Raw genomic sequence first — 57,671 nt, forward strand, 5'->3', positions numbered from 1 at the left:
CATATCCGTTCCGCATTTGCTGTATCACAGACAATGACCAGCGCCCCATTATATGTATCATCAGATACTTCATCCAGCCTTCTCATATAATGAAGTGTTTCTTCTTCCTTCCCGACAGTGAAGATTGATTTTTCAGGGAATGAAGCCTTCAGGATTTCAGCAAGGCCTCCCTGTGAACCATATGCATCCGGATCAGGACGGACATGCCTATGAATAATGATTGTTTCATAATTTTTAATTTCATCTAGTATCTTTTGTTTCATGGCGCGCTCCTTTTTTCTGAATACTACTTTATTTTTACCATATCATCGTGAAAAGAAAAAGAAAACACAGCACGCTTATGGCAATTTTTTATTAATGAAGGTAAAATAATAAGAGATTGTCGAAACTTGGAGGTTATGAAATGCCTATCTTTGTTATCTTGATTATTCTCTCTTTTTCTTTCTATATTTTCTACAAAGTGAAATTCTTCAGAAGCAGACAGCCGGTTGAAAGACAATGGATATCAGCCAAGTCCAGGATTGCGCTTGGATCATTCGTCGCCATATTTGGCCTTAATCAGCTGTTTTTATACAATACAACAACAGCTCTTATTGTGGGAATTGTGTTTATCCTTGTTGGGGTATTAAGCATATGGGGCGGCATGAAAGCATATAAGTTTTACATGCCTCACGCTGCAAAAGAAGCTGAGGAAGCAAGGAAGAGTTAAATTTAACCGGATTTCCGTAAGTGCCTGCAAAAAAAGCCGTTCAAAATGTGAGCGGCTTTTTCTTCATCAGATGGAATATATATCCTTGAACGCTTATTACTGTCTAATGCAAGCAGCCGGCCCCCTCGAGATGAGTCCCTCAGGACAAGGAAGTCTTCGTCATCATAAACATCGCACGACCGAAAGCGGCAGCTTTTGGGAGGACGTGGCGTTCTTGGTCTGCGTTCCTTTGTGGGCAAGGTGCTTTTGCTATTCTGGTATTAATGTCTGTCAATTAGCTGGCACATCATCATTGCCTTGCCTACAAGGACGCCTTCGTTAAAAACTTCCACATCCACTTTTCCGAACTTCCGTCCTACTTCCAATACTTTTGGATAGATTTCAAGCATACTGTCGATTTGAACAGGCTTAATAAAGTAGACCGTCATATTTTCAACTACGAGATCACCTTTTTTATAGCTTCTTAACACTCTGTTTGCAGCTTCCGAAACAATGGTTGTAAAGACCCCATAGGATATCGTTCCAAGGTGGTTGGTCATCTGCGGAGTAACCTCACAGCGATATACGTCATCCCCTTTTGTTTTTCCCCGAGTCATAACCAGCTGGTTGGTGACTATATCGTCAATTGTTTCACCTACCTGCGGCTGCCTTTGGATCATCTGCAGCGCCTTCAGCACATCCTGACGGCTAACAATCCCTTCAAGTTTATTGGCTTCATCTACCACAGGAAGCAATTCAATCCCTTCCCATACCATCATATGCGAGGAAGAGGCAACGCTCGTTTTTCCGCCAACCGTCATAGGGTTTTTGGTCATAATTTTTTCAATAAGCGTTTCTTTATCATGTCCCATAATATCCTTGGAAGTGACAACTCCCTGCACTTTTAGATTACTGTCGACAACTGGGAATCGGCTATGGCCGGTTTCTCGATTGTACGTTAGCCAATCTGCAATTGTATCGGTTGTTTTCAGGAAAATCGCTTCTTTCAGAGGAGTCAGGATATCTTCAACAAGTACAATCTCCTTTTTGATAAGCTGGTCATAGATAGCCCGATTGATCATAGTTGCAACTGTGAAGGTGTCATAGCTGCTTGAGATCACAGGAAGCTGCAGGTCGTCAGCAAGTTTTTTGACATGGTCTTCTGTATCAAAGCCCCCAGTAATTAACACAGCAGCCCCAGCCTTCAATGCCAATTCGTGTGCCTGGGTCCGGTTTCCGACAATCAGCAGGTTTCCGGCATCCGTGTATCTCATCATCGCTTCAAGCTTCATCGCTCCAATAACAAACTTGTTCAGTGTTTTATGAAGACCGGCTCTTCCTCCGAGTACCTGGCCGTCAACGATATTAACAACTTCGGCAAAAGTAAGCTTCTCAATATTTTCTTTCTTTTTCCGCTCGATTCTTATTGTCCCAACACGTTCTATTGTACTGACATATCCCTTATTTTCAGCATCCTTAATTGCTCTGTAAGCAGTCCCTTCACTCACAGCGAGCGCCTTGGCGATCTGTCTGACCGATATTTTTTCTCCAATTGGCAGTTCATCAATGTAATGTAATATTTGCTCATGCTTAGTAGCCAAGACTTTCACCCTCTACAAATTATTCCTTATTTTTCATTATAAGGGTAAAGAGGCCTTGATACAATTGACTTCGGCAATCTTAAATTATCGCAGTCTAATGGGCAGTATAACCCCCACTTCAAGACTCAGAGCAATCAAGAAGATAGGTAGGGGTCAAACTGCCCATAAAGGCCCGATAGAAGAACAAAGACTAAGAACGCCACGTCCTCCCAAAAGCTGCCGCTTTCGGTCGTGCGATGCTCATGCTGACGAAGCCTCCTTGTCCTGTGGTCCTCAACTAACAACAGTGAGGGACATTGATTGAAGTTTCACTTTATCTGCCAAAGGAACGCACCCGCTTCCTTTCTGCCATTTTGCGCACCTGCTTTCCCGAAGCATCCGCTTTTTTCGGGGCAAACAACAATGCAGTCAGGTTTCCGGCAATGACAAAAAGGGCAAGGGCCAGCCAGCTGATGGCAAAGATCCCTTCAGTCCCTCCATTAAACACACCCATTCTAGGAGCGGCATAATAAAGCAGCAATCCGCACAGCAGCAAACATAGCAAATATCGATTTTTATTCAATTTAGCTTCCTCCTTTATCCTATCCTCCCTAAAATGTATGCGGACAGGCTGGGAAAATGAGTGGTTTTTAAAGAAAAGCGGCAGCGCCTTGCCCACCCCCGACAAGCATAAGACGAGCCCTGCAAGAAGGTGTTCTTTCCTTCTGGAAGGGATTTGACTAGTCTTTTGTCCCCAGGAGCCGCAACTAGACAGGCTTGTGACCTCGAGGGGATAGGCTGCTTGCGCTAGACAGTTATCTAACTTCAGGATTTATACATTCCTCATTAACAAACGCAGCCTCCATCGGAAGCTGCGTTTTTATATTATAATTCGATTGATTCTCCTGCTTCCAGCACCTGCCCGACTCCTGTTTCCAGCATGCTGATGAATTTATGCGGATCCTGCCTGATTGGCGGGAACGTGTTGAAGTGAATCGGAACCACCTTTTTGGCGCCAAGAAGTTCTGCTGCGTATGCTGCATCATCCGGACCCATAGTGAAATTGTCCCCGATCGGCAGAAATGCCAAATCTATCGGATGCCGGTCGCCAATTAACTTCATGTCAGAGAAAAGCCCTGTATCCCCTGCATGGTAAATCGTTTTTCCTTCTAAAGTGATGAGAACACCGGCTGGCATTCCCAAATAGATGATTTCCTGATTCTCTGTCTCGAGGCCAGTTCCATGAAATGCTTGTGTCAGCTTCACTCTTCCGAAGTCAAAATCATATCCGCCCCCGATCGACATTCCATGCGCGTTAACTCCCTGCCAGCCCAGATAGGTGGCAAGCTCAAAGTTGGCAATGACAAGAGAGTCATTGCGCTTTGCCAGTTCAATCGTGTCCCCAAGATGGTCACCATGTCCATGGGTGACAATGATGACGTCTGGCTTCTGGTCCTCCGCTTTTAAGTCTGTCAAATCATTCCCGTTAATAAAAGGATCTATTAAGATGGTTTTTCCCTGTGATTCGATCTTCACTATGGCATGGCCATGAAATGATACTTTCAATTTTATGCTCCTCTCTAATTTTAGGTTATGTAAGTTACTTCAACGAAAAACAAGTTATTCCTGCTTTCTTTTAATATATACCCGATTGGCAATCTTTAAAAAGTTTACATTTTCTTATTTAGTTGCTACTCTCAAAGTATAAGTAAATAAGGAGGTTCACTATGAATAATAGATTGCAGAAACTATCTCAGTGGATGAAGGAAAATGATATCCAGGTCACCTTTGTAACATCACCGGATAATGTTTTTTATTTAAGCGGCTTTTTAAGCGACCCACATGAACGCTTGCTTGGGCTGGCTGTTTTCCAGGAAGAAGAGCCTTTCCTTGTATGTCCGGCCATGGAAAAAGAAGATGCCAAGAAAGCAGGCTGGAGCCATGAACTTATTGGCTACAGCGATATTCAGAACCCTTGGGAATTCATCCAGACATCCATACATAAGAGAATTGGGAAGGTAAATAAAGCAGCAATCGAAAAAGAGCATATGAATGTAGAGCGGTATGAAGCCATCTCTGCTCTGTTCAGCGGCGCTTCATTCGCTTCGGCAGAAGAAAAGCTTCGCCAGCTTCGGATGGTTAAAGATGAAAAAGAATTGGAAATCATTCGCGAAGCATGTGCACTGGCCGATTTTGCGATTGAAACAGGCTGTGCCGAGATCCAGGAAGGAAAAACTGAACTGGATGTTCTAGCTGCTGTAGAATATGCGTTAAAGAAAAAAGGCGTTAACGAAATGTCTTTCTCTACCATGGTCCTGACGGGGGCTAACGGGGCTTCTCCTCATGGCACACCAGGAATGACGAAGATTCAAAAAGGGGATTTAGTCCTATTTGACCTCGGAGTTGTCTGGAATGGCTACTGCTCAGATATTACTAGAACTGTAGCTTACGGTGATATTAATGATAAACAAAAAGAAATTTATGATACCGTCTTAAAAGCTCAGCTTGCAGCTGTTGAAGCGAGCAAGCCGGGAGTCACTTGTGCAGATATTGACCTGACAGCTAGAAACCTGATAGCAGAAGCCGGCTACGGCGAATATTTCCCGCATCGATTGGGCCACGGACTAGGTGTGAGCGTTCATGAATATCCTTCACTAACAGAAACAAACTCACTTTTGCTTGAAGAAGGAATGGTTTTCACCATCGAGCCGGGAATCTATGTCCCAGGCGTTGCCGGAGTGCGGATTGAAGATGACCTTGCTGTAACAGCAGACGGAGTTGAAATTTTAACCAAGTTCCCGAAAGAGCTTCAGGTTATTAAATAAACATTAGAAAAAATTCCACAAAAAAATCCGGAGCTATTCAGCTCCGGATTTTTTTTGAAATAAGTGTATAAATTCTGAATTGAGATAAGTGTCAAGCTCCAGGCGCCGATAAGCGGATACCTGGAGCTTTTCCTATTGCTGTTCCAATTGCGTACTCGTATCTGAATAGTCAAGGCTATGGGCCTCTGCTACCGCTTTGTAAGTCACATAGCCATTTAATGTATTAACTCCCTTTAATAAAGCCTCATTATCCAGACATGCCTGCTTGTAGCCTTTATTCGCAATTTGAACTGCATAAGGCACCGTCACGTTGGTCAATGCAAGAGTGGATGTTCTGGGAACTGCTCCAGGCATATTAGCTACCGCATAATGAACTACGCCATGCTTTTCATATGTGGGATTATCATGGGTCGTAATTCGATCAGTTGTTTCGAATATTCCACCCTGATCGATCGCAATGTCCACAATTACAGAGCCCGGGTTCATCGTTTTAATCATATCCTCTGTGACAAGCTTTGGTGCTTTTGCTCCCGGAATAAGTACGGCTCCAATTACGAGATCTGAATCCTTAACAGCTTCAGCGATATTGTAAGGGTTAGAGATAAGCGTTGTTACTTCTTTTCCGAAGATATCATCCAGCTGCCGAAGGCGGTCGGGATTCAAGTCAATCATTGTTACCTTTGCCCCAAGGCCTATTGCCATTTTTGCCGCATTGGTTCCAGCAACCCCGCCGCCGATTATGGTAACATTTCCACGCTGTACACCTGGTACCCCCGATAGCAGGATTCCTTTCCCTCCATGTATTTTTTCTAAAAATTGGGCTCCTACCTGAGCTGCCATTCTTCCGGCAACTTCACTCATTGGAGTCAATAGAGGCAAAGTCCGGTTGGGAAGCTGGACTGTTTCATAAGCGATGCCCGCTACTTTCTTATCAATTAAAGCACTTGTCAAATCAGGTTCAGCAGCCAAATGCAGATATGTAAAGAGAATTAACCCTTCCCGAAAATATACATATTCGCCTTGTATCGGCTCTTTTACCTTCATGACCATATCCATTGACCATGCCTCTTCTGCAGTTTGAACAATATGTGCACCAGCACCTATATAGTCGTTATCCGAAAAACCGGAACCTGTCCCGGCATCCGCTTCGATATAGACTTCATGTCCAAATTGAATGAGATTTATAACCCCAGCAGGGGTCATCGCAACCCTGTTTTCATTGTTTTTTACTTCCTTTGGAACTCCGATACGCATGCTGCATACCTCCGTAATTTAAGTGAAATACCTATTAACTTTATATGGCTATTTGACGGAAAAGTATACAAAACCTTTGCCCATTTTTACTTTTTCCGGCATTCTTAATTCTCAGCTAAAAAGCTCTCATGATTTATGAGAGCTTTGCTTCTTTTTCTTATCGGAGATGGCCTTCATTCCGTTCGTGAGCTTTCATGTCAAACTCGGCATTCGGCTGATCAATAACACCGCTGTTATAGGCATTCATAATTTGTTCGCTAACTTCATTTGTCCCCTGCTCATCAAAAAAATATGCGGATCCTGCTTGTGGTTCTCGCTTTTCCATCCTCATCTGCTCCTTTAATATATTTTTATCAGCCTTACTATTGTTCGATTTTTTGTTACAGATATTCAGATTTTACAGCTGTATAATATAGGTAAAGGAGGAGATACAAATGGGCATGAAGTATAAAAACATATTAGTCGCTGTAGATGGGTCAACGGAAGCAGAATGGGCTTTTAAAAAAGCAATTGAAATTGCGAAGCGCAATAATGCTTCTCTTGTCTTGGCACATATCATTGATACCCGCACTTTTGCTACTGTTGAAGCCTATGACCGCACAATAGCTGAAAGGGCTGACCTTTTCGCAACTGAATTAATGGAAAAATACAAAAGAACAGCAATGGATGCAGGCATCGATAATGTAACATATGAAGTCGATTATGGTTCCCCAAAAGTGAAAATTCCAAAGGATATTGCCAGAAAGCACAGCGTCGACCTGATCATTTGCGGTGCAACAGGCATGAACGCAGTTGAACGTTTCATCATCGGCAGTGTATCTGAACATATTACCCGCTATGCCCGCTGTGATGTCCTCGTTGTCAGAACGGATAAAGAAGATGAAGAATAGAAAAAAATGGCGCTGCCTTCCGCAGCGCCATTTTTTCATTTATTTATTGACAAACTCTTTAATGCCGAGAGATTCCTTCGCTTTATCAATTGCGATGCTTACTTGTTTGAATCCTGTTCCGCCTGCACTATTTCTTCTTTTGACAGCTGTATAAGGATTCAGCACTTCATAAATATCTTCATCGAACAATGAATGGGCGTTCTTGAAATCAACAAGCGGCAAATCTCCAAGGAAGCATCCCTTTTGGACACAGACAAGAACAAGTTTCCCGACAATTTCATGTGCTTCTCTGAATGGAATGCCTTTATCAGATAGATAATCCGCCAATTCAGTAGCGTTGGAAAAATCATTTTTAGTCGCTTTTTCCATTTGCTCTGTTTTAACCTTCATGGTGCGGATCATCCCTGCAAAGATTTTCAGTGAACCTGTGACTGTCTTTACAGTGTCAAACATCCCTTCCTTATCTTCCTGCATATCTTTATTATAGGCTAGCGGCAGGCCCTTCAGTACTGTCAGCAGCCCCATAAGGTTACCGTATACACGTCCGGTTTTACCGCGGATGAGTTCCGCCATATCCGGATTCTTCTTCTGCGGCATAATACTGCTGCCAGTTGCGAAGCTGTCGTCCAGTTCAATGAATTGAAACTCCTGGCTTGACCAAAGGATGAATTCTTCACTTAAACGAGACAGATGCATCATCAGGATTGAGCTTGAGGATAAAAACTCAAGAATAAAGTCTCTGTCACTGACCGCATCCAGGCTGTTCTCATAGATGCCTTCAAAGCCCAGAAGTTCAGCTGTATACTCACGGTCAATCGGGAAAGTGGTGCCAGCCAGAGCCCCTGCTCCAAGAGGAGATAAGTTTATTCTCTTTAAGCTTTCAGAAAAACGCTCTTTGTCCCTCTCAAGCATCCAGAAATAGGCCATTAAATGGTGGCCGAAGGAGATCGGCTGTGCCCGCTGCAGATGAGTATAGCCCGGCATGATAGTTTCCACATTATTTTCAGCCTGGATGATTAACTCTTCCTGCATTTCCTGAATCAATTCAACAATCTGCTCCACCTGCTTTCGCAAGTATAAATGCATATCTGTTGCCACCTGGTCATTTCGGCTTCTTGCGGTATGAAGTTTACCTCCGACAGGCCCAGACAGTTCGGTCAAATGACTCTCAAGATTTAAATGGATATCTTCAAGCTTTACTGAGTAAGCCAGTTCACCCTTAGCAGCTTTCTCTTTAAGCTGCTGAAGGCCTGTTTTGATTTTTTGAGCTTCGTCCTCTGTGATGATTCCTGTTTTAGAAAGCATGGCAACATGGGCCATGCTCCCTTCGATATCTTCCATAACCAATTCCTGGTCAAATGAAATTGACGCTCCGAACTCATCTACCCATTCTTCAGCAGATTTTGTGAATCTGCCTCCCCATAACTTTTTCACACTGTCACCTTCTTGCTGTTTTGAACAATGCTCTGCACCTTTGTCGGCAATCCCCAAAGCTTAATAAAGCCTACTGCCGCATTATGGTCAAATTCATCATCAGAAGTATAAGTTGCTAACTTTTCATCGTATAGGGAATAAGGAGATTTTCTTCCTTCAACAATCGCATGGCCTTTAAACAGCTTCACTCTCACTGTTCCTGTAACAAAGGTTTGTGTCTCTTTCAGGAAAGCCGTTAAAGCATTGTTAAGCTGCGAGAACCACAATCCCTCGTATATAAGCTCAGCCACTTTTTTCTCAATAACCGGTTTAAAGTGGGCCAATTCTTTTACCATCGTTAAATCCTCAAGCTCTTTATGTGCTTTAAGGAGTGTCATTGCTCCCGGACACTCGTAAACTTCACGGGATTTGATTCCGACAAGACGATTTTCCACATGATCGATACGCCCAACTCCATGCTTGCCTGCAACCTCATTCAGTTCGGCAATAAGCTCGGAAAGCTTCATACTTTTGCCATTCAAGCTGACTGGAACACCCTTTTCAAAACCGATTTCAACCGTATCAGGTGTATCAGGTGCTTTTTCAAGAGAAACAGTAAGATCGTATGCATCTTCCGGAGGAGCTGCCCATGGATCTTCCAAGACTCCGCACTCATTGCTTCTGCCCCATAAGTTTTGATCAATGCTGTACGGAGAATCCAGATTAATTGGGATGGGGATATTGTTTTGTTTTGCATATTCAATTTCTTCCTCACGTGACCAGCTCCACTCACGAACCGGAGCCAGCACTTGAAGATCAGGGTTAAGGGCCTGAATTGCCACTTCAAAACGAACCTGGTCATTTCCTTTGCCGGTACATCCATGCGCGACTGCTACTGCACCTTCTTTTTCTGCTACTTCAACAAGCTTTTTGGCGATCAGCGGGCGTGAAAGTGCAGAGACTAATGGATACTTATTTTCATATAAGGCATGTGCCTGCAGCGCTATTAATGCATATTCATTAGCAAATTCCTCTTTTGCATCAATCACATAAGATTGGACAGCTCCCACAGTTAAAGCTTTTTTCTGGATAAAGTTCAGATCTTTCCCTTCACCAACGTCTAGGCAGCAGGCAACAACAGCATAACCTTGATCCTGCAGCCATTTAACCGCAACTGATGTATCCAATCCGCCTGAGTATGCAAGAACAACTTTATTTTGTGACATTTATATTTCCTCCTTAGATTGTTCGTATAAATATACAACTAAATTATGTTTTTATTCATTTATTATTCTCTTACTTTAACAACCTTTTCTTTAAAAATCAATACTTATTCTAAAAAATGTATAAAAATAAATAAAATTTTCCCAACAAAAAAGACAAAAGCCCCGTTTTGGCTTTTGCCCTGTAATAGTTTAGTCATTTAATGCTTCATAAACCGCTGAAATTACACTTCCATATTGACTGATGCTGTATGTGTCACCTTGAAACTTATGCGGATCTTTTAATGGATCGATGACTGGAGAATGTTTTTTATTTGTCAGGAGAGCGATAGCTAAATTATTTTCCCTGTCTATCACCGTTACCGTTCCTGTCCAGCCAGTATGTCCAAAAACTTTTTTCCCGGCATACTGGCTGAACATCCACTCCATACTTGAATCTCCGTTCAAACGCCATCCTAACCCATATGTAGGGTTCATATCATATGGTTCTACAAACTCATCAATTGTGCGTTTATCAAATAACTTTACATTTCCATAGCCTCCATCATTAAGCATCACCTGCATCAGGACAGCAAGATCTGAAGTTGTGGAAAAGAGGCCAGCATGCCCGGATATTCCATCCATTGAATAAAAAGACTTCTCATCATGAACCTCTCCCTGGAGAGTATAGGTCCGGATATTAGGGAAGGAAATGATCCCATCCCTGGTGTTGCCGTGTAATTCAGTTGCAGCGAAATCCTTTTCTTTGAAACCCTTGCGGAGCGGATTAAATAAAGTATGCTTTAACCCTAAGGGCTTATAGATATGATTCTCAGTATAATGGTCCAGCTGCATTCCCGTTATTTTTTCAATAATAAATCCCAGCAGCATATAGTCAATGTCACTGTAAACCTGTTTGGTGCCAGGTTCATACTGAAGGGGAGTTTTTAAAATCATGGAAAGCGTTTTACTGCGTTCCTGGGAATACAATTCTCCCGCCCTTTCAGGGATATGATAATGGATGCTTGAAGGAAATCCGGCAGTATGATGAAGCAAGTCGATTATCCGGAGTTCACCTTTCCCTTTTATTTCATCGTCCGCTGAATCTTTAAATGCAGGAAAATAATGCTGAATTTTTTCTTCAAGATTGATCTTACCTTCACTGACAAGATGCTGCAGTGAAAAGTTAACGGCATACATTTTCGTGTTTGATGCTAAGTCAAACATGGTTTTTGTCTTCATTTTCTGCGGGTGAGTTAATGGATCAGTTTTATCAAATATTTTGGCTGAACCATATGCGGAGTTTTTAACAATCTTTCCATCTTTAATTACGACTAAAGCTGCTCCTGGAAAACCATTTTCTATTTCTCCCTCGATCAGCTTATCAACCTCTTTGAGCCTTTTGGAAGAAAAGCCTGCATCCTCGGGGCGCTTTGCTTTTGACAAGGTTGGATATTCTAATGGTTTTTTATGTTTAAAGACTTGCTCTTCTGAACTGCTGCTATCTGTTGTGCCCAATTCCACTCCTAAGGCTGCAATGGGATAAGGCAAAAGCAAACTCAACACCAGGCCTAAAACTGTTAAGCGTGTTATAAACCTTTTCATATTCTCCCCCCTTTAAAATAATTAAATATTCTTAATAGTAAATATACTATTCGATTTCTATTAAATCTGCAAACCAATCCCATAGCCTTTCTATTAAATCAGTACTTGTCAACCAAGTTCATTTATTTTCACATTAGTCCCATAGTAGTATCTGCAAAAAAGATTGAATACTAAAACATCCATGCACCATAAACACCTTTATAGTAAAATAAAAACAAGATTATCGTTTGGGGGATTCATAATGGAAGAGCATTTTTCACATAATCGCCGTCTTGGCATTCCTATACCGGCCTTTGATCGGGATTGGGATGAATATTCACCAAAAACACAGCAGATGATCCTGTTTCAGTGGGAAAAAATAAGAGGCAGGATTCCTGACCGCATCGCAGAGCTTGAAGCGGATATCAACAGGAAACAGGCTGAGCTATCAGATGAGGGCAATTTCGAAAGATCATGCAGACTTAACAGTGAAATTTCAGAACTGGCATCAGTCATAAATGATCTGTGGCTATGGTATCGGACGAATCAGGATATTACAGGGAAAATGCATTCATAATAGAAAAGCGGAAGCGCCTTGCCCAGAAAGAAATGCAGACTAAGAACGCCACGTCCTCTCAAAAGCCGCCGCTTTCGGTCGCGATGTTTTTGCTGCCGAAGCCTTTCGAAGCCTTCCTTGTCCTGCGTCAATTCGAGGGGGGAGGGCTGCTTACGCTAGACGGTTCTCAAAGTTCAAAATGATACTTCCTTCTCTTTTCAAAAAAACCTTTCCGCGGCGGAAAGGTTTTTTTGCCCTTTATAAATCTTTCCTTAGTTCCCTGACGATATGCCCGAGTTCAGGCAAAATCAGCTTATTCATCGCAAGGCGAACTGCCCCTGATGATCCTGGTGTTGAGAAAACTGCTTTATTTTGAACTGTGCCTGCAGCAGCCCGTGAAAGAATGGCCGCAGACCCGATATCTTCCGTATAGCTTAGCATTCTGAACAATTCGCCGAATCCGTCCATTTCTTTATCAAATAATTGTCTTACTGTCTCAATAGTCACGTCCCTTAACGCAATTCCAGTGCCTCCATTTGTAAGTACAGCATCAATGGAGGGGTTTTCACAACCTTTTAATACGGCCTGGCGAATGAGACTTCCTTCATCCTTGACGATTTCATAGTCAGATATGACATGTCCTGCCTCTTCCAGCAGGCGGATCATCAGCTTTCCGCTTTTATCAGTTTCTTTATCTCTCGTATCACTCACGGTGACCACTTTGCATCTAACTTCTTTTGGCGCTTCTTTTTTATGCTCGAATGTACTCATTTGGCATCACCTTTGCTTATAAATCATAGTTATCCGGGAGTTTACTGCTGATTGTTTTTTCTATGCAAATATCTCATTTGATAATATTTATGAGCGAAATCTGTTACTTTTCTTGTCAGCTGATAATTGGTCCCGGCTCCAATGGCCATGCTGATGAAAGGAATTCCTTGAACGGATTTTCTCCGAAAAAAGTAAATAGCCATCGCTTTAAAAAGCTGCTTCATTGGCTGCTCAACCCAGGTTATATCAGTCAATTCTTCTTTTCCCTCATAAAAATAGAATTCTTCCTGATTCTTCAGCTCGTTCTTTAATTCTTCCCAAGCACTGCCCTGCATGCGCGGCGGCAGTGTGGCTGCGTGAAAAACCTTAAGAGAGCTCATCATTTCGAATGGAGTATTGACTTCAAAACCATAGGTCATGGCAATCAGCTGGACGGCACGAAGATTAATAACCGCCATAGCAGGAATATCTGTACCCAGCATGAGTGAGCTGCCTGAACCTGCAATGCCGCCTTGCGCAAAAGAATAAAGACGATGCCGGGCAATCTGCTGCTGAGCTATGTATTGAAGCTGGTCGATAGTCAATTGCTTAAGGTCTTCAATCGTTTCAATATCAGAATGAAAAACACGGCCTGCTGTCAAAATGCGCTCTTTCGCATCCATTTGAAGCTGTGAGCCTTGAATAAGCGCATGAAGATGAAACAGCCAGCTATCCATTGCTGAAAAAAATTGCTGCTGAACTTCTTCAGGCAATAGTGAGAAAGACCTTTCCAATGATTTATCATAAACCATTTCCAAATCATTGGGCTCATAATTTAACAGCTTGTTCTCCCACTCCTGAATACCGGTCAAAACACTTTCTTCCCGTTCGTTCAATGGCATCGCAATTCCTCCCAAAACATTTTTTTCTTGGACTCAGTATAGCATAAGCAGATGATGAATTCTCCTTCCGCCTGGCGGGGACTAAATTTCGATAAAAACAAAAAGACAAGAGCATTAGCCCTTGCCTTGTTATGAATGTTATTTAGACAATCTCAAAACATCACGTGCAATCATGACTTCCTCATTTGTCGGGATAATCATGACTTTAACTGGTGAATGAGGGTAGTTAATGAATGCTTCTTCACCGCGTACTTTATTTAATGCAGGATCCCAGTATACGCCCATGAATTCCAGCCCCTGAAGAACACGATCACGGATGACATCACTATTCTCACCGATTCCAGCTGTGAAGATGATCGCATCTACGCCATACATGCGGGATGCATAGGATCCGATATATTTATGGATTCTGTTTGCGAATACTTCAAGAGCCAATTCAGCTCTTTCATTTCCTTCAACAGCTTGAACTTCAATATCGCGGAGATCACTGGAGAATCCGGAAACACCCAGCATACCGCTCTTTTTATTTAGAACGTCAAGAACTTCATCTGCATTCTTACCCGTCTTTTCCATAATGAATGGAATAAGTGCAGGGTCAATGTTACCTGAGCGCGTACCCATTGTAACACCCGCTAACGGAGTGAACCCCATGGAGGTATCGATTGACTTTCCGCCTTCAATAGCTGTAATACTCGCTCCATTCCCTAAATGGCAGGAGATGAGGCGAAGCTGTTCAAGCGGACGGCCAAGCATTTCTGCAGCACGCTCTGATACATATTTATGTGAAGTGCCATGGAATCCATACTTGCGGATGCCATACTTTTCATAATACTCATATGGCAGACTATATAGGAATGAGCTTTCAGGCATCGTCTGATGAAATGCTGTATCAAATACCGCCACTGCAGGCACATTTGGAAGAACCTGCTGGAATGCCTTAATTCCCGTAATATTAGCCGGGTTATGAAGGGGTGCAAGTTCAGAAAGTTCATCTATTTTCGCAAGCACTTCATCCGTAATGACTACAGAATCGTTGAATGCCTCACCGCCGTGTACTACACGATGGCCAATTCCTTCGATCTCATCAAGAGATTTAATAATCCCAAGATTTGTTAATTTATCAAGCAGGATTTTAACCGCAACTGCATGATCAGGTATATCCGTTACTTCCTTGATTTTTTCTCCATTCACAGAGATATTGAAGACTGCATTATCCAGCCCAATACGCTCGATTAATCCTTTGGTAATAACCTCTTCACTCGGCATGTCAAATAATTGAAATTTTAACGAAGAACTGCCGGCATTGATTGCTATGATTTTTGCCATAAAGCTACCGCTCCTTTAGAAGATGTTCAAAGGGACTTCATTGTCTCTCCAAACCCATACTTTTATATAACAATGTGTGATACGACACAAAAAATAATACAACTTTATTCTGTGCATCGGCCACAATTAATATCTCTCAATTTCCCATTTAAACACTGTAAGCAATACATTTCAAGAAGCACCTTGCAATGGTATCGTTTTCATGATAAATTAAATATTTTCTGATACTTCCCTATATTTAAAGAAAAAGCGGCAGCGCCTTGCCCACCCCGGACATGCACAAGACGTGCCTCTCGGAAAGGCGTCCTTTGCCTTTTTGTGAGGATTCCCCCGAAATGTGGAGGAAACTGCCCAGGGACGATAGGCATATGACGGTTGCTGTAAGAAAGGCGCTCTTCCTTCTGAAAGGAAACGGCTTGTGACCTCGAGGGGTAGGCTGCTTGCGCTAGACAGTTATCAATGTGTAAAAATTATACTTTCCATACATTTAAAAAGAAGCCGGCAAATGCACGGCTTCTTTTCGTTTATCCTTATTTGCTTTCTTTAAACCAGACATCAATTTTCTTGAGAATTTTTTCAGCTTCTGCTGTTTTGGACAAGCTGGGCAAGTTGACCAGCAGAGCCTGCTTAGGTGGAGTGACTCCACCCCCTTTTTTCTGAAGGATAAATATGCTTTTGGCAGCTTTTTCATTTTTGAACATGGTAAGCGGCAGCTGGACCAAACCTTGAATATAGGCAGTTTCCTTAATGAATTCATGCAGCTTTGGTGCCTGTTCACTTTCAAACAGCCCATTTGGAATGATGAAAAATAAATAACCTCCAGATTTCACATGATTCATGCTCTGCTCAATAAATAAGTGATGGGAATAGGAATGTCCCTCATCTGCTTTTAACTTATACTCAGCTGAACGGACATCATTCGGATAATAGCCAATAGGCAGATCACTCACTACAGCATCAGCAGCTTCTATAAACAGGGGCTCAAGGCTATCCTGGTTAAAAAATTGAATGGGATGCTCCTGTAAATTGGCATTTATATAAGCAAGCTTAATTAATAAGTCGTCAATCTCAATCCCAGTTGCCTCAACCGTTTTATCCTTTTGGTGATTCATTACAGTTGTCAATAAATTTCCTGTTCCTACTGCAGGATCCAGCAGTCGGAAACTTTTTTCCTGAATGAATTTTTCGACTAGATACCCCATTAGCATGCCCACTGCATCAGGAGTCATTTGATGATTAGGCTGTACATTTTCTTTCATGCCTTTTAATATGGCAAGCTGAAAGGATTTTCTAATCTCTTCTTTTGAATAGCTGCTTAAGTTAATTGATTCATAACTCTTCCTAAGCCTCTTTACTGTTAATTCGCTTAGCTCATCCTGAAGAATGCTTTCATGGAATAAATTCTCTCCTGTTTCTGCAAGAGCTTCAAGGTATGTAGAATGCAGTTCTTCCTGCATAATCGTAGCCGTTTCATTTAAAATGGTAAATAAATCCTCAACCGGAGTTATTTTCACAGCTTATTCCTCCCGTCCTTATTCTTTTTCCTATTTTAACGGGCTTTTGTTTCATTCACAAGTTTGGTGCTGAAGGGAAGTAAAAAAATAAAGCCCCGGACCAAATCCGGAGCCTTCAATATTCTATGATTATTTCGCCTGCTTAGCAGCTTCCACGGCCGCTTCATAGTTTGGATGATCTGTTGCTTCACTTACATATTCCGCATATGTAACTGTGTCATTTGAATCGACAACAAAAACGGCACGAGCCAATAGGCGAAGTTCCTGGATGGCAACCCCATAAGCTTCTCCGAAAGAAAGGTCACGGTGATCAGAAACGGTTTGAACATTTTCAATGCCTGCTGCTGCACACCAGCGTTTTTGAGCAAATGGAAGATCCACACTTACAGTAAGAATCTTAACATTGTCAAGCTTGGAAGCTTCTTCGTTAAAACGGCGTGTCTGTGCATCACAAACTCCCGTGTCAATAGAAGGAACTACGCTGATTAGACGCACCTGCCCTTTTGAATCAGCAAGTGTTACTTCAGAAAGATCATTTGCCAGCACCTTGAATTCAGGAGCTTTATCTCCAACTTTTACTTCATTGCCCAGCAATGTTACAGGATTTCCTTTGAACGTAATAGATGCCATTTAAATCGTCCTCCTTAATCACTTATGTACAGTGTAAATCATATCTTTTCAGAATCTTTTTTGCAATTATTAAGGATACATTCCAAGAAAAAAGTTAACTCTCCCTGGGAAAGTTAACTTCCTTCTCTTAAATATCAAGGTCTTGTTTCTTGCCGCTGTACTCATCATTGTTTTGACTCTGAGGCTGGCTTTGCTGATTGCCGGTTCCTCCGTCTTTCTTGTTGAACATTTGCTGAATTTTATCGACGGCCTGTGGAGCAAGGTCAAGAATTTTCTCATATAAATGAGTGCTTTCATCCAGATGAACCATTTTCACCCCTTGAGAATTGACAATCAAAAAGGCGATTGGAGTGATGGAGACACCGCCGCCGCTTCCGCCGCCAAACGGGTGGCCCTTTTCCTCGCCTGATTGTCCATCAAGCATGAATTCGCTTCCTCCTGCGGCAAAACCAAAGCCGACCTTTGAAACGGTTAAAATTACACTTCCATCAGGGGTTTCTACTGGATCCCCAATTATGGTGTTAACATCAATCATCTCTTTCAGGTTTTCCATGGCAGTAGTCATAAGACCTTGAATAGGATGGTCAGACATTCATTGCTCCTCCTTTTTTAGACAGTTTTAGTACCATCATCAGATAAGGCAGAAAGCGGCTTTGTCCTGAAGTCGGGCCGTCCGCCTTTCCAATATTTGATCAGTTTAATTCCTGCTAACATAGCATGCCCGACACGAAAATGAATCATACATGAAATGGCTGTTTGTGAAACGGAAAATTGGAAATGGGGAGTTACAGTGATGCTGGGAGGCGTTTTCAGCTTCATATAATGACTTATTAATCCAAGAATGCTCCCTTTTATCGCCCAGAGAGCTCCAGTTAGCATTCCCGTATGGGCTGCATCCCCAAGGCCAGCAAATGTATGCCATTCAAGATTCCGGATAGTCACACGCTTTAGAAATTTCCGTATTATTTTGTGAATAGACACGATATGATTTATTATTGATTTCGTATCATGCAAACTATTAATAAGATCTTTTGCGGAGAATTGCTTTGTATCCTGTTTAGGAGCATCCTCCTGTGGTCCAGCAGCTGTCTTTTCATTAACAACAAGAGTTGGCGAGTTATCATCAAGTTTTATTAGAGGGACTTCTATTTTGTATCTGATTAGGCCGAACCAGGCTTTAAATTGGATTTTTAAATGGTCATTATCATTACCATGGTAAAAATGAATATATATCTTTAGTTTTGTTGCCATGATTAGAATTAAAAGAAGTATGAGGGCAATTACGGCAATCAGAAGCCACTTCACTTTTTTCACACCCTTTCAGCATTGTATTATGCCCAACTGAAAAAAAATAAACCTGCCACCAAGCGGTGACAGGCTTCCTTTTTTTCAATTATAGACTTGTTCTTTTTGCCTTTCATGAACTACAGAGGTTTCTGCAAAAAGGTCATGCAGCCCCTGCTTCTTCGGCAGGAATGCTACAATCACATACCCGACAAAAATGGTCGCTGATATAAAGCGGCCGATCCATTCACGGAACAAAATTGTGCTCCATGTCAGTTTCTCTCCTTTAAGATTTACTACCTTTAAACCAAATACCATTTTACCGAGTGTCTGGCCAAAAAACTTTGTCATCAGCACAAAATAGGCATAAAACGTAATGGCAGTAGCTATCGAAATCGGAGCAAACAAATTGCTTTCATGCAGAGGAATATCCAGCGCCCTAAAAATTGGATTAATCAATATCCGGTCAACACTGCCAACCACAATTAAATCTAAAAGATAAGCCCAAAATCTCATCCAAAACCCGGCAAACCTGATTGGTTCCCCAGTTTTCTGAATGGGGAGGGTTTCTGCTTGTGTAATCGTTTCGTTAACAGCAGGAGCTGCTTCATCAGGGGATGACTCATTCCTGCCTTCACCCTGCAATGATACAGGACGGGCAAGCTCTCTTTCATTCTGTTCATTTGAAGTCATTTTCTCTCCCCCTCCCTATTCAGCATAAAGATACATTAAACGCGGTGAGTTTGGCTGAGATAACAATTTCATCATCCCTGCCATTTCCAGGTCATCCCCCATGATTTTTCGCGCTCCCATGCTGAACATGGAGCCGAACCCAAAATTCTCAGTGTACTCAACAACCTGGGCACCATCTAATTTATGGTCTTTCTTTAATTGTTCAATTACATCATCGGCATAGCCAAAACCGTCGATTAGATTTAGTTCTTTCGCCTGCCGTCCGTCATAAATACGGCCATCAGCAATTTCCTTCACCTGTGCCTCAGTTAGTCCGCGTCCTTCCGAGATGACTTTAACAAACCCTGCATATGAATTATCAATCATGGATTGAAGGATTTTTCTTTCCTCATCTGTCATATCTCTGGTAGGGCTCATAATATCTTTATACGGCCCGCTCTTAATCGTTACAAACTCGACACCATATTTTTCAGCAAGCCCTGCATAATTATAGCCCTGCATGATAACACCCAGCGAACCGGTCATTGTCTCAGGGCTCGCAAATATCTTGTCAGCCGGAGCGGATATATAATAGCCTCCGGATGCAGCCATGGACCCCATTGATATGTATACCGGCTTCTTTGTTTCTTTTTGAATTTCAATAATCTTATCATGTATTTCGGCGCTTTCCACTACTCCTCCGCCTGGAGAATTAACCTTAATGACAATCGCCTTTACTGTGCCGTCTTCTTTCACATATTCAAGATTATCCATGAATCCTTTGTGATTATATCCCGGGCTTGCAAATAAAGAAGCTGCATCTCCAGTATCCTGAATCACTCCATTTACATCAAGCACGGCTATCTTTTTCTGTGCATTTCCCTCTTCAATGACTTCTTCCAAAAATGCTTCATTGCTTCCTGCAAACAGTTCATTTACCGAGCTTTCAAAATCTGTAAATGCAAATGCAGTTACAAAGTTCAGCACAACAGAAAAAACAAACAGACCTGCTGCTATTCCCAGTGCAGCCCAACGTTTTCCATTCATTGTGAAATCCTCCTTTTAATATGCTTTCTCCTTACATAACCAGCCGCCTTGTGCCTTGTTTGACCGATTATGATTCCCAGAAAACCTATTCGTCACATATTCTTCATACGTATAAACTTTTAAAATGTTTCAAAAAAAGGTAAACTGAACTCAGGCAACCATAATCATAGCAAAATATGAATTATTTGGGAAAGAAAATCCCCAAGGACATTTCCCCCTGGAATTCCACAACCTTTATTACTGTTTGGAGGAATGAATATGCCTGAAAGACGCAATATATACTTTTATCACAAAAAAGATGAAGCAACGATGGAGAAAGTAGCACCGCTTTATAGCCTGGCTGAAGAGCATGCCTTTACCATCGTTAATGACTTCAAACAAGCCAATATCATTGTAAGCATCGGGGGAGACGGAACGTTTTTGCAGGCAGTTCGTAAAACTGGCTATAGGGATGATTGTTTGTATGCCGGGATTTCAACGACTGGCAGCCTGAGCCTGTACTGTGATTTCCATCTCGATGATACCGCGAAAATGGTAGAGGCAATGACAAATGAACAAGTAGAAGTAAGACGCTATCCCACTATAGATGTTACGGTTGATGACCAGACATCGTTTCAGTGCTTAAATGAATTCAGCATCCGTTCTGCCATCATTAAAACTTTTGTAATCGATGTCTTTATCGATGATTTTCATTTTGAAACGTTCCGCGGGGACGGAATGATTGTTGCCACCCCAACTGGAAGCACGGCTTATAATAAATCTGTAAATGGAGCTGTTGTTGACCCGCTGCTTCCCTGCATGCAGGTGAGCGAACTCGCTTCACTGAATAATAATCGCTATCGCACGCTCGGATCTTCCTTTATCCTGAGCGGAAACAGAAAGCTGACCCTAAAGGTGGTTCAAGATGGCAACGACCACCCTACAATGGGAATGGACAACGAAGCCCTCAGCATTCAGCATGTAGAAAAGATTGATATTAAACTTAGCGACAAAATCATTAAAACCGTAAAACTGAAAGACAATTCCTTTTGGGAAAAGGTTAAGAGGACATTTTTATAAGAAAAGCGGAAGGGCCTTTCCCACCCCAGGCACCTCGAGGGGGGGTAGGCTGCTTGCGCTAGACAGCCTGGCGTTCAAAACTTTATACTTTCTAATTTTTATAAAAAAAGAGTTTCGCAAGATGGTGCGAAACTCTTTTTCTATATGCCAATACCTTTTCCGCGTTTTAGTTTTGTTTCCCAATGGGCAAAGAGTTTTGTTCTTGAAACAGAGTAAATCGTTAAGGCCAGCCAAATAAACATAAAGGAAAGCAAGTGAAGCTTTGTAAAGTGTTCATGATAAACGAAGATCCCCAGAATCAATGTAATTGTCGGCGCAATATACTGCAGAAACCCAAGCATGGACATCGGTATCTTTTGTGCCCCTTTGGCAAAGTACAATAGCGGTACTGCTGTGGCTGCGCCTGCTCCTATAAGGAGCAAGTCGGAGCTTAGCGAAACATGCAGGAATGCCTGTTTGCCATCCATGAAAAGAATAATCATATAAATAAATGCTATCGGGGTCACTACAAGTGTTTCAAGCGTTAACCCAACTGCTGAATCCACCTTTATAAGCTTTTTGGCAAGCCCATAAAGACCAAAGGATAAAGCAAGGACAATGGCTATCCAGGGAAACCGCCCATAGCTGACAGTCAAAATCAAAACCCCTGCAAACGCAAATCCAAAAGATAAATATTGCGCAGTTGATAATTTCTCTTTAAAAACCACCATTCCCAGAATCACACTTACGAGCGGGTTAATATAATAGCCAAGACTAGCCTCAATCATCTGATCGTTATTGACCGCCCAAATATATAAAAACCAGTTGGTGCTGATCAGAATGGAGGCAATTATAAGGGCGTAGAGCTGCTTTCTATTTGTTTTAAATCCTTTCATTGTTGCAGCAAAATCATTCCATTTCTTTGATGCCAGCAAAATCATCAGCATAAAGAAAAATGACCAAAAAATCCTGTTTGCCAAAATCTCATCTGCTTGGACGTGATCTAAAAACTTCCAATAAACCGGGAGAATGCCCCATAAAAAGTAAGCAAACCCTGCGTATAGAGCTCCCGTTTGCACTTCATTATTTTTCATTGCCATTTCCTCAATTCTTTCTAGTATCGAAATATTTATATTATAAATCTGCGATAAAAATGTTTGCAATCATTTTTTCTGCTAAAACGAGTGCCAGGCACCTGCTGAATAGGTGCCTGGCACTTTCACTTATGCTTCGTATACTATTATTCCGTCAATAACGGTTTTGTTAACTGAAATGGCAGCAATTTGCCCTATTGGCATTTTAAAGATATCTTCATTTAATATTGTGAAATCTGCCAGATATCCTTCTTTTATAATACCTCTATCATTTTCATGGGATGCAGCATATGCACTGCCTTTTGTGAATAAGCTTACTGCTTCATAAACAGTTAACGCTTCACTTGGATAATAGACTGTATTATGCGGATCATCTATATTTGTTCTTGTAACAGCCGCATGAATTCCAAGGAACGGATTGGCCGGTTCAATCGGTGCATCAGAACCTCCTGCACAATGTATCCCTTCTTTCAGAAGTGTCTTCCATGCATAACAGTACTCCATATGTTCTTCACCAATCCGGTCAATCACCCATGGAAAATCAGAAGCTGTAAATCTTGGCTGGATATCAATAATTAAAGGCAGTTTTTTAGCCCTGTCTATAAGTTCTTTGCGCAAAATTTGTGCATGAATCAGCCTGTCTCGCCCCAAACCTTCCAGTGGATGCTTTTCTATCGCATTTAATGCCATTTCAAATGCCAAATCCCCAATCGTATGGACGGCAACCGGCAATTCATTCTTGCGGGCTTTCTCCACTAATTCATCAAGCTGCTCCTGTGAATAAATGGCAACTCCCGAAGTGGATGGGTCATCTGCATACGGATGACTTAATAAAGCTGTTCTTCCGCCCAGGGCTCCATCGGCGAATATCTTCATAGCTCCAAACTCTATATGGTTACTTCCCTCTAAATAGCCTCCGCCGGATTCCTTCATTTCATCCGCAACTCCATGATGAACAAGCAGATGTGCACGGAAAGATAGACCATCCGCCTCTATTACCTGCTTGAAAGCCTGATAAGTTTGGCTGAATCCTCCGTAATAATTGAGATCCTCAGTATGTCCTCCTGTCAGCCCAAGCCTATAGGCATCTTTAATGGCAGCATGAAGCGCCTTCTTTAAATAGCTTTCTGATACAGCCGGCATCACATTAAATAAAAGCTCCTGGGCCTGGTCTTTCAAAAGTCCATTTAGTTTCCCAGATTCATCTTTATCGATTACTCCTCCTGGAGGACATTCTGTATCTGCAGTAATGTTTGCTTTTTCTAATCCAAGGGAGTTCACTGCAAGGGCATGTCTGCACACACGTTTCAGCATGACAGGATGCTTTGGAACAAATTGATCAAGTTCTGAGGCATAAATAGGTTCCGGCTGATCCCATAAATTTTCATTCCAGCCTTCCCCAATGACCCACTCTCCCTCTTCTATGGTCTCTGAAAATTCCTTTACAGCCATAAGAACTTCATGCTTTGATGTGTGCTTAGATAAGTCGAGCCTTATTAACCTTTCACCATGCCCGATTAGATGCATATGGCTATCCACAAATCCCGGCAGCATAGTGCTTCCCTGCAGATCTATCTCATTTTGAATCTCTTCTTTATATTTGCTTTTTAAATCTCTCAACGCGCCAATTTCAATAATTTGGCTTCCTTCTGTAAAAACGGCCTCTATCTGATGACCTTCCTGCTGAAGGGTATAAATCGAGCCCCCATGCCAAAGCGTTCCCATAAATCTTTTCTCCTTTAATAGAGTGAAACTTCAATCAGCGGGGATCTTTTTTCCACTGATTGTTAGTTGAGGCCCACAGGAAGCGGGTCACAAAGACGTTGCCACAGGACAAGGAAAGCTGCTGCAGCGATACATCGCACAACCGAAAGCGGTAGCTTTTGGGAGGACGTGGCATTCTTAGTCTTTGTTCTTCTATCGGGCCTTTACGGGCAGTCTGCCCCCAACCAATCCTCCATTGATCACTCTGAGTGTTAAAGTAGGGGTCTTACTGCCCTTAAGCCTGCGATAAACTAAAAGTTCACATTTACCATAGTATAACAAAAATACAGGCGGAATTCCCGCCTGCATTTTTTACACATTCAGTTTTGTGCGGAAGCAGTTTCCGCTTCTTTTTTCCGTAATTCCACACGCATGATTTTTCCTGAAGTGGTCTTAGGAAGCTCTGACAGAAATTCAATTTTCCGAGGGTATTTATAAGGAGCTGTCAGTTCTTTTACATGTTCCTGCAGCTGGGAAACAAGATTAGGATCGCTTTGGTCCACACCTTCTCTTAATACAACGAATGCTTTAACGATTAATCCGCGCACTTCATCCGGACTCCCCACAACTGCACATTCAGATACATACGGGTGCTTTACAAGCGCATCTTCCACCTCGAAAGGTCCAATCGTATAGCCTGAACTGATAATAATATCATCACCGCGTCCTTCAAACCAGAAATAGCCATCTTCATCTTTCTTTGCTTTATCTCCGGTAATATAGTAATCACCGCGGAATTGCATAGCTGTTCTTTCCGGATCTTTATAATAATTTTTGAAGAGCGCAGGAGTTTCGACATGGACAGCGATATCTCCTACCTCACCAACAGCACATACATCACCTTCTTCATTGATAATGTCAACTCTGTTGCCTGGGGTCGGTTTGCCCATTGAACCTGCTTTTAACTCCATATCCTTCGTAATGCCGACCAGCAGGGTATTTTCTGTTTGGCCATACCCATCACGGACATTTACGTTAAAATGCTTTTTGAATGTATCAATCACTTCGCGGTTTAGCGGTTCTCCTGCTGAAACAGCACTATGAAGCGCCGGCAGCTTGTATTCATGAATATTTTCTGCCTTTGCCATCAGCCTGTATTCAGTAGGCGTACAGCAAAGTACGTTTACCTGGTAATCCTCTAACAGCTGCAAATATTTCTTCGGCTCGAACTTTCCATTGTAGACAATTCCGGTAGCACCAGAACCCAGAACAGAAAGGAAAGGGCTCCAGATCCACTTTTGCCAGCCAGGGCCTGCCGTTGCCCATACTGTATCGCCTTCATTAATGCATAGCCAGTTCGGTGCTGCTGTTTTAAGGTGAGCAAATGCCCAGCCATGTGTATGTACTACACCTTTAGGATTTCCTGTTGTTCCTGATGTATATGAAAGGAACGCCATGTCATCCCGGGAGGTGTCAGCCAAAGAAAGTTCATCGGATGCCTTTTTCATTTCCTCATCCAGCTGGGTCCAGCCATCTGCGTTTCCGCCTATCACAAACTTCGGCAGGTCTGCAGCTTCCTTAATATCTTCAAATTGGTCAACATATGGATAATAACTTACAATACCTTTTACATCCCCATGATTAATCCGGTATTGCAGATCTTTCGAGCGAAGCATTTCTGAACTTGGTATGACGACAATTCCGGCTTTTAGTGATGCAACGTAAACCTGATACGCTTCAATCAGTCTTGGAACAATGATCAGAATAACATCCCCTTTATTCAGACCATTTTCCAAGAAAACGTTTCCAATTCTATTTGCATTAAGGATCAGTTCACTGTATGTAATCTCTTTCTTTTCTCCCAGCTCATTTTCCCACTTTATTGCAAGTTTGTCCTTATCTCCGGCAAACCGCTCCATTTCTGATACGAGATTGTATTTCTCCGGTGCAATTAAGTCTTCCCGTTTCATTAAATCTCCCCCTGACAATTTCAAATACTGGTGTCTTAACCGGATGCGTAGTCTATAGAAATTATTATACTAAATTATTATAAAATTTTAAATTATTTATTTTTTGAAAAATAATTTTTGCGCAAAAATAAGGAGCAGGAATAATTCCTGCTCCTTGTAGCCATATTATTTAATTATCTTTGGAAACCGCCTAATTGCTGTTCAGCCATTTGAACTAAACGCTTAGTGATTTCTCCACCTACAGAACCGTTAGCGCGAGAAGTAGTTTCAGCACCAAGGTTTACACCGAATTCAGTAGCGATTTCGTACTTCATTTGGTCAAGAGCTTGTTGTACTCCAGGAACTAGAAGTTGGTTTGAGTTGTTGTTGTTTGCCATGTGATTTTCACCTCCTTGTGAGTATAGAATGTGTAGAATCACATGGCCATATACACTAATTAATTGGTAATTGTTGTATTATTTTTCGAAGTTAAATTTAACATTTACTGTTTTGGCATATAGATGAATTGCGTTGATTTCAGCACGGGTCACTTGCTTTCAGCGGGGAGGTACGGGAGCCTACCGCAGGACATTGAATACACTTACCCGAATGAACACCGTACGAAGAAAATGCGTCAGCATTTTTCGAGGAGCAAGCCCCCTCCGCTACAATCAACTCAGCGAAATAAAACTTGTATTTAACAATTAACCTGAATTTAGATTAAAATAACTCCCCAAAAGACTCTGCATTACGCGATTGAGGCTTAATAACCATCTTTTCGGTATCCTCAACTGCTTTTGCGATGAGCGGTTCGAAGTCAACAAAGCTTTCGAAGCGGCGGACTTTGTCGCGTTTTGGTTTTGTTTTTGGTGATGATGGGACAAAAACGGTACAGCAATCTTCAAATGGCCTGATGGATATATCGTGGGTATCAATGCTTTGGGCAATCTCGATGATTTCTGATTTATCCATTGTGATAAGAGGCCGAAGGATAGGTGTTGTTGTCACATCATTAATGGCAAACATGCTCTCGAGAGTCTGGCTGGCTACCTGTCCAAGGCTTTCCCCAGTGATGATGGCTAGACCATCATTTTTATTGCGGATTTCATCAGTGATCCGGAGCATCAATCGCCTTGTAGCTGTCATCGTATAATTCGATGGAACCTGCTGATGGATCAGCTGCTGAATCTCTGTAAATGGGATTATATGGAGTACAACGGTTCCAGCAATATTAGCAAGTTTTTCAGTTAAATCAATTACTTTTTGCTTTGCACGCTCACTCGTGAAAGGCGGGCTGTGAAAATGGACAGCTTCAATTTCCAATCCTCTCTTCATGGACAAATAACCTGCTACCGGACTGTCAATTCCTCCAGAGAGCATAAGCATGGCCTTTCCGCTGGAACCTGCAGGAAGTCCGCCAGCCCCCTGAATGGTTTCGCATGATAAATAAGCCGCTTCTTCGCGAACCTCAATTTGCAGATTTATATCCGGTTTTTTTACGTTCACTTTTAGACCCGCCACATTCTGCAGGAGGTGTCCGCCAAATTCATGATTCAGTTCATCCGTATTTAAAGGGAAGCTTTTATCCGCTCTCTTAGCCGTAATTTTGAAAGTCTTTCCTTCTTCAAAATGTTTTAAAAATAACGCCAATGCTGCTGCCTTCATTTCTTCGATATCTTTAGAGGTTTTAACAGCAGGACTGAAAGACTGAATGCCAAAGATGCCCCTAAGTCGATCAGAAACCTCTCTGCCATCTGCCCCATTCAAAACAACGTACATTCGGTCTCTTGTAGATTCTATCTTGATCCCGGGAAATTCATTGAGCACATCGAATATGCTTTTTCTTAATTTATCCACGAACTTATTCCGGTTTCTGCCTTTTGTGGAGATTTCTCCATATCGTATAAGTATACGATCATAATTTATCATGATTTCATAACCTCTCTTAGCCTTATAACGGTCTCTTTTACTGTCTCAACAAAAACCTCTGCCTCTTCCATTGTACTATCATAAGATAAGCTGATCCTGACTGCACTTTTCGCATTTTTTCCAGGAATTCCCATAGCCATCAAGGTGCTGCTGGCAGCAGCTTTCTTTGAAGAGCAGGCACTTGTAGTTGATATATATATCCCGCGCTCTCCTAAAGCATGGACAAACACCTCTGCTTTGAATCCTTCTATGGAAAAATTCACAATATGAGGAGCAGAGTTTTTTTCGGGGGTATGGACAGTAATACCCTCGATTTTATTCATTTCTTCAAAAATATACCTTTTAATAGATATAATCTGGCTTAAACGCCTTTCCATATTATTTATTGTCAGCCTTAGTGCCTTTGCCATTGCTACAATGCCAGCTACATTTTCTGTGCCGCTTCTCATTTTCCATTCCTGATTGCCCCCGGATAATAACGGTGAAAGACGAAGACCATCACGAATGAACAAAACCCCATTCCCTTTCAAACCATGGAATTTATGAGCCGAAATCGTACACAGATCCACACTTGCTTGATAAAGATCAAGAGGAACCTTGCCGATTCCCTGGACATTATCTACATGAAATAACACTCGCGAATGCTTCTTCAGCATCTCTCCAATTTTCTTTATTGGCTGAATGGAACCAATTTCATTGTTTACATGCATGACAGAGACTAAAATAGTTTCCGGTGTAATTTCCTTTTCAATGTCTTCAGCATGGACAATACCGTTTTTATCCGGTGCAATGATGGAGATGCTGAAGCCCAATTCCTTCAGCTGATCCATCGCTTCCTTCACTGAAGCATGTTCCAATCCAGTTGTGATAATATGGCGGCCTCTTTTCCTATGCATTAGAGCCGTTCCTTTTATTGCAAGATTATTGCTCTCTGTCCCTCCGGATGTAAAATACACCTCATTATGCTTAACATTCAGCAGATGAGCAATTTGCTCACGTGCCTGCATCAGCAGTCTCTCTGCTTTTCCGCCGAATTCATGCAGGGAAGAGGGATTCCCAAAGTATTCTGAAGAAACCTTTATAAAAGATTCAAGCACTTCTTTATATGGTTTTGTCGTTGCACTGTTATCAAAATAAATCACGGACTTCTCCTTTCCGTTCCGAAAACCCTTTAGCCAACTGTAAATCATATCATAACCACGTAAGATTGGAAATGTAATTAAAGCTTTTGTTTTTAAATATTCATTTCTTTACTATTAAGTTATTCAAGTTTGTGCAGTTTAACCAAATGAATGAATTGCTGCCCCCGTGGAAAGCTGATAATATTGCACTGTGGGTAAAGGACAGCTCCAGTTTATTATCATAAAATACTTAATATTAAGACTTCGTATTTTTTCGACATTTTTTTTAGCACCTGTGCTAATATGAAAATGTTCTAAACATTAAGATATGGAACCATTTTCAGGAGGATATATATGGAGAATAAAACATTGGCACCAAAACAAATTCTCGCCGTCGGACTCATGTTATTTGCTCTATTCTTTGGAGCAGGGAATATGATTTTCCCTCCATTCCTGGGACAATCTGCCGGCACGAATGTATGGACTGCTATTATCGGTTTTTTAATAACAGGGGTCGGATTGCCGCTATTAGGCATTATTGCCATTGCCAAAAATGGAGATTTACAAACAATTGCGAGCCGGGTACACCCTTTATATGGAATTATTTTCACGATTATTATGTACTTAGCCATAGGACCATTTTTCGGAATTCCGCGTACCGGAACCGTTGCTTATGAAATAGGGATTACTCCGTTCTTGTCTGAAACCGCTTCCAATAGCACTTACTCTTTATTGGCTTATACCATTGTCTTCTTTTGCATAACAGCATGGCTTTCTTTGAATCCATCGAAGTTAGTGGATAGAATCGGGAATATTTTCACGCCTGCACTCCTCATAATCCTTGCTGTTCTGGTTATTAAAAGCATCATTACTCCAATGGGCGAATTAAAAGCGCCAATGGGAGCATATGCAGAGGGGCCGTTCTTTAAAGGCTTCATTGAAGGCTACCTGACTATGGATACAATTGCAGCTTTGGTATTCGGTATTATTGTTATTGGTTCAATACAGGGCATGGGTGTGACAAATAAACATTCACTTATGAAAATATGCATTACAGCCGGACTTATAGCAGCTGCTGGTCTTGAGGCAGTATACTTGTCCCTTGCGTATATTGGGGCATCAAGTATGGAAGCTATAGGTCAACTTGATAATGGCGGCGCTATCCTATCCTCTGCTTCTCAGTACCTATTTGGACCTGCTGGAGCATTGATCCTTGGGCTGGCCATTACGGTAGCATGCCTTACAACGTCTGTCGGACTCGTTTCCGCTTGTGCGCAGTACTTTCATAAACTGCTCCCAAAAGTACCTTATAAAACCATTGTCATCATTCTTTCGCTGTTCAGCATGGTGGTTGCAAACATTGGTTTAACTCAGCTGATTCAACTTTCATTGCCAATCTTAATCATAATTTATCCTCTGGCCATCGTGCTGATTCTGCTTTCTTTTATGCACAATGCGTTTAATGGATACTCGGCGGTATATATAGGGGCTTTAATTCCCACAGGCTTAATTAGTTTTGTGGATGGGTTAAAAACTGCTGGAATGGATGTATCCGTCATCACAGACTCATTGCAATTCCTGCCATTCTTTGCTGAGGGAATCGGCTGGATTGTACCTGCCATTGCAGGAGCTGTTATAGGTTACTTCCTGGCAATGGCTTTCGGAGAAGCTAAAAAGCCAATTGCAGTAAATGACTAAAGACCAAAGGCGGAAGCGCCTTGATCAGATGAACTTCAACTAAAAACCGCCACGTCCGGTGGCGAACGTTAAAGCCGGCTTATCCTGTGCAAGTCCCGCAGGCATAAGACCGAATCACACAGGAAACCTCCTAAAGCTCGCTTTGGCCGGGCGATGTATCGCTGACGAAGCGGTTCCTTGTCCTCATTTCTGGAGTGATTTGGCTTATGACCCGGGAGCTAGGCGCTGGAGCTGAATGCAGATAATTTTTCATTAAAGTTATTTACAACGATATATTTTATAAATTACCAGACAACAAAAAACCAGATCCAATCGGATCTGGTTTTTTAGTGCTCAGTTATTATTTCTTCTATTCTCTTGATCGCACCCGGCTCGACCTCTTCGATCGAAGCTGCAGCCTGCTCCAGTGCTGTTTTATATTCATAGCTTCTGAATGAAGCTTCTGCTTCCTTTAACCCTTTATCAATAGATGGATATCTGCTTCTGTACCGATTTCCATATTGAATGACTTTCTCTGCTAAAAGAATCGTCTCAATCATATCACCCACTGAATCAGCAGCCTTATCAACAGTAAGCACAGCAACTTCAAGATATTGCTGAACCGCAGGAATATTCAATGGTTTCTCATCGAGTTTAGCCAGCACATTATCTATGCTTTCTTTCGCATCCTGGATCAAATATTTATATTCCTGGGAAACACCGGGCACATTGTTTTTGGAGATAAGCCTTATCGTTTCTGCCACTTTCTTGCTTAACTCTTTGACTTTTTCCCTGGCAGACATCTCGTCTTTTCTTAAGGCCTGGAGCATTTCCGCAAAGGCTGTCTGCTCATCTGAAATTTCCTCAATGTGTTCCTTGATTTCAGCAAGTTCTTCTCTCAAGACAGTATGGGGAGTACTCCCGTTATTAATCTTATGCTCCAGCACTTCGAATTTTTTGAAGAGCTGAGTTATTTTTTTCTCCAGGTGGATTTGAATTTCCAGATCCTTATCTGGAACATGATAGCTATGACGGATAGCCGTTATCTCTGTCTTAAGCTGATTATTCATATCTTTATTATTATAAAGCATGTTTCTTGTTGCATCATCCTGCTGGCTTAAGTAATGTCTGGCATGTACTTCCTTTTCGAGCAGATCATACAGAAGTTCAATATTATCTTTAATCTCTTCGACCCCTTTTTGAACTTCCTCGATTTGCGCCTGATCAATGGAGCCGGCATATCCTGTTACTTGTTCTTCAAGCCTCTCAATTTCTTTATCTAGTTGAAGGTGATCAAGCAGATACCCCTGATCCAGCATTTCCTTGTACCCTTCCCTTAACTCTTCCAGCTGGGAAGGGATCTTGGATTGACACTCAACCATCAGGTTTGGAATAGCTTCCATTTTAGCCTGAGAATCCTCAAGCAGCGCTTTGATCACTAGAAGGGTTTCACGAGCTTCAAGGTAATTGCCCTTCTCGGTTTTCTCATCGAATTCTTCAAATTTGGCCAATGCTTCATCCAGCTGTTCTTCAAGAATTTTTTCTGATTTACCGAATGTATGGCGATGCGCAAGCAGAGACTTTTTGCATTGGCGATACATTTCTTTCAGTTCTTCAATTTCCGCTCTATTTTTTTCTTCACTGCCTACCAGCTCATTCAATTCACTCAGCAGATTTTTTATGCTTTCTTCAATCTCAGTTAATCTCTTCTCTATTCTCTGCTGAACTTCCTGGGAATTCTTAAAGCGGTATTTATCGATGCTCTCTTCAGCATCAAATAACAATTCCTCCACATCAGGAAGCTGTGAAGTTACGATTTCATCCCATTCATTTCTCCATCGCTCAAATAATTCTTCTGTCTGGCCCGTCATATTAAGCTTTTTCACTCTTGACATCTCATCTAGAACTGGGCGATCCGTTATGTCCATCTTCCATGTTTCCAGCCTGTCAATTTCCTTATAATGTTTTTTCTTTAAAAAATAACCCGTGAGATATAGGCATAAAAGAATGACTATAACTCCAATTATGTATTCCATTTTAAAGCCCCCTGTTCTGTTCCCGAGCCAATATGTATATGTAAAGTTTTTATTTAAGAAATAACAAATGCCCGCAGGCGTTTCTTCATTTTCACATGTTATTTTCAATGCTTTTATGATACCATGTAAACGACATTTTTTGACTATTTATTTCATATTTTTATGAATTTCTTCTTTTATATCTTGTCTAAATTGCTATTTTCGGAAAATAACTGGAACATCCGTATTTTTTATTGAACTATATGAACTGTTCAAATACAAACAATTCGCTTTTTATAAAAGATTTCCTTCTTTATTTAAGAGATAAGTTAAAAAGTGACTTGAGTACTGTATTTTTAAAGTGAAACTTCAAACAGCGGGATTTCTTCCCCACTGTTTTTTAGTTGAGGCCCACAGGACAAGGAAGGCTTCGTCAGCATGAGCATCGCACGACCAAATGCGACAGCTTTTGGGAGGAAGCGGGCCACAAAGACGTTGCCACAGGACAAGGAAGGCTACGGCAGCGATAGATCGCACGACCGAAAGCGGAAGCTTTTGGTAGGACGCGGTTTTCTTAGGCTTTGTTCTTCTTTCGGGCCTTTACGGGCAGTTTGACTCTCTCTATTCCTTCTAAAATACCTAGGCTCTTAAAGAGGGAGCTTTTCCGCCCGTTAGACTGCGAAAAACCTATGCAGAAAGGAAGTTCTCCATATGCTAAAAGACGGACACATCCACACTCCCTATTGTCCGCACGGGACAAAGGACGCATTTGAAGATTATGTTGAAAAAGCAATAAATCTGGGTTTTAAAGAAATTTCATTTACTGAACATGCTCCGCTCCCTGAGGGCTTTGAGGATCCCGCACCTGCTCGCGACAGTGCGATGCGCAAGGAGCATCTTGAGAAATACTTCACTGATATATCAAGGGTGAAAGCTGCCTATCAAGGAAAAATCAGGATTAATGCGGGGCTTGAAGTGGATTATATTGAAGGCTTTGAACAGGAGATCCGCAAATTTCTTGATATGAACGGGAGATATATAGATGACTCCATTTTATCTGTACACTTTCTAAAGCATGGAAGCCGCTACGAATGCCTGGACTACAGTCCCAATGTTTTTGCAAAGATGATCAAAGAATACGGTTCTATTGAAGCAGTTTATTTGAATTATTTCCGCACCCTGCTTTTATCTATAAAAGCAGATTTAGGGCCGTTTAAACCTGGAAGGATTGGGCATATCACCCTGGTGAAAAAATTCCAAAAAAAATATCCCGCTGATCGGGAATTTAGAGAGGAAATAAACCAAATACTTGATGAGGTGCAAAATAAAGGCTATGAACTCGACTATAACGGAGCCGGTTTCGCCAAGCCGTTATGCAAGGAGTCCTATCCTCCCGATTGGGCTGCAGAAGCAGCTGCCCAAAAAGGCATTTCACTGGTTTATGGGTCCGATTCTCATCAGGCAAAGGAAATGGGTCAGGGCCTTGATAGAATGAAACACCTTTAAATGCTTTTAGAGTACAGCAGCATAAGGTTTTCCAGCATGATTGCACAGGACTCCATCAACCCAATTGAAGATCTCCTTCGTGTATTTGTCTGCGAAATATTTTTCATGAGGAAATACATGCAGAACTTCAGCCATATAATGTGTGTTCAAAAATGGCATTGACAGGAGTCCTTTCAGCTGAACAATCATATAATTGGCTGAATGGTTACGAAACTCCTTTGTTTTCATTCCCCTTTCCAGCACCTTGCCAAAATAAAACTTTTCCTTTGCTAAATAAGTGGACATAATTTCCCTTACCACTTGGGAATCTATAGAAATTTCCCGGAGTATCAATCTTGTTAGATGGCTATGCTCAAATTGATAAACCATGATATTTTGCGCAATTTTTTTCAGGCTCAGAGCCGCCCCCTGCTCAAGAATTGAAAATCCCTTCTCTATTTCCTCAATATACCCTTCAAAAAATGCTGTAAAGCAATATTCAAGCAGCCCGTGTTTGTTATCGAAATAATATGCAATATTCGCTGGATTCGTCTGCGCTTTCCCTGCAATATCACGGATGGAAGTCCCGGAGAAACCTTTCGTATTAAATAAGGATATAGCGGCCGATACAATTGCCTCTTTTGAATTTTTTTTCATCTTTCCCGCCTCGCTTTCTTTTGTAAAGTCTCTGTTCATGTACATATGAGCGAATAATAAATTATGGGTTTATTCAAAAACGGATTTGTTGTGATAATTAAACATTCTTGCTAAAATCGTCTTATCCTTTTTAAAGTTCTCGACAATGTCTATCTATTTTCCTGTTCATCTGCCAGGAAATTCATATATCTTTTAGAAAGTAAGGTGAATTGTGATGTTTAGTGTCGAATCCTACAAGGGAACCCGTGAAGAAAATTATCAATTATTGATTAAACAGCTCGCTGCTCTTCTTGAAGGGGAAACGAACAGCATTGCCAATCTAAGCAATGCATCAGCACTTCTTAATCAATTCCTGGACCGCACCAACTGGGTAGGATTTTACCTGATGGAAGAAGGGGAGCTTGTTCTTGGGCCATTTCAAGGTCTGCCGGCATGTGTAAGAATCCCCCTTGGTAAGGGTGTTTGCGGGACTGCTGCCAAGCAAATGGAAACAGTCCGTGTTGAAGATGTCCATCAATTTCCTGGACATATCGCCTGTGATGCAGCCTCACAGTCTGAAATCGTCATTCCGCTTGTCAAAGAGGGCAATCTTCTTGGTGTATTGGATATCGATTCTCCTGAAAAAAACCGGTTTGATGAACTTGACCAAAAATTCCTGGAAGATTTCTCGGAAGTACTTGTATCATTCCTTTAACGGAATAGCAAAAAGGAGATGACCGTATCTGCGACCATCTCCTTTTACTATTAAACTCCTTCGAGTGCCTGGGACAGATCATCCCTGATATCTTCAACTGACTCAAGCCCAACTGAAAGCCTCAGCAGCGTATCTTCAATGCCCATTTTTTCACGTGATCCCTTTGGAACCACTGCATGAGTCATAGTAGCAGGGTGCTGAATTAATGTCTCAGCATCACCAAGGCTCACGGCAATTTTAATAAGATTCAGCCGGTTCATAAATTCCTGGGCAGTCTCTTTATCCCCCTTTAGAGTAAAAGAAATCATCCCGCCGGGCCTCCTCATTTGTTTTTGCCCAATTTCAAAATCTGCATTATTGCTGTCTCCAGGAAAATAAACTTTTTCTACTTTTGGATGTGCCAGCAAATATGATGCGAGCCGTTCCGCATTGTCACAATGCCTGTCGAGTCTGACTGCAAGTGTTTTCAGTCCGCGCAGAAGCAGCCAGGCATCAAAAGGTGAAATAATGCCTCCAATGTCTTTTTGAGTCGTCATGGAGACTTTATCCAAAAATTCTTTAGAGCCTATTACAAGCCCGGCAACTACGTCACCATGACCTCCGATGTATTTTGTCGCACTATGAATGACAATATCACAGCCCAGTTCGATCGGATTCTGCAAATATGGTGAACAGAAAGTATTATCCACTACAACTGGAATTCCTTTCTCTTTCGCTGCTTCTGCAACCATACTCAGATCCACTAATTTCATTGTTGGATTTATTGGAGTTTCAACATAAATACAGGCAGTCTCCGGTTTAATTTCATCAAGCAGCTGCTGCTTTGATTCCATAGCTGAAAAATCATGGCTGATTTGAAATTTTTCCTCCATCATCTCCAGGAGTCCAAATGTACATCCATAAACTCCCTGAGAACATAAAATATGATCACCTGTTTTGGTTAAAGCAAACAGGACAGCTGAAACTGCAGCCATACCAGACCCAAAAGCAAGGGCTGCTTCTCCCTTTTCCAGTACGGCCATTCTTTCTTCAAGCATCTTAACTGTTGGATTGCCCAGACGGGAATAGATATACCCTTCTTCTTCACCGGAAAAACGTTTTTCACCCTGCTGTGCTGTCTCAAATGTAAAAGTTGACGTCTGGAATATTGGCGGTGCGAGGCTCCCTTTGAACCTTTCAGCATCGTATCCTTCATGGATGACCTGCGTCTCGAAGTTAAACCGATGTTTCCTATCCATTTTACCTCTCCTTTTCATTGCAAGCGCTTACATTATTATCTATAATAAACTTCTCTTTCAGCATATGATAATAGTATATTTTTTGAAAGTATTTTGTTTTGGAAAAATATCAATAAAGACTGCCTTTCCATAAGGCAGTCCTAGATAAATGAATCTGCAGCCGACTCAATGATCACTTTATTTTTCCCTGTGTTTTTGGCGGTATATAATGCCCTGTCAGCCCTTTTAAAAAGCGCTGCATATGAATCTTTTTTCCCCCTGCTCCAATACGAAATACCGCATGAAATGGTTACTTGGGGATCTGTGATTTGACATACCTTTCTGACAATCCGTTCAGCAATAAGTACTCCCGCCGACAATGAAACACCCGGAAGATAAAGAGCCAGCTCCTCTCCGCCCCATCGTGCGCCTATATCAGTGCTGCGGATATTGCTGTTAATTAAATTGGCAACTTGAATAATGATTTCATCGCCAACCTGATGTCCGTATGTATCATTTACCAATTTAAAATCATCTATATCCACAAGCATAAATGTTCCTTCATGATCTTCATTCATGGACTGATGAATCCGATCATCCAGATAGCTTCGGGAATATAGTTTGGTTAAGTGATCTGTTACAACCATCTTTTCAAGCTCTTCTCTAAGCATTGAATTGGTAAAGGCAAGCGTGGAATGATGAATCAAAGACTGAAGCAGCTTGAATGTTTCAAATGAAAAATGATAAGGAGAGCTATGCATGACAAGGGCAAATCCCTTTAATACTCCAGATTGTGTCATTGGAACAGCCATGATGGATTTATATAAACTTGCCGCACCCTCGAACTGTAAAGAAAAATCCCCAATAAAAAGAGACTCTTTCTCCTTGATGATCTTTTTCCTTATATAGTGAATATAGTCTTCTGCCTCTTTGGTTTGAAAAAATTCAGTACTGCCCTGGATTACATTCACATCGGCATTTTCAGAATTTATCAAGATGAAACCCGCTTCTTCAGCATCAAAGGAATGCAGAATCTGATCTGCCATGTAGTTCATGGTTTCTGTCAGCCGCAAATTCGAATTCAAGCGGTGGGAAGTTTCGTTAATTAATTGAAGGTCCGCTATCAATCGCTTGGATTGCTGATAAAGCTGCGCATTTTCCAGTGCACTTCCTGCAGTATTAGCCAGAAGTGTGATAAACTCAATTTCATTTTTAGGGAATATCATGGTATTAGGCGCAATGACCTGAAGTACTCCATAAACCCCCTGCTTCCCTTTTAATGGGGCATATAAGACAGAGCGCATTTCCTGCAGGGAATCTTCAAATTGAACTGCCCCTGTGACATATGCCTGCATGGCCGCGATGTTTTCGCTGTCATATTCAAGGTCTCTGATGGGCAGATCCCCATGATTATTGTTATCCTGGGACAGCAGAAGATAATAGGTAAAAGTGGGGTACATTTCCTGCAAAGTATAAATAATTTCCCCAAGCACCATATCCATATCCATTGAGGAATGGAATTTCTCCGTAACTCGATACAGCTGTTTATAACGTTTTTCTTCAGATGCAATTTTGGCCAGCCCCTGAGCTTTATCAAGAAATTGCCCGCATTCTTCGCTAAGCTCCTGAAATACTTTTTCTGTATAGGAATGAAAACAGCCTGATTCACCTGATAAAATCATGCATCCCAGCAGCTTGCCTCTCTTTACAAGAGGAATCATGATTTGTTCTTCCTTAATCTCGGTCCTTAAACTCTGCAACCCTCTGTTTTTGTTAGCCCATCTTTTTAAATCACCTGAAAAAGCAGGTGAAAGCAAAGCATCCGGGTTCGTGGCAGCTTCTGCAAAAAACTCCTGTTTCCATTCATTAAAGACGTACAGAGTTATTTCATCCGCTCCGGTAAGGGCTTTAATGGAAGAGAGCATTTCATTCAGTAATTTTTCATAGTGAAAGAAACCGTTCTCCGTATCGATAATGTCAAAAAAGCGGCTTTTTAAACTAAGTATGATTTGGTGTTCAAGTGTATCCATCTTTATTATCACCTATCAAATGTCTCAGAATCTTTAAACCAATAAGGTATATTATAACGGACTAGAAATTAATATTTTGAGCATACATGTGGCTATTTCGTTTCAACTTTCCTATATTCATATTTTTAAGAAAAGTAATCGCAGCATAAAATACACATTAAAATAAAAAAAGCGAAGCCGCATTCCTATTAATTAAACAATTCCAATTTTTTCTTTATTATATCATATCTTGCTAATGGACTCGTTATTAAGTTTTCTAATTCAAGTGAATTATGGCACAGGACAAAATCTTCGCTTATAATTTAAACATCCTTAAAAAATGAAGGAGTAAAAATAAAATCAACTTGACTTTTATCCTCTAAAAATTATATAATACTCCTTGTGTAAAATATTGCAGCCTATGTGAGCACCTTGATGCACTCATTTTGTTCCTCAACCAGAGTTTTCTGGGGATGGGGTACTGTGTAACCCTCTGCTGCTAGGGCGAAGGTACATGAAAACAAAATGGACATGATTGTTGTGCGCATCTGTTTCTGTTTTTATTTTACCCAAATAAAAACACAAAAGGAGGAGTCTTAAATGGCTCGTTATACTGGTCCAAGCTGGAAATTATCCCGTCGTCTTGGAATCTCTCTAAGCGGAACTGGTAAAGAATTAGAAAAGCGTCCTTACGCTCCTGGACAACATGGTCCAAACCAGCGCAAAAAATTATCTGAATACGGATTACAATTGCAGGAGAAGCAAAAGCTTCGTCATATGTACGGAGTAAATGAGCGTCAATTCCGCAATTTATTCGATAAAGCTGGCAAAATGCCTGGTAAGCACGGTGAAAACTTCATGATTCTTCTTGAATCACGCCTTGACAACGTGGTTTACCGTTTAGGTCTTGCACGCACTCGCCGTCAAGCTCGCCAGCTAGTTAACCATGGTCATATCATGGTTGATGGATCTCGCGTTGATATTCCATCATACCGCGTAGCACCTGGTCAAACAATTACACTTCGCGAAAAATCTCGCAGCCTTGACATCGTTAAAGAAGCAATTGAAGTTAACAACTTCGTACCTGACTTCGTATCTTTCGATGCAGACAAGCTAGAAGGAACTTTCACTCGCATGCCTGAGCGTTCTGAACTTCCAGCTGAAATCAACGAATCTCTAATCGTTGAATTCTACTCTCGTTAATAATTTTAAAACTGCCGATACATTTCGGCAGTTTTTTTGTTGTCCGGAAAACTCTGAGATAATCAAAAAGCCCTCCATCAAAGGAGGGCTTTTTGATTAGTATTTAATTAAGAAATATTTCTTCTTTCCGCGGCGAATGACAGTAAATTGGTCTTCAATCTTATCCTTATCAGAAAGAGTGTAGTCAAGCTCCGTTATGCGTTCGCCATTTACTGAAACAGCGCCATTCGTCACATCTTCACGTGCCTGGCGTTTGGATGGGGAGATTTTGGCAGCAACAAGCAAATCAACGATCCCCAATTCTCCTCCTTCAGAATGCTCATAAGATGGAACATCCTTAAAGCCTTGTTTTATCTCTGAAGCCGAAAGGTTTTTAATTTCTCCGCTGAATAACGCTGCTGTAATCTTTATAGCCTGTTCCAATGCTGCATCTCCATGAATCATGCGTGTCATTTCTTCAGCAAGTGCTTTTTGGGCTTTGCGGAGATGCGGTTCATCTTGAACAGCTTTTTCAAGGCCTTCAATTTCTTCACGGGATAAGAATGTAAAGAACTTAAGGTATTTGATTACATCCGCATCTGCTGTATTAATCCAGAACTGGTAAAACTCATAAGGAGATGTTTTCTCCGAATCAAGCCAGATTGCTCCGCTTTCCGTTTTGCCGAATTTTGTTCCATCCGCTTTCGTAACCAAAGGTATGGTCAGGCCGTATGCCTTTGACCCTTCAGGCGCCATTTTGCGGATGAGCTCAAGGCCGGTTGTGATATTCCCCCATTGGTCGCTTCCGCCAATCTGCATTTTGCAGTTATGATTCTCATATAAATGAAGGAAATCCATGGCCTGCAGGATGGTGTATGTGAATTCTGTAAAGGAAATTCCCGTTTCCAGTCTGGAAGAAATGGTGTCTTTAGCGAGCATGTAATTGACTCCGACATGTTTCCCGTAATCACGCAGGAATGTAACAATATCCATGGACCCTGCCCAATCATAGTTGTTAACCATGATTGCACCATTTTCACCTTCAAAATCAAAAATTCTTTTTAGCTGGTTCTTTATGCAGTTCACATTATGCTGTACAGTTTCCAGCGTCTGCAGCTTCCGCTCTTCGCTTTTACCGCTTGGATCTCCAATCAGGCCAGTGGCCCCGCCTACTAGAACGATTGGACGATGGCCTTCCTTTTGAAAGCGCCTTAATGTCAAAAACGGCAACAGATGCCCAATGTGCATGCTGTCAGCTGTTGGGTCTACACCACAGTATAAAGAGATTGCTTCTTTACCGAGAGTGTTCTCAATGCCCTCTTCATCTGTCTGCTGATAAATAATCCCTCTCCATTGCAAATCTTCAAGTAAACTCATCTTAACTCCTCCTATTTAACGGCTATTTTCAAGGCATTAACAGGGAATCACCCATACAAAAAAACGCCCCTGCAAATATGCAGGGACGCATGATCATTTTTGCGCGGTACCACCCAAATTGAGGACAGCTGTCCTCCACTCTTTCAGAATAACGGATAATCCGTCCACTGCTATAACTGCTGGGCAGGTTGACAGTGAAAGCTCAGGGAGGTAATTCATACTTCTATTTGTACCGGCTCGCAGCGAACGCCGGCTTTCTGAAACAGGGATAGAAGCATTACTGGGTTCCCATCAATGCCTATAAAATATTTAAACGTCTAAGATAAAACATTTTTATCATATAAATCAGCCAAATGTCAAATGCCTGTGCGAAAAAAGGAAATTTCAGATAAATGGCGAACCTTGTCATATTACTATGTCGCAATATGCTATAATAGATGTGATTTTAGGGGGATTGATATGATGAAAGAAAAGTTTCAGATGTTATTTAATAAATTGAGGCAAACTCCGGGCCTTTTCGGGAATAAAAAAGCAGCTAAAGGTGCGAGCATTACTTACCAGGTTGTCTGGAACCTTACTTTGCTGTTTCTCATTTTAGCTGTCATTGGCGGTTCATTTGCGGGGGGACTTGGAGCAGGTTACTTCGCGTCGCTGGTAAAGGATGAGCCAATCCGATCTTATGCCAGCATGAAAAAAGATATTTATGACTATGCAGAAACATCGGAAATTTATTTTGCCGATAATGTTTATTTAGGGAAGCTCCGGACTGACCTGGAACGTGAGGAAGTTAAGCTTGATGATGTTTCGGAACACTTAATTAACGCAGTTGTAGCTACTGAAGATGAATATTTCTACGAGCATGACGGAGTGGTGCCAAAAGCGATTATGCGCGCACTGTTCCAGGAAGTAACAAATTCATCTGTTCAATCCGGCGGAAGTACACTTACACAGCAGCTGATAAAGAACCAAATCTTAACGAATGAAGTTTCTTTCGAGCGGAAAGCAAAAGAGATTCTGCTTGCTTTGCGATTGGAGAAATTCTTTGATAAAAAAGAGATATTGGAAGCATATCTGAATGTATCTACCTTTGGAAGAAATGCATCCGGACGTAATATTGCCGGAGTTGAAGCAGCTGCCAAAGGCATTTTTGGGGTGAGTGCAAAAGAATTAACCTTGCCCCAGGCTGCATTCATAGCAGGGCTGCCGCAGAGTCCATTCGGCTACACTCCTTTTACAAGGGAGGGAACGGTCAAAGAAAATCTGGAACCAGGTTTCTCCAGGATGAAAACTGTTCTGAAAAGAATGTATGACGACGGAAAGATTGACCAGAAGCAATATGAGGAAGCTTTGGCTTACGACCTGACCAAGGATTTCACTACGCCTTCAGAAAGCCCTTTGGAAAAGTACCCATATTTGACGTATGAAATTGAAGAACGTGCAGTAAACATCATGACTAAGATTCTCGCAAAAAATGATGGATACGAAGAGCAGGACTTAAAAGAAGATGACGAGCTCCGAGAGGAATACAGGACTCTGGCAGACCGGACGATCCGCCAGAATGGCTTCCAGATCCATACGACGATCAACAAAGATATTTATGATAAAATGCAGCAGGTAAAAAATAACTACCCTTATTATGGGCCAGACAAACCTGAGACGATTAAGGACCCAGAAACCGGTGAAAATAAACAAATCATGGAGCCCGTAGAGGTTGGAGCCATTTTAATTGAAAATAAAACCGGTAAAATCATCAGCTTTGTCGGCGGACGCGATCACAAACGCGAGCAGCTGAATCATGCTACAAGCGCTCTAAGACAAAATGGTTCAACCATGAAGCCGCTATTAGTCTATGCTCCTGCAATGGAACTTGGAAAAGCAGCACCTGGCACCATTCTGCCTGATGTGCCGCTATATCTAAGTCCAGGATTAAATAGGCCTTGGCCAAAGAACTATACGAATACCTATAGCGGGCTCGTTTCAGCCAGACAAGCACTTAAGCATTCATACAATGTCCCAGCTGTAAAGCTTTATAAGGATATAGTCGGACAGCGGCCTGCCTCTTATCTGGAAAAAATGGGCTTTACCTCTCTGATCGGTCCTGACTATACAAACTTGTCTACATCCATTGGTTCTTTGGAATATGGGGTAACTGTTGAAGAAAATACGAATGCTTTTACTACATTTGCCAACGGCGGAAAGTTTATTGACGCCTATATGATCGAGAAAATCACTGATAAAGACGGGAACATTATATTCCAGAATAAATCTGAGCCTGTAGATGTATTCAGTCCGCAGACAGCGTACCTTACAATCGATATGATGAGAGACGTTATTAACAGCGGAACTGCCACATCGATTAAGAACAGATTGAAGTTCAGTTCTGACTGGGCAGGGAAAACTGGTACTGGTACTGAATTCATAGATGCATGGTTCGTGGCATCCAACCCGAATGTCACTTTCGGCATATGGTCAGGATATGATACGCCTAAATCATTAAAAGCCCCTGGACCGCTAAGCTATAGTTTGCGCAATAACTATCTCTGGGCAGATTTGATGAATGCAGCATATGACGTCGCACCTGATCTTGTTGACCCGAGCGAAAGCTTTAAAATGCCGGGCGGAATCGTAAGACGTTCATTCTGTGCCATTTCAGGCCTTCTTCCTTCAGAAGCATGCTCTAAAGCTGGCCTAGTCGAGACTGATTTATTCAATGCCAAATTTGTTCCTACAAAAGTTGACGATAGCCTTGGCAATGGAAAACTTGTACGAATTGGCGATAAAAAATATATGGCACTTGATTCAACACCAGAAGAGTTTACTGAACCTGGAATGGTAGTGAATCCGGATTATATTCAAAAACTATTCGGCATTAAAGCAAATCTAAGTACTCTTATTCCGAATAAAGAACGCTGGAAGAGTATTCTGACAAGTGCGGATCAGCTCAAAGACAATGGCAAAGCACCTGCGGCCCCAAGCATAAAAGCTTCTGGCCAAACCATTACTTGGGGAGCACATCCTGAAAAAGATGTCATTGGCTATCGCGTTTACAGCGGAGGTAAAAAAGTTGCTACAATAAAAGCCGGCTCTTCCTTAAACTACAAGGCTGGAAGCGGCTCGATCCATGTAACAGCCGTTGACATTGCCGGCAAAGAGTCTGCTTCTTCCAATGTAGTAGAAATCGGCCAAAAGACTGAAGAAGAAAAGCCGAAGGAAGAGAAGCCAAAAGAAGAAAAGCCGAAAGAAGAGAAACCTAAAGAAGAGAAACCTAAAGATCCTCCTCCAGCCGAGGAAAAGCCTGATGCTGATAAACCATCAGAACCTGGTGCAGGTGAAGAAACTAATTAAAGAAAAGCAGAATCCCATTTGCCCAAACAGGGCTTGGGATTCTGCTTTTTCTTTATAGAAATAACAATCGCCCAAAATATATTCTGGATACTTTACTAAACAAAAAACCGCTGCTCATTTATGCAGCGGTCTCCTCTATTAATCTTCCATTGTAGACAAATCGCCAGTTGGCAGGTCCAGTTCCCAGGCTTTAAGCACCCGGCGCATAATTTTGCCGCTCCGTGTTTTTGGAAGTTTGTCGCGGAATTCAATTTCACGCGGGGCTGCGTGGGCAGCAAGGCCTTTCTTAACGAATTGACGGATATCTTCCACCAGTTCTTCAGAAGGTTCATGTCCGTCCCGTAAAGCAACAAATGCCTTTATTATTTCACCTCGGACAGGATCAGGCTTTCCGATAACTCCAGCTTCTGCAACAGCCGGGTGTTCGATGAGCTTGCTCTCCACTTCAAACGGCCCAACGCGTTCACCAGATGTCATGATCACATCATCTACACGACCCTGGAACCAGAAATATCCATCTTCATCCATATATGCTGAATCTCCAGAAACATACCAGTCACCTGGCATAAAATAAGATTCATATTTTTGCTCGTTATTCCAGATGGCATTCATCATGGAAGGCCAGCCTTTTTTAATTGCAAGGTTCCCCATGCGATTTGGCGGCAGCTCATTTCCCTGGTCATCGACAATGGCTGCTTTAACACCAGGAATCGGCTTACCCATGGAGCCCGGCTTAATCTCCAGGCAAGGATAGTTGCAGATGAGCTGCGCACCTGTTTCTGTCATCCACCACGTATCATGGATGCGCATATTGAATACTTTCATTCCCCATCTGACTACTTCAGGATTTAGCGGTTCACCGACACTGAGGACATGACGAAGGGAGCTTAAATCAAACTTTTTCACAACCTCATCACCTGCCCCCATCAGCATACGGAAAGCGGTCGGAGCACTATACCAAACCGAAACGCCATACTCCTCAATCATTTTATACCAAGTCTCCGGATTAAATCTGCCCCCGACAATAAGGTTTGAAGTCCCTGTCAGCCACGGGCCGAAAATGCCATATGAAGTACCGGTTACCCAGCCAGGGTCAGCAGTGCACCAATATACATCTTCTTCTTTTAAGTCCAGCACCCATTTAGCGGTCTGATAATGCTGAATCATTGCATTATGTACATGCAGAACTCCCTTTGGCTTGCCTGTAGAGCCGGAAGTGTAATGCAAAATAAGGCCATCTTTTCCGTCAACCCATTCAATTGGAAGCTTTCTGCTTGATTCAGCCATTCTTTTATTAAAGTCCACATACGGGCCTGTTTCCTCAATATTTTCCCCAACAAGGAAAACATGCTTTAAGGCAGGCAGCTGATCAACAGGCACACGTTCCAAAAGCTCAGGGGTTGTAATCAGAACTTTTGCTTCACTGTCATCAAGCCTGTCACGGACTGCCCCTTCCATAAATGCTTCAAAAAGAGGACCTACAATGGCTCCCAGCTTAATAGCTCCCAATACGGCAAAATAGAGTTCAGGAGAACGCGGCATAAAAATGAAAACTCGGTCTCCTTTTTCAACATCGCCATATGCTTTTAATGCATTTCCCGCTTTATTGGATAGTTCCTTCATTTCTTTGAATGTATATTTCTCATTTCTCTGTCCATCGCGATAATAAAGGGCAACCTTATTTTTTCTGAAAGATTCCGCATGTCGGTCAATGGCCTCATAGGCCATATTCATGCGGCCGGTTTCTTTCCAGGAAAATTCTTTTTCCGCATCAGCCCAGTTAAAATTTTCATACAGCTCATCATAGCTTTTTAAATTGAAGTCACCTTGTGTTACTGGCAGCGCTTCCACTTTCATATATAATTATCCCCCTTATTTAAGATTTGATATTATTATAGTATAAACATTATATTTTCTCAATTTTTAAAATTTTAGAGCAGGGAAAAGATTACTTATGAACCAACTGGTAAATTGCCACAAACTTATTTAAATTACACAGAAAATTATGTGAAAGCGCTTTATCCCCCGTGTTTTTATGTATAATAGAAGTTACATTGATCATGTCTATGGCGGTGAATAAATGGAACATAAAAAAATTTTTAATGCAAAAGAATTAAAAACAGCCAAGGGTAAATTAATCATTGAGGGGCCAATTTCACCTGAAAAATTGGCAGATTACGAGTTTCACAAGGATCTTGTTGCTTTCAGGCCTCCGGCTCAGCAGCATAAAGCCCTGGTTGAAATTGCGGGATTGCCGGAGGGAAGAATTATAGTGGCCCGTGACAGGCATACCATTGTCGGCTATGTTACTTACTTGTATCCAGACCCTCTCGAGCGCTGGTCGGAAGGAAAAATGGATAATTTAATAGAATTGGGTGCAATAGAAGTGATCCCTGCTTTCAGAGGTTCAGGAACAGGAAAGAACCTGCTGAAAGTATCCATGATGGATGACGCAATGGAAGACTATATTGTTATAACGACTGAATATTATTGGCATTGGGATCTAAAAGGAACTGGCCTGAACGTATGGGAATATAGGAAAATTATGGAAAAAATGATGAATGCCGGTGGTCTTGAATGGTATGCCACAGATGACCCTGAAATCAGTTCTCATCCCGCAAATTGCCTAATGGCCCGTATTGGAAAAAGAGTGGATCAGGATTCAGTGCAGCAATTTGACCGCTTGCGCTTTATGAATCGCTTTATGTATTAAATCTTAATAATAGCGTCAATACATAATTCATGCCTGTATTCACACTATTTTTTCGGCATGAATGTATCTCCATATATTTATAAGGAGGCATTTAAAGTGATTGTTGAAGAAATTATGAAAACGGATGTCACGGCTCTGTCAAAAGAAGACACCATTGCCGACGCCATAAAAATTATGAACGAAAAAAGAATTCGGCATTTGCCTATTACAGATGAAGCGGGCAGATTGCAGGGACTTGTAACAGATAGGGACATCCGTGATGCGACTCCATCTATTTTTCATACAGAACTATTTAAGGAAGATCTGCAGAGACCATTAAAAATGATTATGAAGACAGATATCATCACCGGACACCCTCTTGATTTTGCTGAAGAAATTGCTGCGGTTTTTTATGAACAGCGAATTGGCTGCCTGCCAATATTAAACGATGATAAGCTGGTCGGAATTGTCACAGAAACCGATTTGCTTCATACGTTAGTTCAATTGACGGGAGCCCATCAGCCAGGTTCGCAGATTGAAGTAAAGGTGCCAAACAGGGCAGGCATGCTGTTTGAAATCGCTGAAGTCATCTGCAAAAGAAAAGCAAATATACAGAGTGTCCTTGTTTACCCTGACAAAACGGATGATAAATACAAAATACTGGTGATAAGGGTACAGACAATGAACCCTACGCTTGTAGTAGAAGATTTGAAAAAAGCAGGCCATCATGTTTTATGGCCCAGCCTGCCGGGGATTTCACTATGACACATGATTCATTATTTGTTTTTTCGGAAGACCTGCTGAACTACAAATTCAGCAAAAATCATCCTTTTAATCAGATAAGGCTGAAACTGACACTCGATTTGCTCAAAAACATCAATGCCATTGAAGAATGTCATATTATTCCTCCGCGCAAGGCTTCCGATGAAGAGCTTCACTTGATTCATGATCCTAGTTATGTGAATGCTGTCAAGCTCGCCGGTCAGGGAAACCTGCCTGAGGATATCTGCGAAAACTATGGTCTTGGAACAGAGGACACACCTATTTTTCAAAACATGCACGAAGCAAGCTCCCTTTTAGTAGGAGGCACTCTGGCAGCCGTTGATGCAGTCATGAGCGGACGTGCTAAGCACGCACTCCACCTTGGCGGCGGCCTTCATCACGGGTTTCGGGGAAAAGCTTCTGGATTTTGCATCTACAACGATAGCTCCGTAGCCATAAAATATATACAGGAAAAGTATAAAGCCCGTATTCTGTATGTGGATACAGATGCCCATCATGGTGATGGTGTCCAATGGTCATTTTATGATGACCCGGATGTATGCACCTTATCTATTCATGAAACTGGCAGATACCTTTTCCCCGGAACCGGAAATGTAAATGAACGGGGACAAGGGAAAGGATATGGATTCTCTTTTAATATTCCCGTGGATGCATTTACTGAAGACGATTCCTGGCTTCACGCATACCGTACAGCTTTTCGGGAGGTTGCAGAATTTTTCAAACCGGATGTGATCCTGACGCAAAATGGTGCTGATGCCCATTATCTTGATCCTCTTACCCATTTGTCATCTACTATAAAGATTTATAGGGAAATTCCGAAACTGGCCCATGAAATTGCCCATGAATATTGTGATGGGAAATGGATTGCCGTCGGCGGCGGAGGTTATGATATTTGGAGGGTTGTTCCCCGGGCATGGGCCATGATATGGCTCGAAATGACTGAAAACTCTAATTGTTACGGCAATATACCGGCGGAATGGATAAACAAGTGGAAAGAACACGCACCTGTGCCTCTTCCCCTGGAATGGGATGATCCTGCTGATTTATATGAGCCTATCCCCCGTAAGAGCGAAATAACTGAAAAAAATGCCCGGACAGTGGACAAAGTTCTTTATCCGATCCGAAACAGAACAATGACAGAATCTTTATAAGAACAGCGGCCGGGAACATTTTACCGGCCGCTGTTCATTTCTGCATATGTAAATAAACAGGTCTGACTATTGCCAGACCTGTTATGAATTATGAATATTGTTATCTTCATTAAATTTCGGATCAGAAATAATGATTTCAACACGCCTGTTTTTCTCCCAATTCTCCGGTCCGGAATTAGGGACGATAGGACGGGTTTCCCCATAGCCCACAGCCATAAACCTATGACTGTCAAGATTATGCTTTTCTGTTAGATATCTGATTACAGTACTAGCCCTGGCAGCAGATAACTCCCAATTGGACGGATATCTGTAAGTAGTTATGGGCCGGTCATCAGTATGTCCCTCCACCTTCACAAGGTTTGGCATGTTTGCTAAAAGGGTTCCTACTTTATCCAGGAAAGAGTATGAACTGTCTATCAGACTGGCATCTCCGGATTCAAATAAAACCTGTTCCTGCAGAACGAGAACGACCCCCCGTTCCGTCCTGTTCGCCACAATCACTTTTTCTAAGCCATTCTCATCCAAAAACGACTGGATCTCCATCAGAAGCTCATCAAGCGAATCTAATTGCCCGCTGTCCCCATTTTCCTTTATTTCTTCATTTTGTTCCGGGTTCTCTGCAGGAATGATAGACGGCTGAAAATCCAGCACCTGTCTGTCCCGGAAAGAATCGGATAATGCCTGAAACTTCATTAAATCAATCTGGGACATCGAAAACAGCAGAATAAAAAATACCAATATCAGTGTGACGAGATCGGAGAAAGTCACCATCCATCTTGGGGAGCCTTTTGGAGGCTCCGGAGATCTTCTCCTAGGCTTCATTATCCAGTGCCTCCTCCTCATTTACAGCTTTATCCAAATCTCTCCGTTCTTCTGAGGATAAAAAGGCGCTCAGCTTTTCTTCCAATATTCTCGGATTCTGCCCGGATTGAACACCGATAACCCCTTCAATAATAATCTGCTTCAAAAAAACTTCCTTCTCTGTCTTTAAAGCCAGCTTCGCCGCCATCGGCAGAAAAATCAGATTGGCCAGCAGGGATCCATATAAAGTAGTCAGTAAGGCAAGAGCCATATTGGGCCCAAGTGTGGAAGGATCATTCAAATTTTTCAGCATCAGAACCAGTCCGATCAGGGTCCCTATCATTCCCCATGCCGGAGCGTATTCCCCGGCTCTTTCGAGAATGCTTCTTCCTTTTCTGTGCCTCTCTTCCATCGCCATAATTTCGGCATTCATAATGTCAGTAATGACATCTGGCTCTATACCATCCACAGCCAGGTATACGCCTTTCTGAATGAATGGATCTTCCACCTTCCCGATTTCAGCCTCAAGCGATAACAGCCCTTCACGCCGGGCACGCTCAGAGAGTTTGACAAAAATTCCAATCAGCTCGCCAACGCTTTGCTCTTCACTGGAAAAAACCTGCTTAAAAACGGTGGCCATATGCCTGATATCTTTTAAAGGAAAACTTACAAGCAGCCCGGCTATTAAACCGCCCAGAACAATAAGAATTGAAGAAGGGTCAACAAAGGATAAAAAACCATCAGCTCCTCCATTCCACATGATTCCAAAAATCAGCATAGCAAGCCCCACCATTAATCCAGCCGGTGTTAACATATCAACCTTTCTCATACTCTCTCTCCCTGATCCATTGCGAATTGCCTTTGTCTAATGGTTTATTATTTATGTGCTCTAAAACAGGTACGATAGCTTAAAATTGGCAGAAAGAAACGCCTTTTAATTAAGGCGCTTCTCTTTCTTCTCTTTTGTCCAGCTGAAGCGCCTAGCCCCTCTAGTCACTTCGGTCCAGATGCTGAAGTCAAAGAACGACTTCAACTTCTGGACCTCCAGCGCTGGTCGGGGCTGGTCGAGGAGCTTCCGCTTTTCTGTTATATCGGCAAATCCATTACTTTGTTGAGCTTCGTTCTTCAATTCGGTGAGGGAGTACAACAATTTGCTCATCGACTGATTCTTTATTCATAAGTTTCGTAAGCAATCTCATGGCAACTGCACCAATATCATACAATGGCTGAACGACTGATGTCAGCTGAGGACGGACCATTAATGCCAATCTTGTATTGTCAGAGCTGATGACCTCAAAGTCTTTCGGGATATTATACCCTTTATCCTCCGCCCCGTGGACAATTCCCAATGCCATTTCATCAGATCCTGCAAAAATAGCTGTTGGACGCGGATCTGCCTCAAGCAGCTTTTCAAAGGCTTCTATACCTGAATCGTAAGTATAATCTCCTTCAACCACCAATTCATCGCGGAAGGCCACCTCAGCTTCTTCCAAAGCCCGCTTATAGCCTGCAAGCTTTTTTTCCTGATTAATCGGCTCGCGGAGAGGTCCCACCACGATAGCTGCATCTTTATGGCCTTTTTCAATAAATGACTTAGTCACATCAAATGCTGCCTGTTCATAATTAATATTTACAGATGGGATTTTGCCTGTTTCTTCAATAGAGCCAGCCAGTACGATCGGAACCGGTGACTTTTCAAACTCTTCAACATGCTCGGAGGTAATATTGCCGCCCATGAAGACTATTCCATCCACCTGTTTCCCGAGCATAGTATTGAGCAAGTGCAGTTCTTTTTCAATATTTTGGTCGGAGTTGCTGAGAATGATATTGTATTTATACATTGTCGCAATATCCTCTATGCCCCTTGCCAGTTCTGCAAAAAAGGTGCTGGAGATATCGGGAATGATTACACCGACTGTCGTCGTTTTTTTGCTTGCCAATCCTCTTGCAACCGCGTTGGGGCGGTACCCAAGCCGGTCAATTACTTCCATTACTTTTTTTCTTGTTGCAGGCTTAACATTCGGGTTGCCATTTACAACACGAGAAACCGTTGCCATTGATACATTCGCTTCTCTTGCTACATCGTATATTGTTACATTCATTACTTACACTCCTTCTTTAAATAGCGGTCGCTTCAATTACTTTATATTTTACAGCAACACGACGTAACCTACTCATTTTTTATCCTAATTTGTGAGTGGTTACACATGTACAATTATGTATTTAATCATACGACAGTCCAGGAATTGCCGCAATGTCAAGGCTTGTATTTTTGAAAAAAACTTAAATTTCCACTTTAAATGCAAAAAAAAGAGCCTCCTGCAACCAGCAGAAGGCTCTCCATATTTAGATGGCTACACTTTCAGCAATGCTGAAGATTGAAGTTCAGCCATAAATTGATCAAATTGATTCAAGTCCATTTGCTGCGCTGAATCTGATAGGGCAACGGCCGGGTCTGGATGAACTTCTGCCATTACACCATCTGCGCCGATTGCCAGCGCAGCTTTTGCTGCTGGAAGAAGCAAATCTCTGCGGCCTGTTGAATGCGTAACGTCAACCAGTACTGGCAAATGTGTTTCCTGCTTAAGAATAGGCACAGCCGAAATGTCCAATGTATTGCGTGTAGCACGTTCGTATGTGCGGATTCCTCGCTCACATAGGATAATCTGTCCATTCCCCTGGGACATGATATATTCCGCTGCATTGATGAATTCTTCAATTGTAGCTGCAATCCCGCGCTTTAAAAGAACTGGTTTGTTTACAGCCCCCGCTGCTTTTAATAGCTCGAAGTTTTGCATGTTTCTTGCCCCGATTTGAATGACATCAATATAATTTACAGCCGTTTCAATATCATTAGGGCTTACAATTTCAGAAATAACTGCCAGATCGTATTCATCTGCCACTCTTTTTAAGATTTTTAAACCTTCAAGGCCAAGACCCTGGAAATCATACGGTGATGTTCTTGGTTTATATGCGCCTCCGCGAAGGAGCTTAAGTCCTTTTGCTTTTACAGCTTCAGCAACAGTTGCCACCTGCTCATAAGATTCAACTGCGCAAGGGCCAAAAACAAGATGAGGATTGCCATCCCCTACTTTTTCACCCTTTAAGTCTACAATCGTATTTTCAGGCTTCTTTTTGCGTGAAACAAGAAGCGCCTTTCTATGATCATCTTTTTGAAGTTCAAGACCTGCTTTAAAAATTTCCTTGAACATATGCTCAATTGTTGAATTTTCAAAAGGACCGTCATTATGCTCTTTTATCAAGTCCAGCATCTTGCGTTCCCGGACAGGATCATAACGATAAACCCCTTGTGTTTCCTTTACTCTTCCGATTTCCTGAACAAGTTCTGCTCTTTCATTGATCAAAGATAAAAGCTGGAGATTCAGCTCATCCACTCGATCACGAAGTTTATCTAGCTCTTTATTGCTCATTTCCTGTCCCTTCCTTTCGAATCTGAATTTAAGCCGTGTTGGTTTCAGGATAATGCACAAAACGTGCATCTAAATGTGCACAGCGTTAAACATTTCCATCTTTCTCTTTTACGGCCTCTGGATATGTGATACATTTTTTATAATTAGGGTTATTATATATGAATTATTCAGACATGTCACGAAATATTTCTTTATTAATTAAACGCTTTTAAGTGATAAAGCGGCTTCAGGGCTTTATTTATGCATTTTATGACATTTACAAAGAAGGTGTACTGCTTTGGACGAACAAAAAAAGCTTTTTGCACTGGATATCGGCACCCGCACGGTGGTCGGAATTATTCTCGAAGAAAACGGCGGGCAATATCATGTGAAAGACATCGTGATTAAGGAGCATGCAGAAAGGGCCATGCTCGACGGACAGATCCATGATGTACTGGCTGTATCAAAAATTATAGCAGAAATCAGGGATGAACTAGAAGCAAAACACGGCCCATTAAAAAAGGTGTGCGTTGCAGCGGCAGGCAGGGCTTTAAAAACAGAAAGATCTGAAACAGTTATCTGTATTAAAGGAAAACCGATGATGCAAAAGCAGGATATACTTCACCTTGAATTAAGTGCAGTTCAGCAGGCACAGGCAATGGTTGCAGAAAAACATGAAACTGAGAAAAGCTATTATTACTATTGTGTTGGACATTCCGTTTTATACTATCGTCTTGATAAAGAAGAAATCGGCAGTCTAATTGATCAGCAGGGGGATGAAGCATCCGTTGAAATCATTGCTACGTTCCTGCCCAAGGTTGTAGTGGAGTCACTAATCTCAGCTCTACAAAGGGCTGGCCTGGAAATGGAAGCTTTGACACTTGAGCCAATCGCAGCTATTAATGTGCTGATTCCTCCTTCGATGAGAAGGCTGAATGTTGCTCTTGTTGATATCGGTGCCGGAACGTCCGATATTGCCATTACAGATATGGGCACAGTTACAGCTTACGGAATGGTGCCTGTAGCAGGAGATGAGATAACTGAAGCAATCAGTGACCAGTTTCTCCTGGACTTTCCTTTAGCCGAAAAGGCAAAGAGAGATTTGCATGTATCGGATACAATTACTGTCACGGATATTCTCGGCTTCCAGACAGAAGTCAGCAGGGAAGAGACAATTGAAAAAATTTCTCCTGCGCTAGAACGATTGACAAATTCCATCTGCGATGAAATTCTGCAGCTGAATAATAGGCCGCCCAAAGCCGTCATGCTGGTAGGGGGCGGGAGCTTAACACCTGGACTTCCTGAAAGAATAGCGCAAAGACTGGGCCTTCCAGCGAATAGAGTCGCAATAAGGGGAATTGACGCAATAAGCGGGCTGAATTTACCGGATTTTACATACAAAGGCCCTGAACTTGTCACCCCAATAGGAATAGCCATCGCTGCTAAAAAAGCCCCAGTCCAATATTGTACAGTTTACGTCAACGATCAGCCTGTCAGGCTATTCGAGGTCAAGAACCTGACAGTTGGGGATTGTCTCCTGGCAGCAGGCATTAAAATGAATAAGCTTTACGGTAAGCCCGGACTCGCCATGATAGTCAAACTAAACGGGCAAAGCGTTACGATTCCAGGAAGTCATGGAGAAGCTCCTGTCATCATACGCAACAGCCTTACAAGTGCTTTGGATGAAGAAATCAAATCAGGGGATATCATCACTGTTTCAAGAGGACGTGACGGATTGCCTGCTGAAGTCCGCATAAAAGATTTGATTGATGAAGTTCCTGAAAAGTCTATTACTATTAACGAAAAGCAGTACACAATCCACCCTGTTATTACCTGTAATGAAAAAGCTGCCTCGCTTGAACAGATCATTGCTGATCGGGATAAGGTAGAGTGCAGAATTCCGGAAACATTTGAAGAAGTCTTAAGAAACTTGAACCTAAACGATTTATTAAGCGAGCTTACGCCTTTTAGAATCAGCATTAATGAAAAAGAGACATTCCTCCCCCGCCATACCGGAAAGCTTTTTAAAAACGGCCTTGAGGCGAATTATCATAGCATAGTAGACGATGGTGATAATCTCCGAATTGAAAAAAGAGGCACACTATCAGTAAAGGAATTAGCAGATATAAAGCAGCTGGTACTACAGCAGAGGATCCCGGTCATGTTTAACGGTAAGAAATTAGAGCTTTCCAGAGGGATACTTGAATTTCAGAGGGAAGGAGCTGTCCTCAATGAAGATGATGCGATTCATGCTGGAGATGCGATAACACTCGTGAAAAAACCAATGTCTCCTTTTATTTTTCAGGATATCTTCAGCCATGTTAGTGTAGATATGCCTGCAGCATCTTCCGGAAGCTTCGTTCTCTTGAAAAATGGGGAAAAGGCATCTTTTCATGAACCTATAGAGCCTGGTGATCATCTCAAAATCGTGTGGCCTGCCATAAATAATAAAAATTCAAATGTGAAGTATATATAAGAAAAGCGGGGGCAGCTGCTAGTGTTAGACAGTTATCGACGTTTAATAAATATATATTTTCTTGTTTGATAGCAAAAACCCATCCGATTGGATGGGTTTTATCTGTTTTCCTTCACAGCATTCACCAGGGAATCATATGTAATCTTCCAATGTGATGCATGCCAGGCAACATCTCCATTATTAAATAGAATGGCCTGAGGAGACTCATGTTTGATATGAAAAGCTTCTGCAATGTGATTTGACAAGGGACGATCATCCTGAACAACTAAGTAATAAGCATTTACATCTTGATGCTCTTTTACAAAGCTTTCATATTCTTCAAACGCTGCGCCGCTCACCGGACAAGTGGAACTGTGTTTTAAAACCAGCAGCTGCTCTCCTGATTCTACTGCTTGATCAAATGATTCATGGCTATCAAATTTTTTCATTTTCTTACCTCCCCAACTAAGCCAGGCAAAGCCTCGCTCTTTAAATTAAATAACGGTGAAGTAATCGTACCACTTCACCGTTGCTTAAACAAATAAAATTAATTATACTTTTGCTCGGTTTCGTCAAAAGCTTTTTTCGTCTCTTCCAGCTTCATTTGGATTTCTGCATCATTTACTGGAGCGTTCCCTTCTGCCTGGAATATCTCGTTATTGATGGCCTCTCCATTTTCTTCGGATGTCCCGTTTGCACCAGCTTGTCCATTTTGAGCTTCTTTCAAGCTTTTTACTTTATTAACGAGTTCATTGGATTGCTTTGTCACCGTTTGAGTCAGCACATTTGTTTTTTCTTTTGCAGCATTAGCCAGTTCGGTACCTTTTGTCATAGCTGTTTCACGGTACTGTCCTGACTTCTCTTTTAATAGGGCAGCCTTTTCGCTTAAATCACTCTGAAGCTCTTTGCCTGATTTAGGAGCCAGGAACAGAGCGGTTGCTGCGCCAACCATGCCTCCGATTAAGGCACCAATCATGAAATCTTTCGTATTGATATTTTCATCTGTTTTGGCCTGATTTGAATCAAATTGAGTGCGGTCTTGACTATTCATTCTCCTTTTTCCTCCTTTAAATCTAGTATCTTGCTCTTTCTCTCTGGCGTTCAGGCGGAAGCATCTGTTTCTCGCTGACGTTGTACTGATAAGGGTCTTCTTTTCTCATTTTCCATTTATCCTTGATTTCAAGGAGAACATTGCTCCACTGTACCACCTGTGAGATTTTATCTTTATTCTGTTCAAGCTGTGTGTTTACAGAAGATGTGATTTTCTGAATGGATCCATTAAATTTGCGGACAGAGTCACCAACTTCTTTTACCGCAGTCACGACACTGTTCAGGTTTTCAGATTTCTGCTGAATATCTGTAGCCAGTGAATTGGTTTTATGCAGCAGGACAGTGGTTTCCTTCGTGACACCATCTAGTTGCCTTTCAAGGCCTGCCAATGTGTTTGATACGTTATCTAATGTCCCTTGTAAGGATTTTAACGTTTTCGCCAGATATATGACCAAAACAAGAAATGCTATAGCAATTACTGCTACACTTAAGTATAAAATAATTTCCAATTCTTACACCTCCGGTTGTCTGTATACTATCTTTTTACCCAGATGCACTGCCTCTAAACCAGGAGTACATTAATAGATTCCACTTGTGAAGTCGAAATTCCTTCTCTAACAGGTATTTTCATCAGTTAAAGTAAATTTTAGCACAACTGGAAAAGGTTAAACAAAACCTATCATTTCGGGTACAATAATAGTTGTCGGAAAATAAAATTT

The 57,671-nt window shown here is 41.8% G+C and carries 52 protein-coding genes and 1 other annotated feature (1 of these 53 only partly in view); of the genes, 14 read left to right on the forward strand and 38 right to left on the reverse strand.

The genetic code is table 11. From position 1 onward, the window contains the following. A protein-coding gene (locus NR125_RS15330; RefSeq protein ID WP_256815622.1) for a DHH family phosphoesterase crosses the window boundary here: on the reverse strand, window positions 1-263 show its 5' end (the start). It extends 676 nt beyond the left edge of the window; only the first 263 of its 939 coding nucleotides appear in the window; its start codon is at window positions 261-263; its stop codon lies beyond the left edge, outside the window. Window positions 264-403: 140 nt separating this feature from the next. Here NR125_RS15330 and NR125_RS15335 point away from each other — a divergent pair, with 140 nt between their 5' ends. Then, window positions 404-709 carry a YtpI family protein gene (locus NR125_RS15335; RefSeq protein WP_256815623.1) on the forward strand — a complete coding sequence of 102 codons (306 nt, stop codon included), beginning with the start codon at window positions 404-406 and terminating at the stop codon, window positions 707-709. A 260-nt stretch (window positions 710-969) separates the two neighbouring features. On the opposite strand, the gene NR125_RS15340 is transcribed toward NR125_RS15335, so the two are convergent. The 3 genes from NR125_RS15340 to NR125_RS15350 all read right to left on the reverse strand — a co-directional run bounded on the left by NR125_RS15340 (window position 970) and on the right by NR125_RS15350 (window position 3,834). Continuing rightward, the gene (locus NR125_RS15340; protein WP_009333252.1) at window positions 970-2,289 is read right to left on the reverse strand and encodes a CBS domain-containing protein; all 1,320 of its coding nucleotides are present in this window, start codon (window positions 2,287-2,289) and stop codon (window positions 970-972) included. 313 nt (window positions 2,290-2,602) lie between these two features. Beyond that, entirely contained in the window at window positions 2,603-2,851 is a 249-nt protein-coding gene (locus NR125_RS15345; RefSeq protein ID WP_034296652.1) for a hypothetical protein, read from the reverse strand. A gap of 302 nt (window positions 2,852-3,153) precedes the next feature. Then, the gene (locus NR125_RS15350; RefSeq protein ID WP_256815624.1) at window positions 3,154-3,834 is read right to left on the reverse strand and encodes a metal-dependent hydrolase; all 681 of its coding nucleotides are present in this window, start codon (window positions 3,832-3,834) and stop codon (window positions 3,154-3,156) included. A gap of 161 nt (window positions 3,835-3,995) precedes the next feature. Between NR125_RS15350 and NR125_RS15355 the strand changes: the two genes are divergently transcribed. Beyond that, window positions 3,996-5,093: a M24 family metallopeptidase gene (locus tag NR125_RS15355; RefSeq protein WP_256815625.1), complete on the forward strand. Its 1,098-nt coding sequence runs from the start codon at window positions 3,996-3,998 to the stop codon at window positions 5,091-5,093. 132 nt (window positions 5,094-5,225) lie between these two features. Here NR125_RS15355 and ald read toward each other — a convergent pair whose 3' ends face one another. Continuing rightward, window positions 5,226-6,347, reverse strand: coding sequence for an alanine dehydrogenase (ald, locus tag NR125_RS15360; RefSeq protein WP_256815627.1), 1,122 nt, complete (start codon window positions 6,345-6,347; stop codon window positions 5,226-5,228). 157 nt (window positions 6,348-6,504) lie between these two features. Further along, a complete protein-coding gene (locus NR125_RS15365; RefSeq protein ID WP_009333262.1) occupies window positions 6,505-6,672 on the reverse strand; it encodes a hypothetical protein in 168 nt (55 codons plus the stop codon). A 109-nt stretch (window positions 6,673-6,781) separates the two neighbouring features. On the opposite strand from NR125_RS15365, the gene NR125_RS15370 reads away from it, so the two are divergent. Continuing rightward, entirely contained in the window at window positions 6,782-7,237 is a 456-nt protein-coding gene (locus tag NR125_RS15370) for a universal stress protein (RefSeq protein WP_009333264.1), read from the forward strand. Window positions 7,238-7,276: 39 nt separating this feature from the next. Here the strand turns inward: NR125_RS15370 and argH are convergent, their stop codons facing one another. The 3 genes from argH to pbp4b all read right to left on the reverse strand — a co-directional run bounded on the left by argH (window position 7,277) and on the right by pbp4b (window position 11,457). After that, window positions 7,277-8,671 (reverse strand): argininosuccinate lyase, encoded by a 1,395-nt coding sequence (gene argH / locus NR125_RS15375; RefSeq protein WP_009333266.1) that lies wholly within the window; start codon window positions 8,669-8,671, stop codon window positions 7,277-7,279. Further along, on the reverse strand, window positions 8,668-9,876 hold the full coding sequence (locus NR125_RS15380; RefSeq protein WP_009333268.1) for an argininosuccinate synthase: 1,209 nt from the start codon (window positions 9,874-9,876) through the stop codon (window positions 8,668-8,670). Before NR125_RS15380 ends, argH begins: the two co-directional genes overlap by 4 nt. Before the next feature lie 189 nt (window positions 9,877-10,065). After that, a complete protein-coding gene (gene pbp4b / locus NR125_RS15385; RefSeq protein WP_256815628.1) occupies window positions 10,066-11,457 on the reverse strand; it encodes a penicillin binding protein PBP4B in 1,392 nt (463 codons plus the stop codon). A 241-nt stretch (window positions 11,458-11,698) separates the two neighbouring features. On the opposite strand from pbp4b, the gene NR125_RS15390 reads away from it, so the two are divergent. Further along, on the forward strand, window positions 11,699-12,013 hold the full coding sequence (locus NR125_RS15390) for a hypothetical protein (protein ID WP_009333272.1): 315 nt from the start codon (window positions 11,699-11,701) through the stop codon (window positions 12,011-12,013). Window positions 12,014-12,250: 237 nt separating this feature from the next. Here NR125_RS15390 and NR125_RS15395 read toward each other — a convergent pair whose 3' ends face one another. The 9 genes from NR125_RS15395 to sppA all read right to left on the reverse strand — a co-directional run bounded on the left by NR125_RS15395 (window position 12,251) and on the right by sppA (window position 20,117). Further along, window positions 12,251-12,763, reverse strand: a complete 513-nt coding sequence (locus NR125_RS15395; protein ID WP_256815630.1) for a MogA/MoaB family molybdenum cofactor biosynthesis protein — start codon at window positions 12,761-12,763, stop codon at window positions 12,251-12,253. 41 nt (window positions 12,764-12,804) lie between these two features. After that, window positions 12,805-13,644 carry an EcsC family protein gene (locus tag NR125_RS15400; RefSeq protein ID WP_009333276.1) on the reverse strand — a complete coding sequence of 280 codons (840 nt, stop codon included), beginning with the start codon at window positions 13,642-13,644 and terminating at the stop codon, window positions 12,805-12,807. Between the two features lie 138 nt (window positions 13,645-13,782). Next, a complete protein-coding gene (locus tag NR125_RS15405) occupies window positions 13,783-14,970 on the reverse strand; it encodes an acetate kinase (protein ID WP_009333278.1) in 1,188 nt (395 codons plus the stop codon). 530 nt (window positions 14,971-15,500) lie between these two features. Then, window positions 15,501-16,484, reverse strand: coding sequence for a class I SAM-dependent methyltransferase (locus NR125_RS15410; protein WP_256815631.1), 984 nt, complete (start codon window positions 16,482-16,484; stop codon window positions 15,501-15,503). Between the two features lie 129 nt (window positions 16,485-16,613). Beyond that, window positions 16,614-17,114 carry a thiol peroxidase gene (tpx, locus tag NR125_RS15415; protein ID WP_009333282.1) on the reverse strand — a complete coding sequence of 167 codons (501 nt, stop codon included), beginning with the start codon at window positions 17,112-17,114 and terminating at the stop codon, window positions 16,614-16,616. 127 nt (window positions 17,115-17,241) lie between these two features. Beyond that, complete coding sequence (gene ytfJ, locus NR125_RS15420; protein ID WP_009333284.1) at window positions 17,242-17,706, reverse strand: GerW family sporulation protein; 465 nt, start codon at window positions 17,704-17,706, stop codon at window positions 17,242-17,244. A gap of 17 nt (window positions 17,707-17,723) precedes the next feature. Beyond that, window positions 17,724-18,419, reverse strand: a complete 696-nt coding sequence (locus NR125_RS15425) for a DUF2953 domain-containing protein (protein ID WP_009333286.1) — start codon at window positions 18,417-18,419, stop codon at window positions 17,724-17,726. 84 nt (window positions 18,420-18,503) lie between these two features. Continuing rightward, window positions 18,504-19,091, reverse strand: a complete 588-nt coding sequence (locus NR125_RS15430; RefSeq protein ID WP_009333288.1) for an RDD family protein — start codon at window positions 19,089-19,091, stop codon at window positions 18,504-18,506. Window positions 19,092-19,106: 15 nt separating this feature from the next. Further along, a complete protein-coding gene (gene sppA / locus NR125_RS15435) occupies window positions 19,107-20,117 on the reverse strand; it encodes a signal peptide peptidase SppA (protein ID WP_009333290.1) in 1,011 nt (336 codons plus the stop codon). Window positions 20,118-20,375: 258 nt separating this feature from the next. Here sppA and NR125_RS15440 point away from each other — a divergent pair, with 258 nt between their 5' ends. Then, window positions 20,376-21,176 (forward strand): NAD kinase, encoded by an 801-nt coding sequence (locus tag NR125_RS15440; protein ID WP_009333292.1) that lies wholly within the window; start codon window positions 20,376-20,378, stop codon window positions 21,174-21,176. 140 nt (window positions 21,177-21,316) lie between these two features. Here the strand turns inward: NR125_RS15440 and rarD are convergent, their stop codons facing one another. From rarD to NR125_RS15470, 6 genes are all read right to left on the reverse strand, one after another. Next, window positions 21,317-22,249, reverse strand: coding sequence for an EamA family transporter RarD (gene rarD / locus NR125_RS15445; protein ID WP_026041818.1), 933 nt, complete (start codon window positions 22,247-22,249; stop codon window positions 21,317-21,319). 129 nt (window positions 22,250-22,378) lie between these two features. Beyond that, window positions 22,379-23,974 carry an amidohydrolase gene (locus NR125_RS15450; protein ID WP_256815632.1) on the reverse strand — a complete coding sequence of 532 codons (1,596 nt, stop codon included), beginning with the start codon at window positions 23,972-23,974 and terminating at the stop codon, window positions 22,379-22,381. A gap of 359 nt (window positions 23,975-24,333) precedes the next feature. Beyond that, the gene (gene mbcS / locus NR125_RS15455) at window positions 24,334-25,923 is read right to left on the reverse strand and encodes an acyl-CoA synthetase MbcS (RefSeq protein WP_256815633.1); all 1,590 of its coding nucleotides are present in this window, start codon (window positions 25,921-25,923) and stop codon (window positions 24,334-24,336) included. Window positions 25,924-26,096: 173 nt separating this feature from the next. Further along, window positions 26,097-26,300, reverse strand: a complete 204-nt coding sequence (locus NR125_RS15460; RefSeq protein ID WP_009333300.1) for an alpha/beta-type small acid-soluble spore protein — start codon at window positions 26,298-26,300, stop codon at window positions 26,097-26,099. 322 nt (window positions 26,301-26,622) lie between these two features. Next, a complete protein-coding gene (gene thiI, locus NR125_RS15465) occupies window positions 26,623-27,831 on the reverse strand; it encodes a tRNA uracil 4-sulfurtransferase ThiI (RefSeq protein WP_009333302.1) in 1,209 nt (402 codons plus the stop codon). Next, on the reverse strand, window positions 27,828-28,973 hold the full coding sequence (locus NR125_RS15470; RefSeq protein WP_009333303.1) for a cysteine desulfurase family protein: 1,146 nt from the start codon (window positions 28,971-28,973) through the stop codon (window positions 27,828-27,830). The genes thiI and NR125_RS15470 overlap by 4 nt, the downstream gene beginning before the upstream one ends. Before the next feature lie 333 nt (window positions 28,974-29,306). On the opposite strand from NR125_RS15470, the gene brnQ reads away from it, so the two are divergent. Beyond that, complete coding sequence (brnQ, locus tag NR125_RS15475) at window positions 29,307-30,650, forward strand: branched-chain amino acid transport system II carrier protein (RefSeq protein WP_256815634.1); 1,344 nt, start codon at window positions 29,307-29,309, stop codon at window positions 30,648-30,650. Window positions 30,651-30,976: 326 nt separating this feature from the next. Here brnQ and ezrA read toward each other — a convergent pair whose 3' ends face one another. Beyond that, on the reverse strand, window positions 30,977-32,665 hold the full coding sequence (ezrA, locus tag NR125_RS15480; protein ID WP_009333308.1) for a septation ring formation regulator EzrA: 1,689 nt from the start codon (window positions 32,663-32,665) through the stop codon (window positions 30,977-30,979). 690 nt (window positions 32,666-33,355) lie between these two features. On the opposite strand from ezrA, the gene hisJ reads away from it, so the two are divergent. Beyond that, window positions 33,356-34,150: a histidinol-phosphatase HisJ gene (gene hisJ, locus NR125_RS15485; RefSeq protein WP_009333310.1), complete on the forward strand. Its 795-nt coding sequence runs from the start codon at window positions 33,356-33,358 to the stop codon at window positions 34,148-34,150. Between the two features lie 6 nt (window positions 34,151-34,156). Here the strand turns inward: hisJ and refZ are convergent, their stop codons facing one another. After that, entirely contained in the window at window positions 34,157-34,786 is a 630-nt protein-coding gene (gene refZ / locus NR125_RS15490; RefSeq protein ID WP_019383055.1) for a forespore capture DNA-binding protein RefZ, read from the reverse strand. Window positions 34,787-35,000: 214 nt separating this feature from the next. On the opposite strand from refZ, the gene NR125_RS15495 reads away from it, so the two are divergent. Next, the gene (locus tag NR125_RS15495; RefSeq protein ID WP_009333314.1) at window positions 35,001-35,480 is read left to right on the forward strand and encodes a GAF domain-containing protein; all 480 of its coding nucleotides are present in this window, start codon (window positions 35,001-35,003) and stop codon (window positions 35,478-35,480) included. Between the two features lie 50 nt (window positions 35,481-35,530). Here NR125_RS15495 and megL read toward each other — a convergent pair whose 3' ends face one another. Beyond that, window positions 35,531-36,718 carry a methionine gamma-lyase gene (gene megL, locus NR125_RS15500; protein ID WP_009333315.1) on the reverse strand — a complete coding sequence of 396 codons (1,188 nt, stop codon included), beginning with the start codon at window positions 36,716-36,718 and terminating at the stop codon, window positions 35,531-35,533. Window positions 36,719-36,858: 140 nt separating this feature from the next. Beyond that, window positions 36,859-38,727, reverse strand: coding sequence for a diguanylate cyclase domain-containing protein (locus NR125_RS15505; RefSeq protein ID WP_009333316.1), 1,869 nt, complete (start codon window positions 38,725-38,727; stop codon window positions 36,859-36,861). 579 nt (window positions 38,728-39,306) lie between these two features. On the opposite strand from NR125_RS15505, the gene rpsD reads away from it, so the two are divergent. Next, complete coding sequence (gene rpsD / locus NR125_RS15510) at window positions 39,307-39,909, forward strand: 30S ribosomal protein S4 (protein ID WP_009333317.1); 603 nt, start codon at window positions 39,307-39,309, stop codon at window positions 39,907-39,909. Window positions 39,910-40,005: 96 nt separating this feature from the next. Here rpsD and tyrS read toward each other — a convergent pair whose 3' ends face one another. Then, complete coding sequence (gene tyrS, locus NR125_RS15515) at window positions 40,006-41,265, reverse strand: tyrosine--tRNA ligase (protein WP_009333318.1); 1,260 nt, start codon at window positions 41,263-41,265, stop codon at window positions 40,006-40,008. 78 nt (window positions 41,266-41,343) lie between these two features. Continuing rightward, window positions 41,344-41,569 (reverse strand) — a binding site (T-box leader). Window positions 41,570-41,724: 155 nt separating this feature from the next. Between tyrS and NR125_RS15520 the strand changes: the two genes are divergently transcribed. After that, window positions 41,725-44,610: a transglycosylase domain-containing protein gene (locus NR125_RS15520; RefSeq protein ID WP_009333319.1), complete on the forward strand. Its 2,886-nt coding sequence runs from the start codon at window positions 41,725-41,727 to the stop codon at window positions 44,608-44,610. A gap of 138 nt (window positions 44,611-44,748) precedes the next feature. Here NR125_RS15520 and acsA read toward each other — a convergent pair whose 3' ends face one another. After that, on the reverse strand, window positions 44,749-46,467 hold the full coding sequence (gene acsA, locus NR125_RS15525; RefSeq protein WP_009333320.1) for an acetate--CoA ligase: 1,719 nt from the start codon (window positions 46,465-46,467) through the stop codon (window positions 44,749-44,751). 223 nt (window positions 46,468-46,690) lie between these two features. On the opposite strand from acsA, the gene NR125_RS15530 reads away from it, so the two are divergent. From NR125_RS15530 to NR125_RS15540, 3 genes are all read left to right on the forward strand, one after another. Further along, a complete protein-coding gene (locus tag NR125_RS15530) occupies window positions 46,691-47,323 on the forward strand; it encodes a GNAT family N-acetyltransferase (RefSeq protein WP_009333321.1) in 633 nt (210 codons plus the stop codon). 96 nt (window positions 47,324-47,419) lie between these two features. Further along, entirely contained in the window at window positions 47,420-48,067 is a 648-nt protein-coding gene (locus NR125_RS15535) for an acetoin utilization AcuB family protein (RefSeq protein WP_009333322.1), read from the forward strand. Beyond that, window positions 48,064-49,236 (forward strand): acetoin utilization protein AcuC, encoded by a 1,173-nt coding sequence (locus NR125_RS15540; protein WP_009333323.1) that lies wholly within the window; start codon window positions 48,064-48,066, stop codon window positions 49,234-49,236. Before NR125_RS15535 ends, NR125_RS15540 begins: the two co-directional genes overlap by 4 nt. Before the next feature lie 81 nt (window positions 49,237-49,317). Here NR125_RS15540 and motS read toward each other — a convergent pair whose 3' ends face one another. From motS to NR125_RS15565, 5 genes are all read right to left on the reverse strand, one after another. Beyond that, complete coding sequence (gene motS, locus NR125_RS15545; protein WP_009333324.1) at window positions 49,318-50,058, reverse strand: flagellar motor protein MotS; 741 nt, start codon at window positions 50,056-50,058, stop codon at window positions 49,318-49,320. After that, window positions 50,048-50,866 carry a flagellar motor protein MotP gene (gene motP / locus NR125_RS15550; RefSeq protein ID WP_009333325.1) on the reverse strand — a complete coding sequence of 273 codons (819 nt, stop codon included), beginning with the start codon at window positions 50,864-50,866 and terminating at the stop codon, window positions 50,048-50,050. Before motP ends, motS begins: the two co-directional genes overlap by 11 nt. A 105-nt stretch (window positions 50,867-50,971) precedes the next feature. Continuing rightward, entirely contained in the window at window positions 50,972-51,166 is a 195-nt protein-coding gene (locus tag NR125_RS15555; RefSeq protein WP_198286690.1) for a hypothetical protein, read from the reverse strand. Then, window positions 51,141-52,139 carry a catabolite control protein A gene (ccpA, locus tag NR125_RS15560; protein ID WP_009333326.1) on the reverse strand — a complete coding sequence of 333 codons (999 nt, stop codon included), beginning with the start codon at window positions 52,137-52,139 and terminating at the stop codon, window positions 51,141-51,143. The genes NR125_RS15555 and ccpA overlap by 26 nt, the downstream gene beginning before the upstream one ends. 252 nt (window positions 52,140-52,391) lie before the next feature. Further along, the gene (locus tag NR125_RS15565) at window positions 52,392-53,468 is read right to left on the reverse strand and encodes a bifunctional 3-deoxy-7-phosphoheptulonate synthase/chorismate mutase (protein WP_009333327.1); all 1,077 of its coding nucleotides are present in this window, start codon (window positions 53,466-53,468) and stop codon (window positions 52,392-52,394) included. A 277-nt stretch (window positions 53,469-53,745) separates the two neighbouring features. On the opposite strand from NR125_RS15565, the gene pilM reads away from it, so the two are divergent. Continuing rightward, window positions 53,746-55,923 (forward strand): cell division protein FtsA, encoded by a 2,178-nt coding sequence (gene pilM, locus NR125_RS15570; RefSeq protein ID WP_256815636.1) that lies wholly within the window; start codon window positions 53,746-53,748, stop codon window positions 55,921-55,923. Between the two features lie 98 nt (window positions 55,924-56,021). Here pilM and ytxJ read toward each other — a convergent pair whose 3' ends face one another. From ytxJ to NR125_RS15585, 3 genes are all read right to left on the reverse strand, one after another. Further along, window positions 56,022-56,351 carry a bacillithiol system redox-active protein YtxJ gene (gene ytxJ, locus NR125_RS15575; RefSeq protein ID WP_009333329.1) on the reverse strand — a complete coding sequence of 110 codons (330 nt, stop codon included), beginning with the start codon at window positions 56,349-56,351 and terminating at the stop codon, window positions 56,022-56,024. Window positions 56,352-56,449: 98 nt separating this feature from the next. Next, entirely contained in the window at window positions 56,450-56,953 is a 504-nt protein-coding gene (locus tag NR125_RS15580) for a YtxH domain-containing protein (protein WP_009333330.1), read from the reverse strand. A gap of 22 nt (window positions 56,954-56,975) precedes the next feature. Then, entirely contained in the window at window positions 56,976-57,461 is a 486-nt protein-coding gene (locus NR125_RS15585) for a DUF948 domain-containing protein (protein ID WP_009333331.1), read from the reverse strand. Window positions 57,462-57,671 lie beyond the last annotated feature (210 nt).

The sequence above is a fragment of the Cytobacillus sp. Bac17 genome, assembly GCF_024519925.1.
GTDB lineage: Bacteria > Bacillota > Bacilli > Bacillales > Cytobacillaceae > Cytobacillus > Cytobacillus pseudoceanisediminis.

Bases quoted from the DNA above. Each gene is read 5' to 3' on its own strand.
- NR125_RS15335 (WP_256815623.1), top strand. From the start codon at position 404: ATGCCTATCTTTGTTATCTTGATTATTCTCTCTTTTTCTTTCTATATT.
- NR125_RS15355 (WP_256815625.1), top strand. From the start codon at position 3,996: ATGAATAATAGATTGCAGAAACTATCTCAGTGGATGAAGGAAAATGAT.
- ald (WP_256815627.1), bottom strand. From the start codon at position 6,347: ATGCGTATCGGAGTTCCAAAGGAAGTAAAAAACAATGAAAACAGGGTT.
- NR125_RS15365 (WP_009333262.1), bottom strand. From the start codon at position 6,672: ATGGAAAAGCGAGAACCACAAGCAGGATCCGCATATTTTTTTGATGAG.
- NR125_RS15370 (WP_009333264.1), top strand. From the start codon at position 6,782: ATGGGCATGAAGTATAAAAACATATTAGTCGCTGTAGATGGGTCAACG.
- NR125_RS15380 (WP_009333268.1), bottom strand. From the start codon at position 9,876: ATGTCACAAAATAAAGTTGTTCTTGCATACTCAGGCGGATTGGATACA.
- pbp4b (WP_256815628.1), bottom strand. From the start codon at position 11,457: ATGAAAAGGTTTATAACACGCTTAACAGTTTTAGGCCTGGTGTTGAGT.
- NR125_RS15390 (WP_009333272.1), top strand. From the start codon at position 11,699: ATGGAAGAGCATTTTTCACATAATCGCCGTCTTGGCATTCCTATACCG.
- NR125_RS15395 (WP_256815630.1), bottom strand. From the start codon at position 12,763: ATGAGTACATTCGAGCATAAAAAAGAAGCGCCAAAAGAAGTTAGATGC.
- NR125_RS15400 (WP_009333276.1), bottom strand. From the start codon at position 13,644: ATGCCATTGAACGAACGGGAAGAAAGTGTTTTGACCGGTATTCAGGAG.
- NR125_RS15405 (WP_009333278.1), bottom strand. From the start codon at position 14,970: ATGGCAAAAATCATAGCAATCAATGCCGGCAGTTCTTCGTTAAAATTT.
- tpx (WP_009333282.1), bottom strand. From the start codon at position 17,114: ATGGCATCTATTACGTTCAAAGGAAATCCTGTAACATTGCTGGGCAAT.
- ytfJ (WP_009333284.1), bottom strand. From the start codon at position 17,706: ATGTCTGACCATCCTATTCAAGGTCTTATGACTACTGCCATGGAAAAC.
- NR125_RS15430 (WP_009333288.1), bottom strand. From the start codon at position 19,091: ATGACTTCAAATGAACAGAATGAAAGAGAGCTTGCCCGTCCTGTATCA.
- sppA (WP_009333290.1), bottom strand. From the start codon at position 20,117: ATGAATGGAAAACGTTGGGCTGCACTGGGAATAGCAGCAGGTCTGTTT.
- NR125_RS15440 (WP_009333292.1), top strand. From the start codon at position 20,376: ATGCCTGAAAGACGCAATATATACTTTTATCACAAAAAAGATGAAGCA.
- rarD (WP_026041818.1), bottom strand. From the start codon at position 22,249: ATGAAAAATAATGAAGTGCAAACGGGAGCTCTATACGCAGGGTTTGCT.
- NR125_RS15450 (WP_256815632.1), bottom strand. From the start codon at position 23,974: ATGGGAACGCTTTGGCATGGGGGCTCGATTTATACCCTTCAGCAGGAA.
- mbcS (WP_256815633.1), bottom strand. From the start codon at position 25,923: ATGAAACGGGAAGACTTAATTGCACCGGAGAAATACAATCTCGTATCA.
- NR125_RS15460 (WP_009333300.1), bottom strand. From the start codon at position 26,300: ATGGCAAACAACAACAACTCAAACCAACTTCTAGTTCCTGGAGTACAA.
- thiI (WP_009333302.1), bottom strand. From the start codon at position 27,831: ATGATAAATTATGATCGTATACTTATACGATATGGAGAAATCTCCACA.
- brnQ (WP_256815634.1), top strand. From the start codon at position 29,307: ATGGAGAATAAAACATTGGCACCAAAACAAATTCTCGCCGTCGGACTC.
- ezrA (WP_009333308.1), bottom strand. From the start codon at position 32,665: ATGGAATACATAATTGGAGTTATAGTCATTCTTTTATGCCTATATCTC.
- hisJ (WP_009333310.1), top strand. From the start codon at position 33,356: ATGCTAAAAGACGGACACATCCACACTCCCTATTGTCCGCACGGGACA.
- refZ (WP_019383055.1), bottom strand. From the start codon at position 34,786: ATGAAAAAAAATTCAAAAGAGGCAATTGTATCGGCCGCTATATCCTTA.
- NR125_RS15495 (WP_009333314.1), top strand. From the start codon at position 35,001: ATGTTTAGTGTCGAATCCTACAAGGGAACCCGTGAAGAAAATTATCAA.
- megL (WP_009333315.1), bottom strand. From the start codon at position 36,718: ATGGATAGGAAACATCGGTTTAACTTCGAGACGCAGGTCATCCATGAA.
- NR125_RS15505 (WP_009333316.1), bottom strand. From the start codon at position 38,727: ATGGATACACTTGAACACCAAATCATACTTAGTTTAAAAAGCCGCTTT.
- rpsD (WP_009333317.1), top strand. From the start codon at position 39,307: ATGGCTCGTTATACTGGTCCAAGCTGGAAATTATCCCGTCGTCTTGGA.
- tyrS (WP_009333318.1), bottom strand. From the start codon at position 41,265: ATGAGTTTACTTGAAGATTTGCAATGGAGAGGGATTATTTATCAGCAG.
- NR125_RS15520 (WP_009333319.1), top strand. From the start codon at position 41,725: ATGATGAAAGAAAAGTTTCAGATGTTATTTAATAAATTGAGGCAAACT.
- acsA (WP_009333320.1), bottom strand. From the start codon at position 46,467: ATGAAAGTGGAAGCGCTGCCAGTAACACAAGGTGACTTCAATTTAAAA.
- NR125_RS15530 (WP_009333321.1), top strand. From the start codon at position 46,691: ATGGAACATAAAAAAATTTTTAATGCAAAAGAATTAAAAACAGCCAAG.
- NR125_RS15540 (WP_009333323.1), top strand. From the start codon at position 48,064: ATGACACATGATTCATTATTTGTTTTTTCGGAAGACCTGCTGAACTAC.
- motS (WP_009333324.1), bottom strand. From the start codon at position 50,058: ATGAAGCCTAGGAGAAGATCTCCGGAGCCTCCAAAAGGCTCCCCAAGA.
- motP (WP_009333325.1), bottom strand. From the start codon at position 50,866: ATGAGAAAGGTTGATATGTTAACACCGGCTGGATTAATGGTGGGGCTT.
- ccpA (WP_009333326.1), bottom strand. From the start codon at position 52,139: ATGAATGTAACAATATACGATGTAGCAAGAGAAGCGAATGTATCAATG.
- NR125_RS15565 (WP_009333327.1), bottom strand. From the start codon at position 53,468: ATGAGCAATAAAGAGCTAGATAAACTTCGTGATCGAGTGGATGAGCTG.
- ytxJ (WP_009333329.1), bottom strand. From the start codon at position 56,351: ATGAAAAAATTTGATAGCCATGAATCATTTGATCAAGCAGTAGAATCA.
- NR125_RS15580 (WP_009333330.1), bottom strand. From the start codon at position 56,953: ATGAATAGTCAAGACCGCACTCAATTTGATTCAAATCAGGCCAAAACA.